Origin of the sequence: Rhodoferax ferrireducens (assembly GCF_003347515.1) — a bacterium.
In the GTDB taxonomy this organism is placed as follows: Bacteria; Pseudomonadota; Gammaproteobacteria; order Burkholderiales; family Burkholderiaceae_C; genus Rhodoferax.
The window spans coordinates 450,388-507,163 of sequence record NZ_QEII01000324.1 but is presented as its reverse complement, the minus strand read 5'-3'; the positions used below and the strand labels follow the sequence as shown (position 1 = coordinate 507,163).

At 60.2% G+C, this 56,776-nt stretch carries 53 protein-coding genes and 1 tRNA gene (2 of these 54 running past the window's edge); 19 read left to right on the top strand and 35 right to left on the bottom strand.

Annotated features, from left to right (window positions below; all coding sequences use genetic code 11):
• The 6 genes from C5P05_RS32955 to C5P05_RS32930 form a co-directional block, all read left to right on the top strand.
• A protein-coding gene (locus C5P05_RS32955) for an FtsX-like permease family protein (protein WP_114974070.1) crosses the window boundary here: on the top strand, positions 1-1,443 show its 3' portion. Its footprint begins 1,116 nt before the window's first position; the window shows 1,443 of its 2,559 coding nt (coding positions 1,117-2,559); its start codon lies off the left edge, out of view; the stop codon is at positions 1,441-1,443.
• A gap of 97 nt (positions 1,444-1,540) precedes the next feature.
• Positions 1,541-2,308 (top strand): ABC transporter substrate-binding protein, encoded by a 768-nt coding sequence (locus C5P05_RS32950; protein ID WP_114974069.1) that lies wholly within the window; start codon positions 1,541-1,543, stop codon positions 2,306-2,308.
• A 78-nt stretch (positions 2,309-2,386) separates the two neighbouring features.
• Positions 2,387-3,073, top strand: a complete 687-nt coding sequence (locus C5P05_RS32945) for an ABC transporter permease (RefSeq protein WP_114974068.1) — start codon at positions 2,387-2,389, stop codon at positions 3,071-3,073.
• The gene (locus C5P05_RS32940; RefSeq protein WP_114974067.1) at positions 3,074-3,787 is read left to right on the top strand and encodes an ABC transporter permease; all 714 of its coding nucleotides are present in this window, start codon (positions 3,074-3,076) and stop codon (positions 3,785-3,787) included.
• 5 nt (positions 3,788-3,792) lie between these two features.
• Positions 3,793-4,923 carry a succinylglutamate desuccinylase/aspartoacylase family protein gene (locus tag C5P05_RS32935; RefSeq protein WP_114974066.1) on the top strand — a complete coding sequence of 377 codons (1,131 nt, stop codon included), beginning with the start codon at positions 3,793-3,795 and terminating at the stop codon, positions 4,921-4,923.
• A 29-nt stretch (positions 4,924-4,952) separates the two neighbouring features.
• Positions 4,953-5,729, top strand: a complete 777-nt coding sequence (locus tag C5P05_RS32930; protein ID WP_114974065.1) for an ABC transporter ATP-binding protein — start codon at positions 4,953-4,955, stop codon at positions 5,727-5,729.
• Between the two features lie 32 nt (positions 5,730-5,761).
• On the opposite strand, the gene C5P05_RS32925 is transcribed toward C5P05_RS32930, so the two are convergent.
• Positions 5,762-6,661 (bottom strand): LysR family transcriptional regulator, encoded by a 900-nt coding sequence (locus C5P05_RS32925; protein ID WP_114974064.1) that lies wholly within the window; start codon positions 6,659-6,661, stop codon positions 5,762-5,764.
• A 108-nt stretch (positions 6,662-6,769) separates the two neighbouring features.
• Between C5P05_RS32925 and C5P05_RS32920 the strand changes: the two genes are divergently transcribed.
• Complete coding sequence (locus C5P05_RS32920; protein ID WP_232834754.1) at positions 6,770-7,579, top strand: dioxygenase; 810 nt, start codon at positions 6,770-6,772, stop codon at positions 7,577-7,579.
• Positions 7,580-7,592: 13 nt separating this feature from the next.
• Entirely contained in the window at positions 7,593-8,738 is a 1,146-nt protein-coding gene (locus C5P05_RS35160) for an alpha/beta hydrolase-fold protein (protein WP_114974062.1), read from the top strand.
• A 16-nt stretch (positions 8,739-8,754) separates the two neighbouring features.
• On the opposite strand, the gene C5P05_RS32910 is transcribed toward C5P05_RS35160, so the two are convergent.
• Positions 8,755-10,347 carry a methyl-accepting chemotaxis protein gene (locus C5P05_RS32910; protein ID WP_114974061.1) on the bottom strand — a complete coding sequence of 531 codons (1,593 nt, stop codon included), beginning with the start codon at positions 10,345-10,347 and terminating at the stop codon, positions 8,755-8,757.
• A gap of 142 nt (positions 10,348-10,489) precedes the next feature.
• On the opposite strand from C5P05_RS32910, the gene C5P05_RS32905 reads away from it, so the two are divergent.
• Both C5P05_RS32905 and C5P05_RS32900 read left to right on the top strand, forming a co-directional pair.
• On the top strand, positions 10,490-11,551 hold the full coding sequence (locus C5P05_RS32905; RefSeq protein ID WP_114974060.1) for a PLP-dependent cysteine synthase family protein: 1,062 nt from the start codon (positions 10,490-10,492) through the stop codon (positions 11,549-11,551).
• A 7-nt stretch (positions 11,552-11,558) separates the two neighbouring features.
• Positions 11,559-12,689 (top strand): lipocalin-like domain-containing protein, encoded by a 1,131-nt coding sequence (locus C5P05_RS32900; RefSeq protein ID WP_114974059.1) that lies wholly within the window; start codon positions 11,559-11,561, stop codon positions 12,687-12,689.
• Between the two features lie 298 nt (positions 12,690-12,987).
• Here C5P05_RS32900 and C5P05_RS32890 read toward each other — a convergent pair whose 3' ends face one another.
• From C5P05_RS32890 to C5P05_RS32855, 7 genes are all read right to left on the bottom strand, one after another.
• Positions 12,988-13,449, bottom strand: coding sequence for a hypothetical protein (locus tag C5P05_RS32890; RefSeq protein WP_157979504.1), 462 nt, complete (start codon positions 13,447-13,449; stop codon positions 12,988-12,990).
• A 60-nt stretch (positions 13,450-13,509) separates the two neighbouring features.
• Entirely contained in the window at positions 13,510-13,716 is a 207-nt protein-coding gene (locus tag C5P05_RS32885) for a hypothetical protein (protein ID WP_114974057.1), read from the bottom strand.
• 326 nt (positions 13,717-14,042) lie between these two features.
• Entirely contained in the window at positions 14,043-14,876 is an 834-nt protein-coding gene (locus C5P05_RS32880; RefSeq protein WP_232834753.1) for a DUF72 domain-containing protein, read from the bottom strand.
• Positions 14,877-15,285: 409 nt separating this feature from the next.
• Entirely contained in the window at positions 15,286-16,896 is a 1,611-nt protein-coding gene (locus C5P05_RS32870) for a DHA2 family efflux MFS transporter permease subunit (protein WP_114974054.1), read from the bottom strand.
• A gap of 10 nt (positions 16,897-16,906) precedes the next feature.
• A complete protein-coding gene (locus C5P05_RS32865; protein WP_114974053.1) occupies positions 16,907-18,190 on the bottom strand; it encodes an HlyD family efflux transporter periplasmic adaptor subunit in 1,284 nt (427 codons plus the stop codon).
• A gap of 30 nt (positions 18,191-18,220) precedes the next feature.
• A complete protein-coding gene (locus C5P05_RS32860; RefSeq protein WP_114974052.1) occupies positions 18,221-19,681 on the bottom strand; it encodes an efflux transporter outer membrane subunit in 1,461 nt (486 codons plus the stop codon).
• Positions 19,671-20,234, bottom strand: coding sequence for a MarR family winged helix-turn-helix transcriptional regulator (locus C5P05_RS32855; RefSeq protein ID WP_114974051.1), 564 nt, complete (start codon positions 20,232-20,234; stop codon positions 19,671-19,673). Before C5P05_RS32855 ends, C5P05_RS32860 begins: the two co-directional genes overlap by 11 nt.
• Positions 20,235-20,326: 92 nt before the next feature.
• Here C5P05_RS32855 and C5P05_RS32850 point away from each other — a divergent pair, with 92 nt between their 5' ends.
• On the top strand, positions 20,327-22,102 hold the full coding sequence (locus C5P05_RS32850) for an ABC transporter transmembrane domain-containing protein (RefSeq protein ID WP_114974210.1): 1,776 nt from the start codon (positions 20,327-20,329) through the stop codon (positions 22,100-22,102).
• A 69-nt stretch (positions 22,103-22,171) separates the two neighbouring features.
• On the opposite strand, the gene C5P05_RS32845 is transcribed toward C5P05_RS32850, so the two are convergent.
• From C5P05_RS32845 to C5P05_RS32730, 24 genes are all read right to left on the bottom strand, one after another.
• Positions 22,172-22,621 (bottom strand): DUF1178 family protein, encoded by a 450-nt coding sequence (locus C5P05_RS32845; RefSeq protein ID WP_114974050.1) that lies wholly within the window; start codon positions 22,619-22,621, stop codon positions 22,172-22,174.
• Positions 22,622-22,628: 7 nt separating this feature from the next.
• Entirely contained in the window at positions 22,629-23,234 is a 606-nt protein-coding gene (locus C5P05_RS32840) for an NUDIX domain-containing protein (RefSeq protein WP_114974049.1), read from the bottom strand.
• A gap of 66 nt (positions 23,235-23,300) precedes the next feature.
• Positions 23,301-24,788, bottom strand: coding sequence for an NADH-quinone oxidoreductase subunit NuoN (gene nuoN / locus C5P05_RS32835; protein WP_114974048.1), 1,488 nt, complete (start codon positions 24,786-24,788; stop codon positions 23,301-23,303).
• Between the two features lie 38 nt (positions 24,789-24,826).
• On the bottom strand, positions 24,827-26,302 hold the full coding sequence (locus C5P05_RS32830) for an NADH-quinone oxidoreductase subunit M (RefSeq protein WP_114974047.1): 1,476 nt from the start codon (positions 26,300-26,302) through the stop codon (positions 24,827-24,829).
• 13 nt (positions 26,303-26,315) lie between these two features.
• On the bottom strand, positions 26,316-28,349 hold the full coding sequence (gene nuoL, locus C5P05_RS32825; RefSeq protein WP_114974046.1) for an NADH-quinone oxidoreductase subunit L: 2,034 nt from the start codon (positions 28,347-28,349) through the stop codon (positions 26,316-26,318).
• Between the two features lie 4 nt (positions 28,350-28,353).
• Positions 28,354-28,662: an NADH-quinone oxidoreductase subunit NuoK gene (nuoK, locus tag C5P05_RS32820; RefSeq protein ID WP_114974045.1), complete on the bottom strand. Its 309-nt coding sequence runs from the start codon at positions 28,660-28,662 to the stop codon at positions 28,354-28,356.
• On the bottom strand, positions 28,659-29,318 hold the full coding sequence (locus tag C5P05_RS32815) for an NADH-quinone oxidoreductase subunit J (RefSeq protein ID WP_114974044.1): 660 nt from the start codon (positions 29,316-29,318) through the stop codon (positions 28,659-28,661). Before C5P05_RS32815 ends, nuoK begins: the two co-directional genes overlap by 4 nt.
• 27 nt (positions 29,319-29,345) lie before the next feature.
• Positions 29,346-29,867: an NADH-quinone oxidoreductase subunit NuoI gene (gene nuoI, locus C5P05_RS32810; protein WP_114974209.1), complete on the bottom strand. Its 522-nt coding sequence runs from the start codon at positions 29,865-29,867 to the stop codon at positions 29,346-29,348.
• A 12-nt stretch (positions 29,868-29,879) separates the two neighbouring features.
• On the bottom strand, positions 29,880-30,962 hold the full coding sequence (gene nuoH, locus C5P05_RS32805) for an NADH-quinone oxidoreductase subunit NuoH (RefSeq protein WP_114974043.1): 1,083 nt from the start codon (positions 30,960-30,962) through the stop codon (positions 29,880-29,882).
• Positions 30,959-33,094 carry an NADH-quinone oxidoreductase subunit NuoG gene (gene nuoG, locus C5P05_RS32800; protein ID WP_114974042.1) on the bottom strand — a complete coding sequence of 712 codons (2,136 nt, stop codon included), beginning with the start codon at positions 33,092-33,094 and terminating at the stop codon, positions 30,959-30,961. Before nuoG ends, nuoH begins: the two co-directional genes overlap by 4 nt.
• A gap of 12 nt (positions 33,095-33,106) precedes the next feature.
• A complete protein-coding gene (nuoF, locus tag C5P05_RS32795; RefSeq protein WP_420130795.1) occupies positions 33,107-34,459 on the bottom strand; it encodes an NADH-quinone oxidoreductase subunit NuoF in 1,353 nt (450 codons plus the stop codon).
• Complete coding sequence (gene nuoE, locus C5P05_RS32790) at positions 34,456-34,971, bottom strand: NADH-quinone oxidoreductase subunit NuoE (protein ID WP_198674935.1); 516 nt, start codon at positions 34,969-34,971, stop codon at positions 34,456-34,458. Before nuoE ends, nuoF begins: the two co-directional genes overlap by 4 nt.
• A complete protein-coding gene (locus C5P05_RS32785; RefSeq protein ID WP_114974040.1) occupies positions 34,968-36,221 on the bottom strand; it encodes an NADH-quinone oxidoreductase subunit D in 1,254 nt (417 codons plus the stop codon). The genes nuoE and C5P05_RS32785 overlap by 4 nt, the downstream gene beginning before the upstream one ends.
• 12 nt (positions 36,222-36,233) lie before the next feature.
• Positions 36,234-36,842: an NADH-quinone oxidoreductase subunit C gene (locus tag C5P05_RS32780; RefSeq protein WP_114974039.1), complete on the bottom strand. Its 609-nt coding sequence runs from the start codon at positions 36,840-36,842 to the stop codon at positions 36,234-36,236.
• Positions 36,843-36,852: 10 nt separating this feature from the next.
• Positions 36,853-37,332 (bottom strand): NuoB/complex I 20 kDa subunit family protein, encoded by a 480-nt coding sequence (locus C5P05_RS32775; RefSeq protein ID WP_114974038.1) that lies wholly within the window; start codon positions 37,330-37,332, stop codon positions 36,853-36,855.
• 3 nt (positions 37,333-37,335) lie between these two features.
• Entirely contained in the window at positions 37,336-37,695 is a 360-nt protein-coding gene (locus C5P05_RS32770) for an NADH-quinone oxidoreductase subunit A (RefSeq protein ID WP_114974037.1), read from the bottom strand.
• Positions 37,696-37,754: 59 nt separating this feature from the next.
• Positions 37,755-37,839: transfer RNA gene (locus C5P05_RS32765), tRNA-Leu, on the bottom strand.
• Between the two features lie 117 nt (positions 37,840-37,956).
• Complete coding sequence (gene secG, locus C5P05_RS32760) at positions 37,957-38,310, bottom strand: preprotein translocase subunit SecG (protein WP_114974036.1); 354 nt, start codon at positions 38,308-38,310, stop codon at positions 37,957-37,959.
• A gap of 38 nt (positions 38,311-38,348) precedes the next feature.
• Positions 38,349-39,092, bottom strand: coding sequence for a triose-phosphate isomerase (gene tpiA, locus C5P05_RS32755; protein ID WP_114974035.1), 744 nt, complete (start codon positions 39,090-39,092; stop codon positions 38,349-38,351).
• On the bottom strand, positions 39,089-40,084 hold the full coding sequence (locus C5P05_RS32750) for an NAD(P)H-quinone oxidoreductase (RefSeq protein ID WP_114974034.1): 996 nt from the start codon (positions 40,082-40,084) through the stop codon (positions 39,089-39,091). The genes tpiA and C5P05_RS32750 overlap by 4 nt, the downstream gene beginning before the upstream one ends.
• Before the next feature lie 76 nt (positions 40,085-40,160).
• Positions 40,161-42,284 carry a polyribonucleotide nucleotidyltransferase gene (pnp, locus tag C5P05_RS32745; RefSeq protein ID WP_114974033.1) on the bottom strand — a complete coding sequence of 708 codons (2,124 nt, stop codon included), beginning with the start codon at positions 42,282-42,284 and terminating at the stop codon, positions 40,161-40,163.
• A 201-nt stretch (positions 42,285-42,485) separates the two neighbouring features.
• Positions 42,486-42,752 carry a 30S ribosomal protein S15 gene (rpsO, locus tag C5P05_RS32740; protein WP_114974032.1) on the bottom strand — a complete coding sequence of 89 codons (267 nt, stop codon included), beginning with the start codon at positions 42,750-42,752 and terminating at the stop codon, positions 42,486-42,488.
• Positions 42,753-42,907: 155 nt separating this feature from the next.
• Positions 42,908-44,071 (bottom strand): pyridoxal phosphate-dependent aminotransferase, encoded by a 1,164-nt coding sequence (locus C5P05_RS32735; protein WP_114974031.1) that lies wholly within the window; start codon positions 44,069-44,071, stop codon positions 42,908-42,910.
• 24 nt (positions 44,072-44,095) lie between these two features.
• Complete coding sequence (locus C5P05_RS32730; protein ID WP_114974030.1) at positions 44,096-45,400, bottom strand: branched-chain amino acid ABC transporter substrate-binding protein; 1,305 nt, start codon at positions 45,398-45,400, stop codon at positions 44,096-44,098.
• Positions 45,401-45,497: 97 nt separating this feature from the next.
• On the opposite strand from C5P05_RS32730, the gene C5P05_RS32725 reads away from it, so the two are divergent.
• The gene (locus C5P05_RS32725) at positions 45,498-45,878 is read left to right on the top strand and encodes an Hsp20/alpha crystallin family protein (RefSeq protein ID WP_114974029.1); all 381 of its coding nucleotides are present in this window, start codon (positions 45,498-45,500) and stop codon (positions 45,876-45,878) included.
• A 66-nt stretch (positions 45,879-45,944) separates the two neighbouring features.
• On the opposite strand, the gene tsaD is transcribed toward C5P05_RS32725, so the two are convergent.
• Positions 45,945-46,997, bottom strand: coding sequence for a tRNA (adenosine(37)-N6)-threonylcarbamoyltransferase complex transferase subunit TsaD (gene tsaD, locus C5P05_RS32720; RefSeq protein WP_198674934.1), 1,053 nt, complete (start codon positions 46,995-46,997; stop codon positions 45,945-45,947).
• Between the two features lie 93 nt (positions 46,998-47,090).
• Here tsaD and C5P05_RS32715 point away from each other — a divergent pair, with 93 nt between their 5' ends.
• Positions 47,091-47,717, top strand: coding sequence for an ANTAR domain-containing response regulator (locus C5P05_RS32715; RefSeq protein ID WP_114974027.1), 627 nt, complete (start codon positions 47,091-47,093; stop codon positions 47,715-47,717).
• Here C5P05_RS32715 and C5P05_RS32710 read toward each other — a convergent pair.
• The gene (locus tag C5P05_RS32710) at positions 47,706-48,362 is read right to left on the bottom strand and encodes a TetR family transcriptional regulator (RefSeq protein ID WP_114974026.1); all 657 of its coding nucleotides are present in this window, start codon (positions 48,360-48,362) and stop codon (positions 47,706-47,708) included. The two genes, C5P05_RS32715 and C5P05_RS32710, sit on opposite strands and share 12 nt — an antisense overlap.
• Positions 48,363-48,522: 160 nt before the next feature.
• Here C5P05_RS32710 and C5P05_RS32705 point away from each other — a divergent pair, with 160 nt between their 5' ends.
• From C5P05_RS32705 to ntrB, 6 genes are all read left to right on the top strand, one after another.
• The gene (locus C5P05_RS32705; RefSeq protein WP_114974025.1) at positions 48,523-49,821 is read left to right on the top strand and encodes an efflux RND transporter periplasmic adaptor subunit; all 1,299 of its coding nucleotides are present in this window, start codon (positions 48,523-48,525) and stop codon (positions 49,819-49,821) included.
• Positions 49,822-49,833: 12 nt separating this feature from the next.
• Positions 49,834-52,989, top strand: a complete 3,156-nt coding sequence (locus C5P05_RS32700; protein WP_114974024.1) for an efflux RND transporter permease subunit — start codon at positions 49,834-49,836, stop codon at positions 52,987-52,989.
• Positions 52,982-54,457, top strand: coding sequence for an efflux transporter outer membrane subunit (locus C5P05_RS32695; RefSeq protein ID WP_269813977.1), 1,476 nt, complete (start codon positions 52,982-52,984; stop codon positions 54,455-54,457). The genes C5P05_RS32700 and C5P05_RS32695 overlap by 8 nt, the downstream gene beginning before the upstream one ends.
• Positions 54,454-55,092, top strand: coding sequence for an MlaC/ttg2D family ABC transporter substrate-binding protein (locus C5P05_RS32690; protein WP_114974022.1), 639 nt, complete (start codon positions 54,454-54,456; stop codon positions 55,090-55,092). The genes C5P05_RS32695 and C5P05_RS32690 overlap by 4 nt, the downstream gene beginning before the upstream one ends.
• A gap of 358 nt (positions 55,093-55,450) precedes the next feature.
• On the top strand, positions 55,451-56,695 hold the full coding sequence (locus C5P05_RS32685) for a CmpA/NrtA family ABC transporter substrate-binding protein (protein ID WP_114974021.1): 1,245 nt from the start codon (positions 55,451-55,453) through the stop codon (positions 56,693-56,695).
• Positions 56,696-56,705: 10 nt separating this feature from the next.
• Positions 56,706-56,776, top strand: partial view of a nitrate ABC transporter permease gene (ntrB, locus tag C5P05_RS32680; protein WP_114974020.1) — the beginning only. Its footprint extends 874 nt past the window's final position; only the first 71 of its 945 coding nucleotides appear in the window; it begins with the start codon at positions 56,706-56,708; its stop codon lies off the right edge, out of view.

Below are 56,776 nucleotides of genomic sequence, written 5' to 3'. Positions count from 1 at the left end.
CGCCAAGCCCAGCGTCTGCCACCCGCGCAGACGCTCAAAGGCCTGGGCGGTGCTTTGGTGGCGGGTCGCAGCCACTGGATAGGTATCATTTTGATAGCTGCTGGCATCCTGCTGGCGATGGCTCCGGCCATATTTGACATACCGCTGGCGGCCTACGCCTCGGTTGCGCTGCTGCTGGTGGGCGGCATCACGGCGCTGCCCTGGCTGGTGGCGCTGCTGCTGGACCGGATCAGCCCCCTGGTGGCGCGCCACACCCTGCCGCTGCTGGCGGTAGAGCGTGCCCGCCGGGTGCGCGAGAGCGCGGCGGTGGCGGTCAGCGGCGTGGTGGCGTCGCTCAGCCTGGCGGTGGCGCTGACCGTGATGGTGGCGAGTTTTCGCGACTCGGTGACGCAGTGGCTGGACCGCGTGCTGCCGGCCGATCTGTATGTACGAAGTGCCAGCCATCTCGGGGCCAGCGACACGGTGTACTTCAGCCCTGAGTTTGTGCAGGCTGCCGCCACGGTCGCGGGCGTGCAGCGGGTGCAGGCGCAACGCCAGATGACGCTGCTACTGGACCCGGCCCGCCCGGCGGTGGCGCTGATTGCCCGCGAACTCGATGACCCGGCGCGCAGCCTGCCGCTGGTTGACGAGCCGCTGCCCGTGCCCCCGGGACAGATCGGCATCTATGTGAGCGAGGCCATGGTCGACCTGCATGGCGCCCGGTTGGGCGCGGCGTTTATCCCACTTTCAGTATCATTCAGGCCTCTAGCCCTCGTGGAACAAGCGCAACCAGCTATATTTTTTGTAGCAGGCGTGTGGCGCGACTACATCCGCCAGTCCGGCGCCATTGCGCTGGACAAGCGCGTGTTCGAGCGGCTCACCGGCGACCGGCGCGCCAATGACCTGGCGCTGTGGCTCCAGGACGCCGCCGAGCCGGAGCGGGTGCAGCAAGCGCTGCGCAAGCTGGCCGATCAGCATGGCCTGGGCGCTGGCCAGCTGCTTGACTTCGGCACGGCCAGCCAGATTCGCGCCACCTCGCTGCGCATCTTCGACCGCAGTTTTGCCGTCACCTACTGGCTGCAGGGAGTGGCGATTGGCATTGGCCTGTTTGGCGTGGCGGCGAGTTTCAGCGCCCAGGTGCTGTCCCGGCGCAAGGAGTTTGGCCTGTTGGCCCACCTCGGCTTGACGCGCCGGCAGATTCTGGCCGTGGTGGCGTATGAGGGCGCCGCCTGGACCACGCTGGGCGCCATTGCCGGTCTGGGACTGGGCCTGGCGGTGGCGGTGGTGCTGGTGCATGTGGTGAACCCGCAAAGTTTTCACTGGACCATGGAGCTGAGTCTGCCCTGGCTGCGCTTGGTCATCGTGTGCTTGGCCGTGGTGGCGGCAGGCACGATTACTGCTTGGCTTGCTGGGCGGGCGGCGGCGGGCCGGGAGTCGGTACTGGCGGTGAAGGAGGACTGGTAGAAACCAGACCCCGGCGCCTAAGTCGCAGCCCGTAGAATGATTTTGCTTGCTTTTTCAACTTGCCGAGGCAGTGCCTCGGTACTCAAAGGATCTATTCATGAAAAAACTCCTGCTGGCCATCGCCCTGGGATCGTTGTGTGTCGCATCATTTGCACAAGGCAAAGACCTCAAGGTCGCCATCGATCCGACCTACGAGCCCTTCACTTTCAAGACCGGTGACGGCAAGCCCACCGGGTTTGACGTGGACATTGCCAGTGCCCTGTGCGAGCAGATCAAGCGCAAGTGCGTGTTCGTCGAGCAGGTGTGGGACAGCATGATTCCAGGCCTGCAGGCCAAGAAATACGACGTCATCATCAGCTCGATGTCGATCACGGAAGACCGCCTGAAGGTCGTTGATTTCACTGACAAGTACTACAACACGCCGAGCCGCGTGGTGGTGAAGAAGGACGTGAAATTCACCGATCCGGCATCGCTCAAGGGCAAGAAAATCGGCGTGCTCAAAGGCAGCACGCAGGAGAAATACGCCATGGGCGAGCTCAAGACGGCGGGCGTGGAAGTGATCCCCTACGAAGCCCAGGACCAGGTCTATCTGGACATCAAGTCCGGCCGACTCGACGGCACCGTGGCCGACTTCGTGGAAGTCACCGGCGGTTTCCTGAGCAAGCCTGAAGGCAAGGACTACACCCTGGTCGGTCCGGAGCTGTACACGCCGAAATATTTCGGCAGCGGTGTGGGCATTGCCTTGCGCAAGGGTCAAACCGCGCTCAAGAACGAATTGAATACAGCCATCAAGACCATCCGTGGCAACGGCGCTTACAAGAAGATCAACGACAAGTACTTCAAGTTCGACGTCTACGGAAAATAACCACCGCCCAGGCCAACGCGTCGGCGCACGGAAACTCTGTGCGCCGACGTTTTTCCATCTCGTTGTAGCCCACTGCCCATGAATGCTTATTACGTTGCCATCCTGCAAGGCTCCGCGTTGACCGTGGGCGTTTCGCTCTCTGCCCTGCTGGTGTCCATCGTGTTGGGTCTGGCGGGCGCCGCGGCCAAGCTCTCGGGCCGGCCCGTGCTCGTGGCGCTTGCCACCGTCTACACCACCCTCATTCGGGGTGTGCCCGAACTGGTCTTGATGCTGCTGATTTTTTACGGTGGCACCATCGGCCTGAACAACCTGCTGGAGTGGATGGGCAGCGAGGCCACGGTGGACATCAACCCGTTTTTCGCCGGCGTGCTGACCATCGGCTTTATCTACGGCGCCTTCATGACCGAAACCTTTCGCGGCGCGATTCTCGCTATCCCCAAGGGTCAAGTGGAAGCCGCGTGGGCCTTTGGCATGGGCCGCACGCAGGCTTTTCTGCGCATTACCGCACCGCAAATGGTGCGCTACGCCCTGCCCGGCTTTACCAACAACTGGCTGGTGCTGATCAAGGCCACGGCCCTGGTCAGCCTGATCGGCCTGCAGGAAATGACCTACCTGGCCAAGCAGGCCAGCGCGGCCACGCGATCGCCTTTCGCCTTCTTTTTGTTCACTGCCGCGCTGTTCCTGATCTACACCACGGTGTCGCTTTATGCGCTGCGCCGCCTCAATGCCCGCTTCAGCCTGGGCACCAAACGGATACAAGTCTGAATGGGCTGGGCTGTCATCTTTGAACCCCAGAACCTGGCCCTGTACGGCACAGGCATCCTGACGACGCTGGGTCTGCTTTTTTCCTCGCTGGCGGTCGGCGGCGTGCTGGCCCTGATTTTTGCCCTGCTGTTGACCGGCCCGATTGCCTTCCTGCGCTGGATCGTGGGCGCTTATACCTTCGTCATTCGCGGCACGCCGCTGCTGATCCAGGTCTATATGATTTATTACGGCCTGGGCCAGCTGGAATGGATACAGGCACGCTGGGACACCGTCTGGCCGTGGACGCATTTCAAGGAACCGTTCTTCTGTGCGCTGCTGGCCTTCAGCCTGAACACGGCCGCCTACACCGCCGAGATGCTGGCCGGCGCCATCCGCGAGACCAGCGCCGGTGAAATCGAGGCCGCCCAGGCCTATGGCATGAGCCGCTTCAAGCTGATGCTGCACATCGTGCTGCCCAGCGCCATGCGGCGCACCTTGCCGGCCTACAGCAATGAGGTGGTGATGATGCTGCACGCCACCAGCCTGGCCAGCGCCGTGCCCAGCATGCTGGATGTGACCGCCGCCGCCAGCCGGATTTACTCGGACTATTACCTGCCGTTTGAGGCCTACCTGGCCGCCGCTTCGATTTACCTGGTGGCCTCGTTCTGCCTGATCGGTTTCTTCAAATTCAGCGAGGGGCGCCTGCTGGCTTATCTGGCGCCGCGCAAACATTGACGTTCATGCAAACCATCCACCATCCCCTGCTGTCCGCCAGCCTGGGCAGCCAAAAAACACTGACCAGCTTTCACTTTGGCACGCCCGGCCACTCGCCCAAGGTCTACATCCAGGCCAGTCTGCATGCCGACGAACTGCCGGGCATGCTCGTCGCCCACCACTTGCGTGCGCTGCTGGCGGTGGCCGACGCGGCCGGGCAGCTACGGGGCGAAGTCGTCCTGGTGCCGGTCGCCAACCCGCTGGGGCTGGCCCAGCGCCTGGACCACAAACCGATGGGCCGGTTTGATCTGGGCACGTCCGAGAACTTCAACCGCCACTACCCCGATCTGGCCAAGGCCATCCTGCCGGCGGTGCGAAACGTGTTGGGCAAGGACCCGCAGGCGAACGTGAACGCCGTGCGTCATGCCGTGGGCGAGCATCTGCGCAACTGGGTGCCGACCACCGAGCTGGAAAGTCTGCGTCGCACATTGCTCAGTCTGGCCTTTGACGCCGATTTTGTGCTGGACCTGCATTGCGACGCTGAAGCCGTGATGCATTTTTATACGGAAGAGAGTTGCTGGCCGCAACTGGCGCCGCTGGCCCGATTCCTGGGGTGCGAAGCCATTTTGCTGGCCAAGAATTCAGGCGGCGGCCCGTTCGACGAATGCCTGTCCGGCGTCTGGTGGCAACTCGCCGATGCCCTGGCCGCCGTCGGCCTGGCCGTGCCGTTGCCGCAAGGCTGTTGCACCACCACCATCGAGTTGCGCGGCGAAGCCGATGTGAGCCATGCCTGGGCGCAAGCCGATGCACAGGCCATTTACGCCTGGTTGCAGCACACGCAGGTCATCTCTTGCCCCCAACCGCCCGACGTGCCTGCGTTCAAATGCCAACCGACGCCGCTGGCCGGCTCGGAAACCGTGACGGCCCCGGCCCCGGGCGTCGTGGTTTTTGCCGCCACGGCGGGCGACATGCTGCGCAAAGGAGACCTGGTGGCCGAAGTCATTGATCCCATTGCCGATCGGACCCACCGCGTGCTGGCCGGCGTCGACGGCGTCTTGTTTGCCCGCATCCGCGACCGTTACATCACGGCCGGGGGCGAACTGGCGAAGATTGCCGGCGCCATACCTTTTCGCACCGGCGCGCTGTTGGGCGCCTGACATTCTTTTCATACCCTGCACACCAGCCCATGACCACCCAGCCTCTCATTCTCCAGGTCGAAAACATCCACAAGCGCTTTGGCGCCAACGAGGTGCTCAAGGGCGTGTCGCTGACGGCGCATGCGGGTGACGTCATCAGCATCATTGGCAGCTCGGGCTCCGGCAAGAGCACTTTCTTGCGTTGCATCAACCTGCTGGAGAAGCCGCACCAGGGCCGCATTCTGGTCGCCGGTGAAGAATTGAAACTGGCGTCCGCCCCCAATGGCGAACTGGCTGCCGTGGACCCCAGGCAACTGCAGCGCATGCGCACCAAGCTGGCGATGGTGTTTCAGCACTTCAACCTGTGGGCGCACATGACGGTGTTGCAAAACATCATCGAAGCGCCGGTCCATGTGATGGGCATCCCTCGCGACGAGGCGATCCAGACTGCGCGCAAATACTTGGCGCGGGTGGACCTGGCGGGCATGGAAGACCGCTACCCGGCCCACATGAGCGGCGGCCAGCAGCAGCGCGTGGCGATTGCCCGGGCGCTGGCCATGGAGCCCGAGGTCATGCTGTTCGACGAACCCACCAGTGCGCTCGACCCGGAGCTGGTGTCGGAAGTGCTCAAGGTCATGAAAAACCTCGCCATTGAAGGCCGCACCATGGTGGTGGTCACGCACGAAATGGGCTTTGCCCGCGAGGTGTCTAACCATCTGATCTTTTTGCACAAGGGACTGATCGAAGAAGAAGGCATCCCCGCCGAGGTGCTCGCCAACCCCAAGAGCGTGCGGCTGGCGCAGTTTCTCTCGGGCAGTCTCAAATAAGCCGACGGCGGGGCCCGCGACTCGCCCGGCCTTCACCAGGCATCGCGTGTTTGGGCAAAGTGCCCGGCGAGAAATTCGACCAGGGCACGTACCTTCGGCGAGACATGCTTGCGGGTCGGATAGACGGCATAGATCCCCATCTCCAGCGAGTGAAACTCGGGCATCAGTTCGACCAGGGTGCCAACCGCGAGGTCCTCCCCTACCAGAAAGGTCGGCTGCAAAATCACGCCCTGATGCGCCAAAGCGGCGGCCCGGCAGGTGTCACCGTTGTTGGTGTGCAGGCAGGGATGGGTCTTGACGCTGACGGGACCTTGCGGTCCGTCGAAATGCCACTCGTCTTTGGTAGACCAATAGCTGTAGGAAATCACGGCGTGGGTGGCCAAGTCGGCCGGCTGGCGGGGAACGCCGTGTAATTCAAGGTACTGCGGCGAAGCACACAGCACCATGCGCGTGCTCGCCAGACGCTTGCTGATCAGCGTGGAGCTCGGCAGCGTGGCGATGCGGATGGCGACGTCGTAGCCCTCTTCAACCAGATCAACCACGCGGTCCGCCAGCGTCACATCAAGCGTGACATTCGGATAACGGCTGCGAAACACGCCCCACAGCGGCGCCAGATGCCGGATACCGAAGGTCAGCGGTGCGTTCACCCGCAGCAGACCGCTGGCGGCAGCGCTGCGCGAGCTGACTTCAATCTCGGCCTCTTCGACCCCTGCCAGCAACTCCTTGCTGCGTGCATAGAACACTTGGCCTTCCTCGGTCAGGGACAGGCGCCGCGTCGTGCGCTGCAACAACCGCACCCCCAGGCGCGCCTCCAGATCGGCGACATAACGCGATACCGCCGCCTTCGACACGTCCAATGCATCGGCCGCCTTGACAAAACTGCCGGCGTCAACGACCGCATTAAAGGTCTGCATTTCCAGGAATCGATCCATTGTGCTTATTTTTGAAACAATTAATCTAATTCTAGGATGTTTATCTCAATGAAGAATACTTTTAAAGTTCGAGCACTGCCTTATAAATCTGCCCCACAAGGACACCTCGTGAACAAAGCCCCTGTCTTCTTCATCTCCCACGGTTCGCCGACCTTTGCCCTCGAACCCGGCGTGCTCGGTCCCCATCTGCACGCCCTGGGCCAGCAACTGTCGGGGATCACAGCCGTGCTGGTGGTATCGCCACACTGGCAGACACGCGATGTTCAGGTCATGACGACACCGGCACCGGAGACGGTGCACGACTTTGGCGGCTTCGCATCAGCGCTCTACGAGCTGCACTACCCGGCCGCCGGCCATCCGGAATTGGCGACGCAAACGGCTCAGCTGCTGGCCAATGCCGGCTATGCGGTCAGTGTTGACGCGCGGCGTGGTCTGGACCACGGTGCCTGGGTGCCGCTGCGCCACCTGTTGCCCGACGCAAACCTGCCTGTGTTTCAGGTGTCAATGCCGTACGCGTTGAACACGGCCACGGCCTTCAAGCTCGGTCAGGCGCTGGCACCGTTGCGTGAGCGCGGCGTGCTGATCCTGGCCTCGGGCAGCATGACGCACAACCTGCACGAGTTTCGCCAGTCAAGCACCGTCGAGGCGCCCTATGTCCGCGAGTTCGCGCAATGGATACGTCAGGCTGTCCTGCGCCATGATGTTGAGCAACTCGTGGCCTACCGCCGACTCGCGCCACAAGCCGAGCGGGCCCATCCCACCGAGGAACACTTCCTGCCCTTGCTGGTCGCCCTGGGCGCCCGTGGCGATGCGGAAGCCGCGCAGGTCATCGAGGGCGGCATCACCAACGGCATGCTGTCGATGGAGTCCTATGGCTGGGGCATAACGAGCAAGTCCATCGACAGCATCTCCCATTGACCAGCAAATCATCATGAACAATCTGCAACCCACGATCAGCCCGCTACAACGGGACCCGGCTTTTGACCTGTTATTTCGCCTGCGCCAACCTGTACCGGCCCGGCCGAAGGCCTGCGTGCTGCTGTTGCACGGTGTCGGCGGCAGCGAGATGAATCTTGCGGAGCTGGCTGGCGCAATTGATCCCGACACGCTGGTCGTGCTGCCGCGTGGCCCGCTTGAATTTGCACCGGGCCAGTTCGGCTGGTTTCGCGTCGCCTTCACAGCCAGCGGGCCCAGCATCGTGGCCGCCGAAGCCGAACAAAGCCGCCAGGCCGTGATCCGCTTCATCGGGCAGTTGCAGGCGGCTTATGGCATTGACCCGAAAAAAACAGTCGTTGCCGGCTTCAGCCAGGGCGGCATTGTCAGCGCCAGTGTGGCCCTGAGCGCGCCCGAGCAGGTCGGCGGCTTTGCCGTGCTGTCGGGTCGTATCCTGCCCGAGCTCGAACCGCACATCGCAAGCCGGGAGCGTCTCTCGACCCTGCGCGGTTTCATTGCGCATGGCGAGTTCGACAACAAGCTGCCAATGACGTGGGCGCAGCGCGCGGACAGCTGGCTGACCGAATTGGGCATTGCCCACGAGACACGCTTGTATCCGATGGGCCATGAGATCAGCGCGGCGGTGGCATCCGACTTTCTTCACTGGCTCGGAGAACAGACCCCGATCACGCGGCTTCATATCGGCACGGATCAAACCACGGTGGCCACCGCAAACGGCACTCAAGGGGGAGCGCCGCTAACCCTGGCTCTCGGTGCGCAGAAAACGGCTGCTGATTTTTTCAAACACGCGCCGCCAACGCCGCTTGAGATGGAAGACGCCATCATGGCAGTCGAAGATGAAGTGAGCCGCGCGCGAACCTGGATCGCACAGGGGTCCGTGCTTTACACCACCGACCCGGTTGTACGCGAGATCGCGCTGATGGCCGGTGTGACTGAGCAGCCGGAGTTGACGCTTTCGGTCGAGGCCGTAGAGGAAACCTTCCAGCGGCTTGCGGCGGTCACGCTCGGACGGCCGGCGTCAAGCGAGGCCATGCCCACCGACGCCGCATTCGCCGCCACGTTGTTGATCCTGCGCGAGTTCATGCACCACCTGCAGTTTGCCTCCATCACCGTGAAAACTTGAACCGGCGTCAGTCCCACTACCGCAGGGCGAGTAGCGCCAGGCCCGGCAGCCTGAAGCGCCCGGCCACATCGCGCAAATCGCCGGCCTGATTCTGCAGGCTCTGCGCGGCGGCGGCCGACTCTTCGACCACCGCTGCGTTTTGCTGCGTCATCTGGTCCAGGCGGTTCACGGCAGCGTTGATGCTGGACATGCTGCTGCTCTGGCCGCGCGTGTGGACGGTGATTTCAGCAATGGCGTGCGCCACGCGCTCCACGGAGTCATTGATGGTGCTCATGGTGTCGCGCGCCTGGCTGACCTTGGCCATGCCCAGCTTCACCGTGTCCACGGAGGCACCAATCAGCGCCTTGATCTGCCGCGCCGCTTGCGCCGAGCGATTCGCCAGGGTGCGTACCTCTGCCGCCACCACGGCGAAACCACGACCTTGATCACCCGCGCGGGCGGCCTCGACGGCGGCGTTGAGCGCCAGGATATTGGTTTGGAAAGCGATGCTGTCGATGACCGCCGTGATGTCAACAATCTCGCGCGACGAGGCGCTAATGTCGTTCATCGTCTGCATGACGCCGGAGATAGCTGCGTTGCCACCGGCTGCCGCCGTGGCGGCCGATATGGCCAAGGCCTCCCCCCGGGTTGCAGCCTCCATCGAGTGGTGCATGGTCGTGGTGATCTCCTCAACCGCGGCGGCTGTCTGCTGCAGAAAGGAGGCAGCCAGCTCGGTCCGGCTGGAGAAGTCGAGGTTGCCCGCTGCGATCTGGGTGGCCCCTTCGGCCACGGTATGGCTGGCACCCTGCACTTCGGACACCAGGGTGTGCAGCGACACCTGCATCCGGCCCAATGCGGCCAGCAGCCGTCCGCCCTCGTCGCGGTCGTGACCCTCAATGCGCTCGCTCAGGTCCAGCGCCGCGACCCGGTTGGCCGTGTCTACCGCCTGCTGAATCGGCCGGGTTACGCCGCGCACCAGCCAGATCGACAGAAAACTCCCCAGCAGCAGCGCACACGCGCCAAACAGAATGAGGCCCCATTGCGCCGAGCGGCTCAAAACGCCGATCTCCAGCACGGACACATCAATCCGGGCGCGCTGGGCGTCCCCCAGCCGGGTCACGGCCGCCATCAAGGCCTGCGCCGCCGGGGTGAAGCGGCTGGCATACACCTGTTCGATGTTGGCCGTCAGGCCGCCGTCGCGGGCCACGGTCAGGTCCTGGCGGGCTTTCAGGAATTCGTTGTTGGCCTGCGTCATGGCACGAAAGACCGTCTGGTCTTCAGGCGTCACCAGCATCGTGCCCAGTTTTTGCAGCAGTTCCGCCACCACCGCCGAGGTCTGGTCGATCTCGGGGCTCAGCACGTCGCCGACCTGCGGCTCGGAGCTCAAGGCGAAGGCCTTGGAGCGCGCCACGTTGACCGAGAGGTTGCGGTGCAAATCCTCCGCCAGGCTTTCCGTGGCCATGGCTTCGTTGACCATGCGTCCGGTGTCCTGCGACACCCGGTACAAGGACCAGACCCCCAGCCCCGAGCCCACGAGTGCAACGGCCAGAACCAGCGCGAGGACACCCAGAATGCGCTGCGAAAAAGAACCCGCCACCTTGAACCCGCTCCATGAGCCTGTATGCGACATTGACAACTACTCCTTCCAGAAAACTGGCCCCAGCGGGCCTGATGCGATTAAAACCAAGGGAAAACCCGCCCCATCATGTGCGGGCTGTGTGACCGTGGCGTGACACGTCCGTGTCCATCGGATCGCAGCGACAATCGCTTGCATGACACACGTACCCACCCATTCCTGGCTGCACGGCGCCGTGGCGCGCATCGAGGCCGACTTCCAGCGCAGCGCGGACACGCACCTCATTCCCCTGCCCCTGCCGACTTTTGCCCGGCACGGCATTGACCTGTATCTGAAGGACGAGTCCACCCACCCCACGGGCAGCCTCAAGCACCGGCTGGCGCGCTCGCTTTTTCTGTATGCGCTGTGCAATGGCTGGCTGCACGAGGGTTCCACCGTGGTGGAGTCGTCCAGCGGCTCCACGGCGGTGAGCGAGGCCTACTTTGCACGGCTGCTGGGTTTGCCTTTTATCGCCGTGATGCCACGCAGCACCTCGGCCGAGAAGATCGCGCAGATCACGTTCTACGGCGGGCGCTGCCACCTGGTGGACAGTGCGGCGGCGGTGTACGACGAGGCCCGCTCGCTCGCCACGCAAACCGGTGGCCACTACATGGACCAGTTCACCTTTGCCGAACGCGCCACCGACTGGCGCGGCAACAACAACATCGCACAGAGCATGTTCGCCCAGATGTCCCATGAACGCCACCCCATTCCGCGCTGGATCGTGGTCGGCGCCGGCACCGGCGGCACCAGTGCCACCATCGGCCGCTATGTGCGTTACCAGCGCCACGCCAGCCAGGTGTGTGTACCGGATCCGCAAGGCTCGGTGTTTGGGGAGTACCACCGCACCGGGGACGCCACTTTGAGCGGGCCGGGTTCGCGCATCGAAGGCATTGGCCGGCCGCGGGTGGAGGCCAGCTTCATCCGCACGCTGGTGGACCGCATGCTGGAAGTCAGCGACCTGGATTCCGTGGCCGCCATGCGCGTGCTGTCCGAGCGGCTGGGCCGCAAGGTGGGGCCGTCCACCGGCACCAACTTCATTGGCATGCTGACCCTGGCCACCGAGATGCGGGCGCGGGGCGAACAAGGCTCCATCCTCTCGCTCTTGTGCGATGCGGGTGAGCGTTACCTGCCCACCTACCATGATGCCGGCTGGGTGCTGCAGCAATTGGGTGACTGCACGGCGGCTATGGCACGCATCAACACGCATCTGGCCTGAACCCTTTATGTCGCCCGGCCTGCCCCGCCTATCACGCCGCCACCTGCTGGCGGCGGGTCTGGCGGCACCGCTGTGGCCCTTGCCGGCAAAGGCCATCACGCCAGCCAAAACACAGGCTCTGCCTCGTCAGGCACTGCAGTTCCCGCGCGACCTGGGCAGCCACCCAGACTTCGCCATCGAGTGGTGGTACATCACCGGGCACTTGCGCTCGGGTTCAGGTTCAGGTTCGGCAGATTCGGGCGAGCGCGAGTTCGGCTTTCAATTGACGTTTTTTCGCTCGCGTGTGGCGGCCACGCAGGGCATGAGCTCGGCGTTTGCCGCCAAGCAGCTGATCTTTGCGCACGCCGCCGTGACCGATGTGGCGGGAAAAAAGCTGTGGCACGACCAACGTATTGCGCGGGAAGGTTTTGGCCTGGCGCAAGCCAGTGCGCGGGACAGCGCCGTCACTTTGCGCGACTGGTCGCTGGTGCATGACAACCAGCAGTACCGGGCCGTGGCGGCGGGCAGCGGATTTCAATTTGCGTTGGTCTTGACGGAAACCCAGCCGCTGCTGCTGCAAGGAGATCGGGGTCTGTCACGCAAGGGGCCTGACGTAAAACAGGCGAGTTATTACTACAGCCTGCCGCAGCTTCATGTCACTGGCACGCTGGCTTTGGAGGGGCGGCCGGTGCCGGTGCAGGGCACGGCCTGGCTCGACCACGAATGGAGTCAGGCGCTCATGCCCCCGCAGGCGGTCGGTTGGGACTGGATCGGCATGAACCTGCTGGACGGCAGCGCCCTCACCGCCTTTCGCTTGCGCGACAAGGCGGGCAACGCCCTATGGGATGGCGGCTCGTTTCGCCACCTCAGCATGGGAGCCGTGCCGCATGTATTCAGCCGCGGCGAGGTTCTGTTCAAGCCGGTCCGCAGCTGGACCAGTCCGTTGACGCGGGCCAGCTATCCGGTGGAATGGCTGGTGCGAACACCCGCCGATTTCTACACCGTCAAAGCCGTCATCGACAACCAGGAACTCGACAGCCGCACTTCAACGGGTGCCATCTACTGGGAAGGCCTGAGCGAGCTGTTTGACAGCAGCGGCAAGCTGGTCGGGCGCGGCTACCTGGAGATGACCGGCTACGCCAGCCCGCTACGGCTGTAGGTTACGCCCATCGATTAATGCGCTTCGGCCGCTGCATCGGCATTGCCGGCACCGCCTGTACTGCTGGCAAGGACTGTTGCAAAAACCAATCCGCTCCACCGCAGCAAACTGGCGCACAAGGAGAAATATCGCGATGTCAGTGGCACAGGCTGAATTTCCACCAAGATAGGGGTTGCGCTGCAGTCGGCTTTCAAAGCTATCGAATGTCATTCCCGACACCAGCAGGGCGATTTGGGCCCGCACGGCATACCGGCAGTGGCGGTATGCAAACAGCAAAGGCACCGTCATACGGCGAAAATCAAATAACGTTCATTCGATTTTGCAAGAGTTCATTTTCTTGCTTGAGTTGCTCAATAAGTTGCTGCGCCTCGTTAAGGCGCTCCCGCGCATCCTGGTTTGCCAAAGTCAATCGCTCAACTTCAAAAGCAAGGTTGTCAGCAACTGCGGTCACGCGCTCTCGAGTGCTCTCACGGCTCTGTGTCAGTCTTGAATTGAGCCCATCAAGCCAGCTCATGATTTCAACCCGGGTTGTGTCTTTGTGCACAGCGTTTTGAAGTGTCGCCTTTTTCACATCCGCTCTGCGACACAGCTCAGACTGCGTAACGCGTCCGTAGTTGAACGGATAAATACCGTTGTTTTCAACCACTTCAGCTTCGATGTCGCGCATGCCTTTGCGTAATCTTGTCTGTGCGGCCTCGGTTCGAGGGTGCATTTTTTCTGAAACAGTTGCTGGCGTCGTCAGCGTGGTCGTGTTGGTCATGATGAAAGTTTAAGCTGCGGACTAACCAGCCGATCAAAACTTCGGCTCACTTAAAACGCCCTACTTTTCAGACGATTTCATGGACGGCGGTTTGCCACCGGCCCCCGGCACCATTCGTTCCCGAAGGTCGGCATTCTGGCCCGCTGTAGCCCTCATGTCAGTATCAACCAAGCCCGCGTCGATATCGCGCTTGGCCTGTTCCATCACAGGATCGGGCGCCTCGGCAACGTTGCGGTTGGCTTCATCGCGTTCATGGGGGAGTGCCAATTCTTCGTCTTCGGATGAGGGTATTGAGCCTGGTGCGACCGGCGCTTTGCTCACTCTTGTCCCCTTGAGGGGCGGCTCAGCTATTGGCTTGCGTGATTGAGGGTTCAATGGTTTTTTTGACATTTCAAATCCTTGTGAGTTCACCTTTAGTCTGCCTTTTTTTGCAACTAAATTTTTGACAACCCAGAAATCCTTAAAAAATATGAGGGCGTGATGCCTTGGTCAAGAGATCACTTTTTCGTAGGGGTTTCAATTTGAGTTTGATGTCCTTCAGGGTCAGTCCGATGAAAGCGGGGTAGCGGCTTTTTCTCCAACTTCTCGGAGGATTACGGGGGTGGCGCCGCAAAGCCAAACCGCTGCAGGAGACCCATGGCTGCCGCGGGCGCCCGCTCTTTGGCGCCGTTGATGAAAAACAGGAAGACGTCGCGGCTCGTCGCGCTGCCTTTGCCCGGCAGCGCCACGCGTGGCAGGTCTTGTGGCTCGCTGCCTTCGGCCCAGGAGCGGGCGATCTCGGCCCAGCGGTCCAGCGCCTTCGGAGCGTAGCCGCTTGTGAGCTTGGCGTCGCTGCGCATCAGCCGCGCATACACAAAATCTGCCGTCAAATCGGCAAAGCTCGGGTAGTCAATCGAGTCGCAAAACACGGTGCCGCAACGGTACTTGCGCGCCAGCTTCAGATAGGCCTCGGACATGAAGCTGGGATGGCGCACGTCCAGAACGTGGCGCAACTTGCGCCCATCCACGTCCCTGGGTAGCAGCGCCAGGAAGGCTTCGAAGTCTTGGGCGTCAAATACCTTGGTGGGCATGAACTGCCAGACGATGGGCCCGAGTTTGTCGCCCAACTCGCTGATGCCGCTGTCCACAAAACGCGTAATCGATTCACCCGCGCCGGCGAGCTCGCGGCGGTTGGTGGCGAAGCGGTTGGCCTTGAGCGAGAACACAAAATCGTCGGGCGTCTCCATGCGCCATTTGGCGAAGGTCGGTGGCTTGAAGGTGCCGTAGTAAGTGCCGTTGACCTCGATGGCACTTAGCTGCCGGCTGGCGTAGCCGAGCTCCTTGCTGTGCGGCAGGCCCGCAGGATAAAAATTGCCGCGCCAAGGCACGTAGGTCCAGCCGCCAATGCCGACGCGGATACCTGTACGAGTTACTCCACTAGGTTTCAAGACGGAACCCCTTCGATGGTGTCGCCAGCCGTCATCGTGACAGAAAATGCTCCACCATGCCGCCTGCCTTCCCTCCCGGAGCTCTTTCATGAACGCCCCCTTGCACCGGGAAATTCCTGCCGGCGTCCCCAACGCTGACCAAGGCTTGTCACAAATGAATGCACAGTGGGACGCGGACATCGTCAAACAAATCACCGACGGCATCGCCATTCCCTGCAAAGGCGGGCGCCAACGGCTAGGAAATTCAGCCAGCTGGAAGTGCACATCAGTTTGCCCGGGGTGGCGGGGGTTGTAGAGCTTTAGTCATCCAGTATTACTATGATTTGACTGGCGCTTGCGGTGCACCATCACTCCTGAATTGATAGCCTCTTGCGCAATGTCTGCGAGGGCTGGAGGCCAATTTTGCTCGTTAATGAGCCCCGGCCGCAGCATCGGCACTGCCAGCACCGCCCATTTTGGGCCTGGAGAGCCAGACCACCGGAATGAGCAGCAAAAAAATCCCGGCTGAAGCGTAGAACACATCGTTGGCACCCAGCATATAGGCCTGCTGGTCCACCAACCGATTGACCTGCGCCAGCGCCTGCTCCGCCGTCAGACCGGCACTGCCCAAACCCGACAGCACCTGGGTCGCCGCAAAATTGCCTTGGTTCACGGACTCGACCAGCTGCGCGTGGTGCATGGCGGCGCGGTCCTGCCACACCGTGGTGGCAATCGAGGTGCCAAACGAGCCCGCCACAATGCGCACAAAACTGGACAGGCCCGAGGCCGCCGGGATCTTGTCCGGCGAGATGCCCGAGAGCACGATGACGGACAAAGGGATGAAGAAAAACGCCATCGCCACGCCCTGTACCAAGGTCGGCAGCATGATGGTGCCGAAGTCGGCCTGGGTGCTGAAATGGGAACGCATCAGCAGCACCAGGGCAAACACCACAAAAGCAAAGCTGGCCAATAAACGCGGGTCCACCTTGCTGACGTTTTTGCCCACCAGCGGCGACAGGATGATGGCGAACAAGCCGACCGGCGCCAGCAACATGCCGGCGTCAATCGAGGGGTAACCCATGTACTGTTGCAGCCACAGCGGGAGCAAAACCACGTTGCCGAAAAACAGGCCGTAACCCACCGAGATGGCCACGGTACCGGCCCAGAAGTTGCGCCGCTTGAACAGGCGCAGATCCACCACCGGATGTTCTTCGGTCAGCTCCCACGCGAGAAAGAAGGCAAAGCCGACCAGCGCCACCACGCCCAGGCCCACCACCTCGGGCGAGTGAAACCAGTCCAGCTCCTTGCCCTTGTCCAGCATGATTTGCAGCGCCCCCACCCACAGCACCAGCAGGCCCAAACCGACACCATCGATCGGCAATTTGTGGATCACGCTTTCGCGCTTGTGGTAAATGGTCCAGACCATGAAGGCAGACAGCAGGCCAATCGGAATGTTGATGTAGAAGATCCAGGACCAGTAGATGTTGTCGGTGATCCAGCCGCCCAGGAGCGGCCCCAGCACCGGCGCCACCAGCGTGGTCATGGCCCACAAGGCCATGGCCAGACCGGCCAGGGCTGGCGGGTAACTCGACAGCAGCAAGCCCTGCGACAGCGGAATCATGGGTCCGGCGACAAAGCCCTGCAGGGCGCGAAACGCAATCAGCGAGGTCATGTTGGGCGCCAGACCGCACAGCCAGGAGGCCAGCACAAACAGCAGGACGCTGGTGACGAACAGGCGCACCTGCCCGAAACGCTGCGACAGCCAGCCCGTGAGCGGCAAGGCGATGGCGTTGGCGACGCCAAAGCTGGTGATCACCCAGGTGCCCTGGTTGGCGCTGACGCCCAGGTCACCGGCAATCGCCGGCAGCGACACGTTGGCGATCGAGGAATCGAGCACATTCATGAAGGTGGCCAGGGACAGGGCAATCGTGCCCCACAGCCGGGCCGAACCTTGCAACGGCGGCAACTGCCCCGCTGGCACAGGGGCTGGAGCGGGCGTCGCGGACGTCAGTGAAGGCGCTTGCGCGCTGGCAGTGGACATGGCAGTCGCCTCAGTGCGCGGCGATGGCGGCAAGGGCCGGGGTCGCGACCGGCGCCGTGACCACGGCCTTGGCCAGCGCCTTGTGCCCGAGGTTGGCCGCAATCACCCGGCGCACTTCTGCATCGGCGCCGCCCTCCAGCGCGCCATACACCCCGGTCTGCGTGATGGAGGCGGCACGCGGCGCATTGGCCAGCGTGCTGCCATTTTTGTTGCTGACATCGACCGTGACCTCCATGGACAAGCCCACGCGCAAGGGATTTTGCGCAATCTGGCCGGCGTCCAGCGCCACCCGCACCGGCACGCGCTGCACCACCTTGATCCAGTTGCCGGTGGCGTTTTGCGCCGGCAACAAGGCAAAAGCAGCCCCCGTGCCCATGCCCAGACCGGTGACCGTGCCTTTGTATTCGACCTTTTTGCCGTACAGATCCGCGGTCAAGGTGGCGGGTTGGCCGAGGCGGATATTGCGCAATTGCACTTCCTTGAAATTCGCATCCACCCACACCTGGTTGAGCGGAATGATGGACATCAGGGGCGTGCCGGCTGCCACGCGCTGGCCGAGCTGCACGCTACGCCTGGCGACAAAACCGTCCACCGGCGCGGGCAAGGCGGCGCGCTGGGTGGCCAGCCAGGCCTCGCGCACCTTGGCCGCCGCCACCAGCACGCTGGGGTGCTGCTCGACACTGGTGCCGTCGGTCATGGCCTGGTTGCTGAGCAGCTGTTCTTTGGCCGCGAGCACGCCCGCCTGGGCCGACGCCAGCGCGCTCTTGCCGTTGGCCAATTGGGTTTGCGCGTGGTTGAGTTCTTCCCTGGAGACGGCACCATTGCCGACCAGGGACTGACGGCGATTCAAGTCGTCGGTGGCGCGGGCAATGTCGGTTTGGGCTTTGGCCACGTCCGACTCGCGCAAGGTGATTTGCGCCCCCAGGCTGCCGTTGTTGGCATACAGCGTGCGCACCTGCCGCACGGCTTGGGCCAGATTGGCTTCGGCCTGGTCCAGCGCCACGCGGGCGTCGGCCGGGTCGAGCTTGACCAGGGGCTGGCCGGCTTTGACGAAATCGGTGTCGTCGGCCAGGATGGCCATCACGGTGCCACCAATCTGCGGCGTGATCTGGATCACATTGCCCTGCACATAGGCGTTGTCGGTGGACTCGTAGTGGCTGGCCACCAGCCACTCATAGGCGGTCCAGCCGAGGCCGGCGACGACGACGATGCTGGCCAAGGTGATCAGGGCTTTCTTGCGGGTCGGGTTGCTGGCAGCGGGCGACGCTGAAGCGGGTGTTTGAGGTGCGGTCATGGTCTGGGGACTCAAAAAATGGGAGGTTATTTATTTTTGGGCGGTGTTTGAAGGCAGGTCGGCGCGGTAACCACCCCCCAGGGCGCGCATCAGCGCCACCTGGGTATCGAGGGCGCGGGCGGCCAGGTCCACGCCCTGGCGGCGCTGGTTGAGCACCGTGGTTTCAGCCGTGAGGACCTGGAGGTAGTTGCCCAGTCCGGCCTCATAACGCTGCACGGCAATCTCATAGGCGTTTTCGGCAAAGGACTGCGCGGCCTGCTGCTCGACTTGCTGGCGGTTGATGGCCTGCCTTGAGGCGAGCTGGTCGGCCACCTCGCGCACGGCGTCGATCACGGCCGCGTTGTAGCTCTCGATGGCGATGTCCATATCCACCGTCTTGCCACGTAAATTGGCGCGCAGCCGACCCCCGTCGAAAAGCGGCAGGCGCAGCGCCGGGCCCACGCCCCACTGCTCACTGCCGGCGCCCAGCAGGCGGTCCAGGCCGATGCTGGAGAAGCCGGCAAACGCAACCAGATTGACGTTGGGGTAAAACTGGCTGCGCGCGCTGCTGACGTCCTGGGTGGCCGCCTCCACGCGCCAGCGTGCGGCCGCGATATCGGCCCGGCGCCCCAGCAGGTCGGACGGCAGTGTCGTCGCATTAGCTATATTTTTAATAGCCGACAGCGCAGGTAAATCGAGGGCTAGAGGTCTATTTGGCTGTCCAAGCAAGGCATTGAGGGCATTGCGGGCCAGGGTCAGCTGTTCTTGCAGGGTTTCGATCTGCAGCCGGGCATCGGGCAAGGTGCCTTCGCTTTGGCGCAGTTCCAGACGCGTGTCCAGCCCGGCATTCACCCGGTCCTGCACCAGACGCAAGGCCTGCGTGCGCTGCGCCAGAAGACGGTGCGCCACGCCCAGTTGCTCGTTCAGGCGCAGCAGCTGGAAGTAGCTGCGTGCCACGTTGCTGGCCAGCAGCATGCGGGCGGCCTCGGCATCGGCCTGCGCGGCGCGGGCGCTGCCCAGAGCGGCCTCCAGTGCCGCGCGGTTTTTGCCAAAAAAATCCAGCTCCCAGTTGCCGCTGAGCTGGGCCGTGCCGCTTTCGCGCACCGTGCCGGCCAGGGGCGGTGGAACGGCGCCGTTGGCCGTGTATTGTTGGCGCGTGGCGTCGAGTGTGGCGTTCAGTTGCGGGCCGGTGGCGGCCTGCGTCAGCTCCGCACCGGCCTGGGCGCGCGCCAATCTGGCCTGCACTATTTTGAGCGAGGGGTTGCTGACCAGCGCCTCATCCACCAGGCGGTTGAGTTGCAGGTCACCAAACTCACGCCACCATTGGGCGTCCACCGTCAAGGGGGGACTGGCTTCAGCGGGCAGTCCTAGCGAGGCGGCGTCACGCAAGGCCGCGTGCGGCTGGATGCCGGACATGTCGGCACAGGCCGACAGGCCGAGGACCGCCAGGAGTAGCAGTGCGGAGGGAATCAAGCGGGGGCGCGCAGCCCGGCTCGGGGAATCAAGCCTCATGGGGGCCTCCTGGAATCGCTTGTGATGGCGTTGGGGATTGAGCCTGGACCTGGGCGTTGTCCAGAATGCGATGCAGGAAGCCCTTCAACGTCTCAAATTCCGCCACCGAAAAACCGGTGAGGTGCGCGTTTTGTACGCGGCTGAGGATGGCCGGAATGCCCGCAGCCGCTTCGCGCCCAGCATCGCTTAACTCGATGTTGACGACCCGCCGGTCCGCCACGGAACGTACCCGGCGACACAAGCCCTTGGCTTCCAGCCGGTCCAGCATTCGGGTCATGGCGCCGGCATCCAGATGGCATTCACGGGCCAGTTCGGCCACCGTGGAGGCCTTGCCCAAAAACAGCTTGAACAGCGGCACCCATTGGGCATTGGTCAGGTCACAAGGCCCGAGCTGGCGCTCGACTTCCTGCGCCACAGCCAACATCACGCGCCGCATCAGGTAGCCGACGCTGGCCTCTGGAAGGTAGCCCTCGGCACAGTAAAACTCGTGCGCCACACACGTTGTAGCCAGGCACGGCGGACTCGAATTGGCGGATTTGGTCGAAGAGGTCATATGGACAAGAATATTATTTGCTTAGGCAATTAATGTCAAGGCTTTGTTTGGCTCGGCAATTGTTTCCGGCATTTTTGGCTACACTCAAGGCCATGCCTACCCCTGCCCCCCTCAAAGCCTCGCCGCGTTCCCTGTCCGGTCTGACGCCTTTTCTCATGCCTTACCGCGGCCGCATTGCGCTGGCGCTCATGTTTCTGGTGATGGCGGCGGTGGCCACCCTGGCTTTTCCAGTGGCCCTGCGTTACCTGATCGACGGCGGACTGGTGCAAACCGACAAGGGCGCGCAGGTGATGGCGCTGCGCGAACACTTTGTCGCCCTGTTTGCCGTGGCAGTGGCGCTCGGTCTGTTTTCGGCCGGCCGCTTTTACATGGTGAGCTGGCTGGGTGAGCGGGTGACCGCCGATTTGCGCAACGCGGTCTACGGCCATGTGCTGCAGCAAAGTCCCGAGTTTTTCGAAACCACGCAAACCGGCGAAGTGCTGTCGCGCCTCTCCGCCGACACCACGCTGGTGCAGACCGTGGTGGGCTCCTCGCTCTCCATGGGCTTGCGCAACACGGTGATGGGCATCGGTGCCTTGGGCATGCTGATCTGGACCAACCCCTATGTGATGGTTCAGGTGCTGGGGATACTGGTGCTGATCGTGGCACCCAGTCTGTGGTTTGGCCGGCGCGTGCGCAAGCTCTCGCGTGCCAGCCAGGACCGGGTAGCGGATTCGAGCGCGATCGCGGCCGAGGTGCTGAACGCCATTCCGGTGGTGCAAAGTTACACGGCGGAAGGGCGCGAAGCGGCCCGCTTCAATGCCTCGACCGACAGCGCTTTCCAGACGGCGGTGCGGCGCACCCGCGCCCGCTCGGTGCTGGTGGCCTTCATCATCATCGCCACCTCGGCCGCCCTGCTCTGGGGTTTGTACCAGGGCACGCAGGCCGTGATGGCCGGACGCATCAGTGCCGGTGATCTGGGCCAGACGGTGATGTACGTCATTATTTTGGCGAGCGCGTTCGCGATTTTGGGCGAGGTCTATGGCGACCTGCTGCGCGCCGCCGGCGCGACCGAACGCCTGATGGAGTTGCTGGGCAGCCGCTCACCTATCGCTTCACCCTTAAATCCGGCTCTAGCCCCCGTGTTGCTTGCGGGTAGCGCTATTAAATTCGATGCAATCACGTTTCACTATCCGTCCCGCCCCAACCAGGCGGCACTGAGTGATTTTTCGCTGGCCGTCCAACCCGGGCAGACTGTCGCCATCGTGGGCCCCAGCGGCGCTGGCAAGAGTACGGTGTTCCAGTTGCTGCTGCGTTTTTACGATCCGACCTCGGGCCGGATCGTGCTCGACGGCGTGGCCACGCGCGACATGGCTTTGCATGATTTGCGCCAGCGCATCGGCATCGTGCCGCAGGACGCGGTCATCTTCTCCAACAGCGCGCTGGAGAACATTCGCTACGGCAAACCCGGCGCCAGCGACGATGAGGTGAAGGCCGCCGCCCAAGCGGCGTTTGCCGACGAATTCATCAAGGAACTGCCGCAAGGCTATGACACCTTCCTGGGCGAACGCGGCGTGCGCCTGAGCGGCGGCCAACGCCAGCGCATCGCGATTGCCCGCGCCATGCTGAAGAATCCACCGCTGCTGCTGCTGGACGAGGCTACCAGTGCACTGGATGCCGAGAGCGAACGCATGGTGCAGGCGGCGCTGGAGTCCGCCATGCGCGACCGCACGACGCTGGTGATTGCACACCGCCTGGCCACGGTGCAGAAGGCCGACCTGATTGTGGTACTGGATCACGGCCAGTTGGTGGAGCAAGGCACGCACGCCGAACTGGTGGCGCGTGGCGGTGTTTACGCGGGGCTGGCGGCGCTGCAATTCAACGCCTGAAGCGGAAGCTGCGGGCCTCTGGGAAGAGGCACAATGCCTGCCTCCACGGCTTGCCGCGGACGAGGGGGCTTACTGCAACTGGCCCTTGAGGGCCTCTGGCAAGGGAAAGGGCATGACGGCGATGCCCTCGTCGATGAGGGACTCGGTTTCTTCGCGCGAGGCTTTGCCGCGAATACCGCGCTCCTTGACCTCACCATAATGGATCTTGCGGGCCTCTTCGGCAAACCGGGTGCCGACGTCGTCGGTTTTTGCCAGGATGCGACGGGCGACAGCCATCCACGCGGTTTGCAGGGCTTGCTCCGGCTCGGCCGTCTCAACTACGTCCTGCGGAACAGACGCCTCGGCCCGGGCACTGCTCAGGTTGAGGCGGGGCGCGCTCATCATCTTGGTGATGGATGCGTCGCCGCACATCGGGCATGTCACCAGTCCACGTTCGCATTGCCCGAGAAAGTCCGCTTCCGACGCGAACCACCCCTCAAACACATGCTGATGAGCACACTGAAGATCCAGAACTTTCATTCGGCCATTATCCAGTGATGTCGGAGGTGACCGTTTTTTGCCAATTCAAATCCCACGCGCCGGACAAGACGTTCTGTAGCCATAGCGCAGCAGTCAGGGTTTTACCGTCGGTCACCTGACCATCACGGCACCATTGCAACAATTCTGCCGGGGTGGCCGTGAATACATCCAGAAACTCGCCCTGGTCAAGATGGCGCTGACCCGGGGACAAACCACGCGCAAACCAGATGTCGATGAATTCAGTGGAGTAAGAAATGACCGGGTGCAACACCCCTGCGCGCGCCCACTCTGTGGCGGTATAGCCGGTTTCTTCCTGCAATTCACGCTGTGCGCAAGCCTGTGTATCTTCGCCAGAATCGAGCTTGCCGGCGGGAAACTCAATCATCACCTGTCCAACGGGATAGCGAAACTGCCGCTCCAAGACAATGCGAACCTCACCGGACGCGTCTTCTATCAGCGGAACAATCATGACGGCCCCGGAATGCAGAACGTATTCGCGGCTTGCGCTTGTGCCGTCCGGAAGACTTACGGTATCGCGAAAGGCATGCAGAAACTTCCCCCGCAGCAACTCTTCGCTGGCGAGTTTTTCTTCGATCAAGTGGCGATCATTCATCACAGCGGCAAAAACCTGGTCGCGGCAGTTGACGCGGTAGCGATAGAAAAAACCAGGTTAACCCGGTCAGTTCCCTAGCATCTGCACGATCGCATTGGCGCACAAAGCCATCAGGCCTCCTGGCACCAGGCCCAATATCAGTACCAGCGCCCCGTTGACCGATAGCACGGCCCGAACATCGAGTGGCGCTGACACGGTGCTGGCCGTAATGGGTTGATCAAAGTACATGACTTTGACGACGCGCAGGTAATAGAAGGCACCAATCAAGGACATCATCACGGCAAACACGGCCAAACCGATATGCATCGGCTGACCCGACGCGATCAACGCCTGCAAAACCGAAAGCTTGGCATAAAAGCCCACCATCGGTGGAATGCCGGCCAAAGAGAAAAGACAGATGGCCATCACGCCAGCGTACAAGGGGCTGCGCTCGTTCAGACCGGCGAAATCAGAAATTTCTTCACTCTCAAAGCCATCGCGGGCGAGCAAGAGGATGACCCCGAAACTTGCCAACGTCGTCAAGACATAAGTGATGACGTAGAACATGGACGAGCTGTAGGCATTGGCGGCGGAATGGATGTTGCCATTGATCACGCCCGACATCAGCCCCAGCAGGACAAAACCCATCTGCGAAATGGTCGAGTACGCGAGCATGCGCTTGAGATTGGTCTGCGCAATGGCCGCCAAATTACCAATGAGCAGCGAACCGATCGACAACACCATCAACATTTGTTGCCAGTCAATGGCCAGCGGTAACATGCCCTCCACCAACAAGCGAATGAAGATGGCGAAGGCGGCCAGCTTGGGCGCGCCGCCGATGAGCAAGGTCACGGCAGTCGGAGCGCCCTGGTACACATCGGGGATCCACATGTGAAACGGCACCACACCCAGCTTGAAAGCGAGGCCGGCTACAACAAACACCAAACCGAACACGAGGACCTGATGCTTGATCTGTCCCGAATTAATGGCTTTGAACACCGCATTCACATCCAGCGAACCGGTGGCACCGTACATCATCGACATGCCATACAGCAGGAAACCCGAGGCCAATGCGCCCAGCACGAAGTACTTCATCGCCGCTTCGGTCGCCGTGGCATTGTCCCGCCGCAAAGCCACCAGCGCGTAACTGGAGAGTGTGAGCAACTCCAGCCCCATGTAAATAACGAGGAAGTTATTGCCGGAGATCATGACGAACATGCCCAGCAAGGCAAACATACTCAGCGAGAACATCTCACCACCGCGCAGCATGTCACGGTCGCCCGCGTAAGGACGGCCGTACACCAGGGTCACCATCACAGCCACAGTGGCAAAACATTTGAGCCAATTGCCCATCTGGTCACTGACGACCATATTGCCGAAGCCGTAGAGTGTGGCGCCACCACTGGCATAAAGTGCCTGCAAGGTTGCCACAACAGCCAGGGTGAATAGCGTCAGCACATAAGTCATTGTGCGGCGCGGACTCTTCACCCCGAGATCGACCAGCGCAATCACGCAGGCCATGGCAAGCAGGATGATTTCGGGGTAAACCGAGATCCAACTGAGTTTATCGATCATGTTCCATCTCTTAGTTCAATTTGGTCAATTCAGACTGATCAATTCAGTTTGGACAAAGCAACATGCTTGAGCAGTTCCGTTACCGACGTGTCCATCACGTCCGTAAACGGCTTCGGATATATACCCATGTACAGGACCGCGATGGCCAACAGGGCCAGCATCAAAAACTCACGGCTATTGATATCGGTCAGTGCCTTGACGTGGTGGTTGGCCACTGGACCCAGGTAGACGCGCTTGAACATCCACAAGGTGTAGGCCGCGCCGAATATCAACGCACTGGCTGCACCAAATCCAAGCCAGAAATTAGCTTTGACAGCACCGAGAATTACCATCCATTCACCGACGAAGCCTGCGGTACCCGGCAGACCGCAATTGGCCATCGCAAACAGCAGGGCAAACGCCGTGAACTTGGGCATGGTATTGACGACGCCACCGTAGCTGGCGATCTCGCGGGAGTGAACCCGGTCATACAACACGCCAATAGACAGGAACATGGCGGCCGACACAAAGCCGTGCGCGATCATCTGCACAATCCCCCCCGACACGCCCAAGTCACTGAAGATGAAGAAACCAAGGGTCACAAAACCCATGTGCGCGACGGAAGAATAAGCGACCAGCTTTTTCATGTCCTTCTGCACCATGGCCACCAACCCCACATAAATGACGGCAATCAGGGACAAAGCAATCATCAGCCACGCCCACTCCCGAGTGGCATCCGGCGCAATCGGCATGGAGAAACGAAGAAAACCATAGGCGCCGAGCTTGAGCATGATGGCAGCCAGCACAGCAGAGCCACCGGTGGGGGCTTCAACGTGCACATCAGGCAACCAAGTGTGTACCGGCCACATAGGCACCTTCACGGAGAACGCGGCCAGGAACGCAAAGAACAGCAATGTCTGGGTTGTGCTGCCCAGTGGCAGCGAGTGCCACAGGGCGAGGTCAAAACTGCCACCCGACTTGATATACAGAAAGATCAGTGCAATCAGCATCAAAAGTGAGCCGAGCAGCGTGTACAAGAAAAACTTGAACGCGGCGTAAATCTTGTTTGGTCCGCCCCAGATACCGATGATCAGGTACATCGGGATCAAGGTGGCTTCAAAAAACACGTAGAACAGCATGCCATCCAGCGCGCAAAAAACGCCGATCATCAAGCCACTCAGGATCAAGAACGCACCCATGTACTGATTGACCCGGCGAGTGATGGACTCCCAACTGGCGATCACGACCACCACATTGATGAACGCCGTTAGCAACACAAACCAGAGCGAAATGCCATCCACTCCGAGGTGATAGTTGACATTAAAGCGCTCGATCCATGGCGCCTTTTCGACAAACTGCATGGCCGCCGTGCCAAGTTTGAAACTGGCATACAAGGGCAAGGTCACAAGAAAGCTGGCAACGGCACCGATCAGTGCGACCCAGCGCACAGTACGCGCCTGATCATCACGACCGAGTGCCAGCAGCACGACACCAAAAATGATTGGCGTCCAAATCGCCAGGCTCAACAAACCCATTTTTTTTATTCTCCTACTTGAGCCAGACGAAATACGTCATCAGCACAAAAACACCCATGATCATGGCGAACGCATAGTGGTACAGGTACCCCGATTGCACTCGACGAGCCGCGCCGGACACCCATGCCACCACTTTCCACGAACCATTGACAACCGTGCCATCAATCAGGAACTCATCCCCCCCCTTCCACAATCCGGTCCCTAGAGCCCTGGCACCACGGGCCAGGACGTGTTCATTGAACCAGTCCATGTAGTACTTGTTCTCAAGCAAGGTGTAGATCGGTTGGACGCGGGCTTTGATGGCTGCAGGCAGGGCGGGATTGACCATGTACATGTAGTACGACGTTGCCACACCGGCCAGTGCAAGCCAGAACGGCAGCGTTGTCAAGGCGTGCCAAGCCATTTGCGCGGGGCCATGGAAAGCCTTGGCCAGTTCTTCCATCGCGGCGTGTTTTTCCCCATTGATGAAGATCGCATCCTTGAAAAACTCGCCAAACAGCATCGGCTGAATGGTCATGAAACCGATCACGACGGAAGGAATCGCCAGCAGGATCAAAGGTACGGTGACCACCCAGGGCGACTCATGCGGCGCACTATGTTCTTCATGGTGGTGATGCGGATCGGGCTCTTCGCTCGCGTCGTGGTGGTGCCGATCCGGATTTTGGTCAAAACGCTCCTTGCCATGAAACACCAGGAAATACAGACGGAATGAGTAAAACGCCGTGACAAAAACACCGGCCAATACCGCAAACGAGGCGAAACCAGCGCCGGGCAGGTGGCTTTCGTGAACCGCTTCAATAATGCTGTCCTTGGAATAGAAACCTGCGAACAGCGGCGTTCCAATGAGAGCCAGGGAACCCAGCAGGGAGGTGATCCAGGTGATGGGCATGTACTTGCGAAGACCCCCCATCCAGCGGATGTCCTGATTGTGATGCACGCCCATGATGACCGAACCAGCCGCAAGAAACAGCAGTGCCTTGAAAAACGCATGCGTCATCAAATGGAAGACCGCCACCGAATAGGCCGATGCACCGAGTGCGACCGTCATGTACCCCAGTTGGGACAACGTGGAGTACGCCACCACGCGCTTGATGTCGTTCTGGATGATGCCCAAGAAGCCCATGAACAAAGCCGTGATGGCACCGATCACCAATACAAAGTTAAGCGCCGTCTCACTGAGTTCAAACAGAGGCGACATACGCGCCACCATGAAAATGCCGGCAGTCACCATGGTCGCCGCATGAATCAATGCGGAAATAGGCGTGGGGCCTTCCATGGAATCCGGCAACCAGACGTGCAGGGGAAACTGGGCCGATTTCCCCATCGCGCCAATGAACAGACAGATGCAGATGACCGTGATGAGCATCCAGTCAGTGCCCGGGAAACTCAGCTTGGCGAGATCCGCCGCTTTGGCAAAGGCTTCGGTGTAATTGAGCGTGCCCGTGAAAGCAACGATCAATCCGATGCCAAGAATGAAGCCAAAGTCTCCCACGCGGTTGACTAAAAAGGCTTTCATGTTGGCGAAAATCGCCGTGGGTTTGTTGAACCAGAAGCCAATCAGCAAATACGAGACCAGCCCAACCGCCTCCCAACCAAAGAACAACTGCAGCATGTTGTTGCTCATCACCAGCATCAGCATGGAGAAGGTGAAGAGCGAAATGTAGGAAAAGAAGCGGTTATAGCCCTCGTCTTCTTCCATGTAGCCAATGGTATAGATATGCACCATCAAGGATACAAAAGTCACCACGCACATCATCATCGCCGTGAGGCCATCGACGAGAAACCCAATTTCCATCTTGAGCCCACCCACCACCATCCATGTGTAGAGGGTTTCATTGAAACGGGCACCATCCAGTACCACGCTCTTGAGCGTCATAGCGGATAAGACGAATGACAGCAGCACGCCCAGAATGGTGATTGAGTGCGACATGCGACGGCCAATCCAGTTGCCACCAAATTTGGTGCCAAGAATACCGGCCAGCACAGCCCCGACCAGCGGAGCCATCGGGACTGCGAGAAGTGTTGAAGAGACTAGGGTTTGACTCATCTTATTAACCCTTGAGCGTATTGAGTTCGTCCACATTGATGCTGGACTTGTTGCGAAACAGCAGCACCAAAATGGCCAGTCCAATCGCCGATTCTGCGGCAGCGACGGTCAGAATAAAGAACACGAAAATCTGTCCGTGCATGTCGCCAAGGTAGTAGGAGAAGGCTACAAAATTCGTATTGACGGCCAGCAGCATGAGCTCGATGGCCATCAGCAGAACAATCAGATTTTTTCGATTAAGAAATATGCCGACCACTGACAGCGCAAACAGCATCGCGCCGAGTGAAAGAAAATGTCCAAGTGTCACCGTCATACTTTTTTCTCTGCAGTCATTGTGGTCGCGGCATCGTCAGCAGCCGCGGCTTGAGTAGCCGGCATTTTGAGCACAGTCATCCGGTCTTTTGCCTTCACCCGTACCTGGTCGGACGGGCTAACGTACTTGCTATCCTTGCGTTGGCGAAGCGTCAGTGCGATGGCCGCAATCATGGCGACCAGCAGAATCGCCGCGGCAATTTCAAGTGGATAGAGGTACTGGGTATACAAGAGTTTGCCGAGCTCGCGGCTATTGGATATCTCTGCAGTTGCCTGCCCTACGACTGCAATCGCGTGAGGCTCGTCGGCATCCCGAAATCCCCCCATCATCACAGCCGCCATTTCCAGGGCTATCAGCACGCCCACCACGGCCGCCAGCGGGAAATGCTTCCAAAAGCCCTGGCGAGCGCTGTCGACGTTGACATCCAACATCATCACGACAAACAGGAATAACACCATCACCGCCCCCACATACACCAGTACCAGTATGATGGAGAGAAACTCAGCCTTGAGCAGCATCCAGACCATGGCGGCCTGGAAGAATGCAAGCACGAGGAATAAAACGGCGTGAACGGGATTGCGGGCCGTAATCACCCTGAATGCGGCGAACAACAGCACCGCCGAGAATACATAAAACAAACCGGTCTTGACATCCATGGGGTGTAATTTCTTTCTTGCAGCTGATCAGCGGTACTTGGCATCCGCTGCCTTATTGGCGGCAATTTCGTTCTCAAAACGATCGCCAACAGCCAGCAACATCTCTTTGGTGAAGTACAAATCACCGCGTTTTTCACCGTGATACTCAAGAATATGGGTTTCAACAATCGAATCGACCGGACAACTTTCTTCACAGAAGCCGCAAAAAATGCACTTGGTCAGGTCAATGTCATAACGGCTGGTGCGACGCGAACCATCGTCCCGCACTTCGGATTCAATCGTGATCGCCAAGGCGGGGCACACAGCCTCGCACAGCTTGCAGGCAATACAACGTTCTTCCCCGTTTTCGTACCGGCGCAAAGCGTGCAGTCCCCGAAATCTGGGTGACAGAGGTGTCTTCTCTTCCGGAAACTGTATCGTCACTTTGCGACGGAAAGCGTAGCGCCCGGTCAACGCAAGACCCTTGAGCAATTCCAGCAACAGGAAACTGGCGAAAAAGTCCTTGAGGGAGAACGTGGATGGGGCAGGATTGGGTGTAATTGTGGACATCATCAACTCCTGTTAATTCCAGATATTGAAGGAGGTCTGCATCCAGGCGCCAATGACAATCAGCCAGACCAGTGTCACCGGTATGAAAATCTTCCAGCCCAAACGCATGATTTGGTCATAACGAAACCGCGGAAAGGTCGCACGTACCCAAATAAACAGACTGACCACCGCGCAGGTCTTCAATCCCAACCAGATCCAGCCCGGAATCCAGTTGAACAGTACGCTGTCAAACGGCGACAACCATCCGCCCAAAAACATGATGGCCGCGAGAATGGAAATCAGCCACATGTTGGCGTATTCGGCAAGGTAGAACATGGCATAGGACATGCCCGAATACTCAACCATGTGCCCGGCCACAATTTCAGCCTCACCTTCCACCACGTCAAAAGGATGACGATTGGTTTCAGCCAGACCCGAGATGATATAAACCACAAAAATTGGCAGGAGCGGCAACCAGTTCCAGGAGAGGAAGTTGAGCCCCATATGCGCGAAATAGCCCTTACCCTGCCCCGTGACAATGTCAGTCATATTCATGCTGGCCGACACCATGAGGACAACCACCAGACAAAAGCCCATGGCGATTTCATAGCTCACCATCTGCGCCGATGCACGCATGGCCCCCAAAAAGGAGTACTTGGAGTTGGAAGCCCAGCCCGAAATCACCACGCCATAGACTTCCATTGAGGTGATGGCCATCACGAATAACAGACCGGCATTTATATTGGCCAAAGCAATATCGGGTCCAAACGGAATGACGGCCCACGCGGCCATAGCCGGCATGATGGTCAGAATGGGACCGATGAAGAACAGGCCCTTGCTGGCAGCCGTAGGCAACAAGATTTCTTTACCCAGCAGCTTCAAGGCATCCGCGATCGGTTGCAGCAAGCCCAAAGGACCGACCCGGTTGGGGCCCACACGAACCTGCATCCAACCCAAAAACTTTCGTTCCCACAACGTGAGATAGGCGACCGCGCCCATCAGAGGCAGAACCACCACGACGATCTTGATCAGGGTCCAGATCACCGGCCAGACCACGCCCGGCCACCAAGCCGCGTCCAGCAGGCCTTGTCCAAAATTGAAAATGGCATCAATCATGCTGCGGCCTCCTGCACCACGTCAATACGTTTGGCGTCCGCCGTAAGCTGCAGGCTCGCTGCACGACGCACCGTACCATCCAGTGCATAGATCCTCGCCACCACCGGTGCGACGGTCGCAGGTGTCAGATCCACGGCAGCTTGCGTCATGTTGCCCAGCAACTCTGCTGACACATTCGCCTCGGTCGCTGACGGCATGCCAGACACTTGTTTGAGTACTTCGTCGGAAGAGTCAAAGTCAAAACCCGGTACATCCAACAAATTGGCCAATACGCGAAGAACCTTCCAGGCCGGACGAGTTTCACCCAATGGTTTGACCACGGCATGGAAACTTTGCGCGCGTCCCTCCGCATTGACAAAAGTACCCGAGGTTTCAGTGAAAGGAGCAATTGGCAGCAGCACATCGCTGAATGCCATATTCGACTTGAACGGACTGAGCGTCACAACCATCTGGGCTTGCGAAAGGCTGCTCATGGCAGATACACCCAATGCCGAGTCAAACTCAGGTTCATTGTTCAATAGCAGGACCGCTTTGAGCCCGCCGCCGAGCATTTGCCCCGCATTCAGGCCACCTGGCCCAGGGACTGCATTCGCGAGTTGTGCCCCCACGGTGTTGGCGGCTTCAGTGAGATAACCCACCGTTGCACCGGTTTGTTCACCAATCCAGTTTGCGAGCGCCAACAGGCTTGAGGCCTTGGCATGATGCGCCGCCGCATTGCCCAACAAAATAGCTTTGCGCTCGCCAGCCAGCAAAGACTTTGCAATGGCGCAAGCGGACTCACTGGCATGACCCGCGGCCGGTGACGAAACACCCTTGTCGGCGGCCACTGCTGCTGCGACATCTGCCAGCGCCTGCACCCAGATACTGGCATCACACAGCAGGGAGTTAGCAACGGGCATGGCCCAGTCCTCTGCCACGGATTGAATAGCATTCACTGCGCATCCCTTGCGGGCTGCCTGTCGAATTCTCTGGGCAAACAGGGGATGATCCTTGCGCAGGCTGGAGCCAACCACCAGCACACGCTGGAGCTCGGACAAGGACGCAATGGAGGTCCCCAGATAGCGCACACCTTCACTTGCAGTGAACTCGGCGTTGCGCAGGCGGTAATCAACGTTTTGACTGCCCAGACCACGCATCAATGCGCTGGCGAGCGACAACTCCTCAAGCGTACTGTGTGGGCTGACCAACGCACCAATGCTGGCGGCACCGTGCTCAGACTTGATTTGCTTCAGACCATTGGCAACATATTCAAGAGCAGTCTGCCAATCCACAGACGCCCACGCCCCGCCCTGCTTGAGCATGGGGCTCGTCAGACGTTGGTCACTGTTCAAAGCCTCGTAGGAAAAACGATCGCGGTCGGCAATCCAACATTCATTGACGCTCTCGTTTTCGAATGGAACGACACGCATCACCTTGTTGTTCTTGACCTGCACGATCAAATTGGCACCGGTCGAATCGTGCGGACTGACTGACTTGCGCCGCGACAACTCCCACGTCCGGGCACTGTAACGAAATGGCTTGCTCGTCAAGGCGCCAACCGGGCAGATGTCAATCATGTTGCCCGACAGTTCCGAGTCAACCGAGTGGCCGACAAAGGTTTCGATCTCGGCGTGTTCACCACGATGCGACATGCCCAACTCCATCACGCCGGCCACTTCCTGGCCAAACCGAACGCAACGGGTACAGTGAATGCAACGGGTCATTTCCTGCATCGAGATCAGGGGACCGACATCCTTGACGGCCACAACCCGTTTTTCTTCCTCGTAACGCGAAGAAGACGCGCCATACCCAACAGCGAGATCCTGCAGTTGGCACTCACCCCCCTGATCACAAATGGGGCAGTCCAACGGATGATTGATCAGCAGGAACTCCATAACAGATTTCTGTGCCTTGATCGCCTTGTCACTCTTGGTGCGGACAATCATGCCCTGCGTCACCGGGGTGGCACAGGCCGGCATTGGTTTCGGCATTTTTTCCACGTCCACCAGGCACATGCGGCAATTCGCTGCAATGCTGAGCTTCTTGTGATAGCAAAAATGCGGGATATAGGTGCCAGCCTTGTCTGCGGCGTGCATGATCATGCTGCCTTCAACAATGTCGACCTTCTTGCCGTCGAGTTCAATTTCAATCATCGTAAGACTCGCTCAGACGTAGGCGGGGACCATGCAGGTCTTGTGCGCTACGTGATATTCAAATTCATGACCGAAATGCTTGATCATGGCGCGAACGGGCATGGCCGCCGCATCGCCCAAGGCACAAATGGTTCGTCCCTGAATATCTTCAGCGACCGAATTCAGCAACTCCATGTCAGCAGGACGACCCTGCCCATTTTCAATGCGATTCACCACCCGCCACAACCAACCGGTCCCTTCGCGGCACGGCGTGCACTGACCACACGACTCATGCATATAAAAGTAGCTCAGGCGCTGCAGACTTTTGACCATGCAACGACTGTCATCCATGACAATCACCGCACCCGACCCCAGCATCGAACCCGCTTTGGCGATGGAGTCATAGTCCATCGTGCAGTCCATCATGATGCTGGCCGGCAAAACAGGCGACGAGGAGCCACCAGGAATCACGGCTTTAAGCTGGCGGCCACTGCGCACGCCACCCGCGAGTTCGAGCAACTGGGAGAACGGCGTGCCCATCGGGATTTCATAATTCCCCGGCAACTCCACATCACCGCTGATCGAATAAATCTTGGTGCCACCGTTATTGGGCTTGCCGCAGGCAAGATAGGCCGCCCCCCCATTTCGGATGATCCACGGCACGGCAGCAAAGGTTTCCGTATTGTTGATGGTTGTCGGTTTTCCGTACAGACCAAAACTTGCCGGAAACGGCGGTTTGAACCGGGGTTGGCCCTTCTTGCCTTCCAGAGATTCCAGCAGCGCAGTTTCTTCACCGCAGATGTAGGCACCGAACCCGTGTGCGGCATGCAACTGAAAAGTGAAATTACTCCCCAGAATGTTATTGCCTAACAGACCCGCGGCACGCGCCTCTTCCAGTGCTTCTTCGAAGCGGTCATAGCTGGCAAAGATTTCACCATGGATGTAGTTGTAGCCGACCGTGATGCCCATGGCATACGCGGCAATGATCATGCCCTCAATGACAATGTGCGGATTGAATTGCAGAATGTCGCGGTCTTTGCAGGTGCCGGGTTCTCCCTCGTCGGAGTTGCACACTAGGTATTTTTGCCCCGGGAACTGGCGTGGCATGAAGCTCCATTTGAGACCCGTAGGGAAACCGGCCCCACCACGACCCCGCAATGAAGATTCCTTGACGACAGCGATAACCTGGTCTTGCGTCAAACCCTCGCCACCATCTTTTCCAAGAATCTTGCGTAGCGCTTGGTACCCACCACGCGCCTCATAGTCCTTCAAACGCCAATTGCGACCATTCAAGTCAGTAAGGATTTGAGGATTGATGTGCCGATCATGAAAGCAGGTCTGGACACCCGTCGCCTGAAATTGGGCGAGAATTTTGTCGGCCATCATGATTTATCCCCGCAGGTGCGCAGACCGTCAACCAGCTGGTCCAATTTATCATTGCTCATGAAGCTACACATTGTGCGATCGTTCACCAGCAGCACAGGGGAATCTGCACAGGCACCAAGACATTCACATTGCTGCAAAGTGAAAAGACCATCGGGTGTCGTGTCCCCCATGCCGATACCCAGCTTCTGCTCCAGATGTTTGAGAGCCCGTCCACCATCACGCAACTGGCATGGCAAATTGGTACACACATTGAGCTTGTACTTGCCAACAGGCTGTTGGTTGTACATGTTGTAGAAGGTGGTGACTTCGTGCACCGCAATGGGCGCCATGCCAAGATAGTTGGCCACAACCTTTTCGCTTTCAATGCTCACGTAACCGATTTCTTGCTGAACAATAGCCAAGCACGCCATGACCGCGGACTGCTTTTGATCAGCAGGGTATTTCGCGACTTCCCTGGCAAAGCGCGCCATGGCAACATCTGAAATTGCTTGAGGAACAGCTTCTGTGATCATCGATCAATCTCTCCAAACACAATATCCATGGTTCCGATCACGGCCACGACGTCGGCGATCATGTGCCCGCTTGACATCTCATTCAGGCCGGCCAAATGCACGAAACCTGGCGGACGAATCTTCAATCGGTAGGGCTTGTTAGCACCATCGCTCACGATGTAAATGCCAAATTCACCCTTGGGGTGCTCCACAGCTGCATAGGCCTCCCCTTCGGGCACGTGGAAGCCTTCCGTGAACAACTTGAAATGATGAATCAACTCTTCCATGTTGGACTTCATGGATTCGCGATCCGGCGCGGCAACTTTGTGGTTGTCCGTGATCACCGGGCCGGGGTTGACACGCAACCAGTCCACACATTGCTTGATGATGCGATTCGACTGCTTCATCTCTTCCATGCGAACCAGATAGCGATCGTAGCAATCGCCGGTCTTGCCGACGGGAATATCAAAATCCATACGATCGTAAACATCGTAAGGCTGCTTCTTGCGCAAATCCCACGCCACACCTGATCCGCGCAGCATGGCACCGGTAAAGCCCATGTTCAGGGCTCGTTCAGCCGTTACCACGCCAATATTCACTGTGCGCTGTTTCCAGATGCGATTTTCCGTGAGCAGTGTGTGGTATTCCCCCAGATACGTCGGGAAACGCTGGGTGAAATCATCAATAAAGTCCAGCAAGGACCCCTGGCGGTTGCTGTTGAGCTCTGCAATACCCTTGGCGTTGCGAACCTTGTTCGCCTTGTACTGAGGCATGGTATCGGGCAGATCCCGGTATACACCGCCCGGACGAAAGTACGCCGCGTGCATGCGGGCACCACTGACAGCCTCGTACATATCAAACAAATCTTCGCGCTCGCGAAACGTGTAGATCAGAATCGTCGAACTACCACAATCATTCCCATGCGAACCGAGCCACATCAGGTGATTGAGCAAACGTGTAATTTCGGCAAACATCACGCGGATGTACTGGGCACGCACAGGTACTTCGAGGCCCAGCAACTTCTCGATCGCCAAGCAGTAAGCGTGCTCATTGCACATCATCGACACATAGTCGAGGCGGTCCATGTAGGGCAGCGACTGAATGTACGTCTTGCTTTCGGCCAGCTTTTCCGTGGCCCGATGCAGCAGACCGATATGCGGGTCGGCGCGCTGAACCACCTCACCGTCGAGCTCGAGCACCAAACGGAGAACGCCGTGTGCGGCCGGGTGCTGTGGTCCGAAGTTAAGGGTATAGTTTTTTATTTCAGCCATGACACAAACCGCCTAGTGCAGGCCTCCATAGTTGTCTTCGCGGATGATGCGCGGTGTGATTTCGCGTGGCTCAATCGTGACAGGCTGATACACAACGCGCCTGCTTTCTGCGTCGTAGCGCATTTCAACATGCCCACTCAAAGGAAAATCTTTACGGAACGGGTGACCAATGAAACCGTAATCCGTCAGAATGCGACGCAAATCGTTGTGTCCTTCAAAAACGATGCCAAACAGGTCAAATGCTTCGCGCTCGAACCAGTTAGCTGAATTCCAGATTTGAGTCACCGAGGCAAGCACCGGAAAATCGTCGTCCGGCGCAAACACTTTCAGGCGGAGTCGCTGATTCAGGCTAACGGACAGCAAGTGCAGCACGACGCAATAGCGCGAACCCTCACGGCCAATGCCTTTGTAGTCGGAGTAATCCAGTCCACACAAATCAACCATTTGCTCAAAGCAGAGGTCCGGTGCATCGCGCAAGATTTTGGCGACGTCCAGATAGTCGGCAGCACCCACCACCACCGTCACCTCACCCAATGCAACGCCGATGTGCTTGATCTTGTCACCCAGCGCCGCAGCGATAGTATTTTTTAGAGTTTCAGGATTTACAGCAAAAACAGTCATCCGAAGTCCTTCAGGCACGCGCAATGGTCTGCGTGCGGCGAATTTTTTGCTGCAACTGCATGATGCCGTAGATCAAGGCTTCAGCGGTCGGCGGGCAACCAGGCACATAGACATCAACCGGCACAATCCGGTCGCAACCACGCACCACCGAATAACTGTAGTGGTAATAGCCACCGCCGTTGGCGCATGACCCCATGCTGATCACCCAGCGCGGCTCCGACATTTGGTCATAAACCTTGCGCAACGCAGGAGCCATCTTGTTGCACAGCGTGCCGGCCACGATCATCAAATCGGACTGACGCGGGCTCGCGCGAAACACTTCCGCCCCAAAACGACTGATGTCGTAGCGGGCTGCGGCAGCATGCATCATCTCCACCGCACAGCAAGCCAGACCAAAAGTCATGGGCCACACCGAACCGGTCTTGGCCCAGTTCATCACCGAGTCATAACTGGTGGTGACAAAACCTTCTTTTAATACGCCTTCAATCATCTGCTACTCCCAGTCCAGGGCGCCCTTTTGCCACATGTAAACAAAACCAATGGCAAGAACACCAACGAACTCTGCACCAATTAAAAAACCAAGAGTCCCCGTGTCTTTAAGGGACACCGCCCAGGGAAACAAAAAGGCAGTTTCCAAATCAAACAAAATGAATAAAATTGCGACGAGGTAGTAGCGGACATCGAATTTCATCCGCGCATCTTCAAATGCCTCGAAGCCGCACTCGTAAGGGGAATTTTTTGCTGGATCAGGCCGATTGGGACCCAGAATATAACCAAGCACCTGAGGAACAATGCCTACAGCAATGCCAACCAGGATGAACATAAGAACGGGCAGGTACTGATCAAGGTTCATCTGGGGATTCTGATCAAAGTCTTTACTTGCTGCATTAATCTACAACAAGCATATTTGTTTGGTGCCGTCGGCGAGACTCGAACTCGCACAGCTTTCGCCACTACCCCCTCAAGATAGCGTGTCTACCAATTTCACCACGACGGCGGCTTTCAGATGTCTAAGTTGCGTGAGGAACCTTGCGGCTTTTGCTTCCTAAACAGAACTAGAGTTTACCCTGAAATAGCCCTATTTCCTGACGGAAACAGGCAATTTCAGCAGCAATTATTTGGAAGGAATTTGTGCTGCACCGGATGCTGGCGTTACAGGCACGACAGCGGCCGGGGCGGGTGCTGTGACGGCTGCTCCTTCAAGCACACTGCCTGAAGGAGCCGCTGGTCGGGCCGCGCCAAAATAAGCAAGCAACAGGGTGCAAACAAAGAACACAGTGGCCAGCACGGCCGTCGTCCGCGACAGAAAATTTGCACTGCCACTGGCGCCAAACAAACTGCCCGAACCGCCGCTGCCAAAAGCAGCGCCCATATCAGCGCCCTTCCCGTGTTGCACCAGAATCAGGCCGACCATAGCCACTGCGGAAATCATCTGAACAGCCAGAAGGATGGTTAGAAAAACGCTCATTGAATACTCCTAAATATGTAGCAACCAAAACCCAATAATTAAAGGGCAGAGGCAATAATCGATAAAAAGTCTGGAACCTTGAGCGACGCGCCGCCCACCAGGCCGCCATCGATGTCAGGCTGCGCGAGCAATTGCGCTGCGTTGGCCGCATTCATGCTGCCACCATAAAGAATGTGAATTCGGTCTGCCTGAGGTGAGGCGGCTTTCAACTGTGCCCGCAACACGGCATGCACCTGCTGCGCCTGTTCGACACTGGCCGTCTTGCCCGTGCCAATAGCCCAAACAGGCTCATACGCCACCACGATCTCACTGATGCAATGACCATTGGTATGAATCACGGCGGCGAGTTGTCGCTTGACCACCTCTTCGGTCTTGCCAGCTTCACGTTCAGCCAGGGTCTCGCCCACGCACACGATGGGCGTGATGCCGCCCGCCAGCGCACGTTGAGCCTTGGCCGCGACAACGGCATCGGTCTCGAAGTGGTATTGACGCCGCTCGGAGTGGCCGACCAATGCATAGCGCACGCCAAATTCCTTGAGCATGGCGCCAGAAATTTCACCCGTAAAGGCGCCGATTTCATGCTCGGAAACGTCTTGCGCGCCGAGATCAATGGCGCTATCGGCCAACAGTGCATGCACCTGGGCCAAATAGACAGCGGGCACACACAGCGCCACCTGGCAGCCCGGGGTTCCCAGACCGGTCAGAAGACCTTTGATCAAGGCCTCATTGGCAACCAGACTGCCATTCATCTTCCAGTTGCCTGCGATCAGTTTCTTTTTCATGCCTCATCCCAAGTCAAAACAATTTTTCCCACGTGCTGGTTCGATTCCATCAGTTCGTGTGCCTTGGCCGCATCTTGCGCCGCAAACGTACTGTGAATCACCGGCTTGATACGCCCACTCTCGATGAGTGGCCAAACATTTTTCAGACACGCTTGCGCAATTGCTTCCTTGAAGGCAATCGGCCGTGCCCGCAATGTTGAGCCCGTCACTGTGAGGCGCCGACGCAGAACCAGGCCGGCGTTGATTTCACTCTTGACGCCGCCCTGCACAGCAATGATGACCAAGCGGCCATCTTCACTCAAGCACTGAATTTCTTTGGCGACATAGCTGCCAGCAACCATGTCCAGAATCACATTCACGCCTTGCCCGCCGGTCAAACGCTTGACCTCGTCCTGAAAATCGTGCGTCTTGTAGTTGATCGCATGATCGGCACCCAAGGCCAGGCACGCCGCGCATTTTTCATCACTGCCTGCCGTCACGATGACCTGCGCGCCCATGGCTTTGGCCAGCTGGATGGCGGTCACGCCAATACCGCTGGAGCCCCCCTGGATTAACAGCGTTTCGCCTGCTTGCAGACGAGCCCGGTCAAAGACATTGCTCCAGACCGTGAAGAACGTCTCGGGCAAGGAGGCGGCCTCGACATCGCTCAGGCCTTTGGGCACCGGAAGGCATTGCCCTATGGGTGCCACGCAAAATTCAGCGTAACCACCACCAGCGACCAAGGCACAAACACGATCGCCCAGCTTGAAACCTACGCGCGCCATTTCCTGCGCATCGCCCTGCTCGATCACACCGGCCACTTCCAGCCCCGGAATATCCGATGCGCCCGGCGGCACCGGGTAGTTGCCCGTGCGTTGCAGGACATCCGGCCGGTTCACACCGCTGGCCGACACGCGAATGAGCAGCTCATCCACGCCCGGCACAGGCATTGGCCGCTCACCCAGACGTAAAACGTCGGGTGGGCCAAAAGAGCTGATTTCGATAGCTTTCATGGTCATTTCAGGCGATAGCGCTCATGCTATATGCGTAAGGCGCTATCAATTTCATAACAAACAAAAACAATCAAGTTCAAGCGTGGTGATCAGAACCCGTCTGGGCCGGACGGTCCAGCAGAGCCTTCATGGACAACTTGATACGGCCTTTTTCGTCGGTCTCCATGACCTTCACGCGGACGATCTGGCCTTCGGTCAGGTAGTCAGAGACTTTTTCGACACGCTCATGGGCGATCTGGCTGATGTGCAACAGCCCATCTTTGCCAGGCAGCAAGTTGATCAAAGCGCCGAAGTCCAGAATCTTGGTGATCGGGCCTTCGTAGATCTTGCCGATTTCGACTTCTGCGGTGATCTGCTGAATACGGCGTTTAGCTTCTTCGGCCTTGGCGGGATCAGCCGACGCGATGGTGATGGTGCCATCTTCATCTATGTTGATCTGGGTGCCGGTTTCTTCGGTCAGCGCACGGATCACCGAGCCGCCCTTGCCGATCACGTCACGGATCTTCTCGGGGTTGATCTTCATGGTGAACAGGCGTGGTGCGAAGGTGGACACTTCGGTCTTGGCTTCGGCCATGGCTTCCTGCATCTTTCCCAGGATGTGCATGCGCGCTTCCTTGGCCTGCGCCAATGCGACTTGCATGATTTCCTTGGTGATGCCCTGGATTTTGATGTCCATCTGCAGCGCGGTGATGCCGTTGGTGGTACCGGCGACCTTGAAGTCCATGTCGCCCAGATGATCTTCGTCACCCAGAATGTCGGTCAGCACGGCGAAGCGGCCTTCGTCCTTGATCAGACCCATGGCGATACCGGCCACGTGGGCTTTCATGGGCACGCCGGCGTCCATCAGGGACAGGCAACCGCCGCAGACCGAAGCCATCGACGAGGAGCCATTGGACTCGGTGATTTCCGATACGACACGCATGGTGTACGGAAACTCTTCTTTGCTCGGCAAGACAGCCATCAGGGCACGTTTGGCCAGACGACCGTGACCGATTTCACGACGCTTGGGCGTACCGACACGACCCGTTTCGCCGGTGGCGAACGGAGGCATGTTGTAGTGCAGCATAAAGCGGTCTTCGTACTCGCCAGCCAGGGCATCAATACGCTGCGCATCGCGCTCGGTGCCCAGGGTGGTGACCACCAAAGCCTGGGTTTCGCCACGCGTGAACAAGGCAGAACCGTGAGTGCGGGGCAGCACGCTGTTGCGGATTTCAATGGCGCGCACAGTGCGCGTGTCGCGGCCGTCGATACGTGGCTCGCCGGCCAGAATCTGGCTGCGCACAATCTTGGCTTCGATATCGAACAACATGCCTTCAACGGCGACGCTGTCAAACGGAACGCCATCCAATTTCAGGTCAGCCATCACGACGGCGTACGCTTCACGGCAAGCGCGGGTACGGGCTTGTTTGTTGCGAATTTGGTAAGCAGCGGCGAGTTTTTCGCTGGCCAGCGCGCCGACCTTGGCGATCAGTGGCTCGTCCTTGGCGGGGGCTTTCCAGTCCCACACCGGCTTGCCGGCATCGCGCACCAGCTCATGGATCGCATTGATGGCGATGTTGCCTTGCTCGTGGCCAAACACCACGGCGCCGAGCATGATTTCTTCGCTCAGTTGCTGGGCTTCCGACTCCACCATCAACACGGCGGCTTCGGTACCGGCGACGACCAGATCCATGACGGAATCCTTGCGAGCAGTCTGACCGGGGTTGAGCACGTATTCGCCATTGACGTAGCCCACACGGGCAGCGCCGATGGGGCCGCTGAAGGGAATGCCGCTGACGGACAAGGCGGCGCTCACCGCGATCAGGGCGGCAATGTCTGCGTCAACTTCAGGGTTCAAGGACAGCGTGTGAACGACCACATGCACTTCATTGAAAAAACCTTCCGGGAACAGCGGGCGGATCGGACGGTCGATCAGGCGGCTGGTCAGCGTTTCAAACTCGCTGGGACGGCCTTCGCGCTTGAAGAAGCTGCCGGGGATCTTGCCAGCGGCATAGGTTTTTTCCAGGTAGTCGACGGTCAGGGGGAAGAAATCCTGGCCGGCCTTGCCTTCGGTCTTGGCGACAACGGTGGCCAGCACCACGGTGCCATCCATGTCCAGCAGCACGGCGCCAGTGGATTGACGGGCGATTTCGCCGGTTTCCATGGTGACGGTGTTTTGACCCCATTGGAAGGTCTTGGTGACTTTGTTGAATATGCTCATTTTTATCTCCTGGTCAATATGGGAAGTGCAGGCCACTTCGCCCGAGCCCGGATGCAGCGTCACAGAACACGATGCCATTCCAGGGAAATTCGACTCAAATTTCTCTGGAATGACACAGCTTCGCTCCGTTATTGCCTTCTCCGAAGTAAAAAACGCCTGAGCTAGCAACCTAACTCAGGCGTTCATCATTCGATGGATCGATTACTTACGCAGACCCAACTTGGCGATCAGCGCGGTGTAACGGTCAGCGTCTTTGGACTTCAGGTAGTCCAGCAGCTTGCGGCGGCGGCTCACCATGCGCAACAGGCCACGGCGACCATGGTGGTCTTTGGCGTGGGTCTTGAAGTGGGGGGTGAGTTCGTTGATACGGGCGGTCAACAGCGCAACTTGCACTTCAGGACTGCCTGTGTCACCGGCTTGGCGTGCGTTGTCTTTGACGACAGCGGCTTTGATACTGGATGCGATCATTTTGTTTTCCTGTTTGATGTGGACTTGCGTCAGGCGCTGGAACTGCCCCTGACGTGTGCTTGTGCAAAGTGCAAAGCCATTCAATTATAGCCAATCCTGCTGTTGCGGACTTCTGGCCCCCTCCACGGCGGCCGGATCGGGTCCGGCATGGCCCTCTACCGGGGCTGGGACGACAGCCATTTGTTCAGCCGGGCCACACCCTCCACCAGCCGCTGTGGATCTTTTGATGCAAAGCACCAGCGCAGCCAGCCCTGCGCCTCGGGCGCAAAGGCATCACCCGGCGCCAGGCCCAAGCCGGCCTCTACCACCAGCCGTTTGGCCGTGGCGAGGGAGTCGCCAAAACCGTCCAGTTTGAAAAAGGCATACATACCGCCGCGTGCCGGCGCCACCTGAATGCCGGGAATCGCCTGCAACAGGGGAATCAGCGTGTCACGGCAGGTTTTCAGATGCGCCACCACTTGGGGCGTCACCTCGTCCGTGCGCTGCAGGGCCACCACACCGGCCCGCTGTGTAAACACACTGGCGCACGAGGTGTTGAACTCAATCAGCTTGCCCATGTGCTGCGTCATGGCTGGCGGCATCACCAGCCAGCCCAGCCGCCAGCCGGTCATGAGAAAACTCTTGGAAAAGCTGTGCACCACGACCAGGCGGTCATCGGGTGTGGCGACATCCAGAAAACTCGGCGCGCAGCCGCTGGGCGTGGCCTCGTAGTAGAGCCGCTCGTACACCTCGTCGGCCAGGATCCAGGTGCCGGTGCTGCGGCAATGATCGAGGATACGCTGCTGTTCCTCGCGCGTGAGGGTCCAGCCGGTTGGGTTATTCGGGGCGTTGATGATCAACACCTTGGTGGCGCTCGTGACGGCCGCCAGCAGCGCGTCCATGTCCAGCGTCCACACACCATCGACCGGGCTCAGCGCCACACACTTGACGCGGGCGCCCAGGATGGCAGGTTGCGCCGTCAGGTTGGGCCACACCGGCGTCACGGCCACGACCTCGTCCCCCGCATCGATCAGTTGCTGTATGGCCAGCATCAGCGCGTTGACGCCACCGCTGGTGACGGCCACCCGGTCCACGCCAATCGGACCGTGGCGTGCACTCATGTAGGTCGAAATTGCCTCGCGCAACTCGGGCAGGCCCAGGTTGTGCGAATAAAAAGTCTCGCCGCGCTGCAGCGACTCGATGGCCGCCTGACGGATGAAATCAGGCGTGACTTCGTCGCTCTCGCCAAACCAGAAGGCCAGCACATCGCTGCGCCCCATGCCCGCATTGGCGACTTCGCGGATACGGGACTCTTCAAGGTTCAGGATGACTTGGCGCATGGCGGGCTCAGGTTAAGAAATGGATTACTGCACGGGTCGTTGCATCTTGCAGGTGGTGGGCAGCTCGGCACTGGCTGCGGCGATGGTCTTGATGACCCGAAAGCCATAGCCCGAGCCCTCCACATCAAACTTGACGCCAGGCGCGCCTTGCCGGTCCATCACGCCCACCACGAGCGGCTGCTGGAACTGGTGGTCGGACGCCCGCATCACCCCGTTTTGCGAAGCAAAAGTGACATTCGCTTTTTCCAGCTGTGTCGCGACAGCTAACGAATCCGTAGTCCCTGCCTTTTCAATCGCCTGCGCCAGCGACTCCACCATCAGTTGCATGCGCATGTGCACATAGTCGTCGGCCGGCTTAGGGAAACGCTGGCGAAAAGACTGGTAGAAGGCGTCGCTGGACGCAGTTTGCACATTCGGCAACCAGTCGGCCACGGCCACCACTTTGCCGATGCCGGCATCGCCGATCGCCGCCGGCGCGCCCAGCGCATTGCCGTAGAAGGTGTAGAACTTGCCTTCAAAGCCGACCTCTTTGGCGGCCTTGACCAGCAAGGTCAGGTCGTTGCCGAAGTTGCCGGTGATGACCGCTTGTGCGCCACTGGCCTTGATCTTGGTGGCATAGGGCAAAAAATCCTTGACGCGACCCATGGGGTGCAGCTCTTCTCCCACCAGTTGGATGTCCGGGCGCAGCAGGCCGAGTTGGCGTTTGGCTTCGCGCGCCACGGCGTGACCAAAGCTGTAGTCCTGGCCCAGGATGTACACGCTCTTGAGCGACTTGTCTTCTTTCAGAACGGTCATCAAGGCGGTCATGCGCATATCGGCGTGCGCATCGAAACGGAAGTGCCAGAAGCTGCATTTTTCGTTGGTCAAAATGGGATCGACCGCCGCGTAGTTCAGGAACACCACGCGCTTGGCCGGTTCGCGTTCGTTGTGCTTGTTGATGGCATCAATCAAGGCCGCCGCCGTGGCCGACGAATTGCCCTGCATGATGAAGCGCGCACCATCGTCGATGGCCGATTTGAGCGCCGACAGCGCCTCCTCGGTTTGGCCCTTGCTGTCGTAACGCTCCAGCGCCAGCGGATGATTGCCGGCGGGCACCGTTGCCGTTGCGGCCAACTTCACCCCGCCGCGCGCATTGACGCGCTCCATCGCCCAGTACAGGTTGCGAAACACCGCTTCGCCGGTATTGCCAAACGGTCCGCTCAGACCTTCGATCATGGCGACCTTGATCGGTGCAGACGCGGACACAGGCGCCGGCTGCGCCATTCCCAAGGCCGGCGCACATAGCGCCACTGCCAGCAATTTCAAGGCTTTGCGGGGAAGAATAAACATATGGGGATCTCTCTTGAATACGGCCGCTTCATTCGCAGATTCGATGCATGCGGAGGTTCATGTTGAACGCCGCGCAGTGTACACAAGGAGTTAAACCATGTTTTTTGCCACCACCGCCCCCGCCAATCTTCGCCGCCAGGCCTATTCGCCTGCGGGCCGTTCGCTGGAGCGTTTCCTGACCGAGACGCAACTGTCCAGCCGTCAGAAATCATGCACCGTGGCGCAGGATGACACGTCTTACACGCTGACATTTGACGTGCCCGGCATTGCCAAGGACCAGTTGAACATCGGTATTGAAGGCAGCATCGTGCGGATTGAAACCAAAGAAGGCGCGACCCGCCAATACAAGCAGGCCTACGAATTGCCGCAAGACATCGATGCGACCAGCAGCGAAGCCAAACTGGAGAACGGTGTGCTGACCCTCAAGCTCGGCAAGCAAGTGCCCGTGAGCCGCGTGACGCAGTTGACCATCAACTGATTTACTATCAATTATGTAGCTATTTGTGCAGATACTACAAGGGCTAGAGGCCTATTTGATATAAATTCAAAGCGTATCCAGCGGCCAGCGCGGTTTGACGTCAAAAGCGTAGACCTCGCTGGCTTTTTGTTGGCCGGACTGCAGACGCATGGCCGCCGCCATGGCGATCATGGCGCCGTTGTCGGTACACAAATGCAGCTCGGGGTAATGCACCCGCACCCGGCGTTTGGCGCACTCGGCGTTGAGTTGCTCGCGCAACATCCGGTTGGCACCCACGCCGCCGGCCACGACCAGCCGCTTCAGGCCCGTTTGAGTCAAGGCGATCAGCGACTTCTTCACCAGCACTTCCACAATCGCCGCTTGCGTCGAGGCGGCCAGATCGGTCAATACTTGGACGGGTAAGGCCTCCACGGCGCTATCCTGCGCGGCGGCCAGCTTCTTGGCCTGCACCATCACCGCCGTTTTCAAACCCGCAAACGAAAAATCAAGATTATTGCTTTTCAGCAAGGGGCGCGGCAGCTTGAACGCTGCCGGGTCACCCTGCTCCGCCAATTTGGAGAGCGCCGGGCCGCCCGGGTAACCCAGGCCCATCAGCTTGGCCGACTTGTCGAAGGCCTCGCCGGCCGCGTCATCTATCGTCTCGCCCAATATCTGATAGCGCCCTACCCCGTCCACCCGCATCAGTTGCGTGTGGCCGCCCGATACCAGCAGGGCCACAAACGGAAACTCAGGCGGGTCGGCACTCAGGAACGGCGACAGCAAATGGCCTTCAAGATGGTGCACGCCCAGCACCGGCTTGCCCAAAGCGGCGCCCAACGCGCACGCCACGCCGGCCCCCACCAGCAAGGCGCCGGCCAGACCCGGGCCGCGGGTGAAAGCCACCACGTCAATATCAGCCAGGTTTTTTCCGGCGGCCGCCAATACCTGCTCGGTTAGCGGCAACACGCGGCGAATATGGTCACGGCTGGCCAGCTCGGGCACCACGCCGCCATAGGCCTGATGCATCTCGATCTGGCTGTACAGGGCATCGGCCAGCAAGACCGGCAATGCCTCGCCCCGCACCTCGACCAGGGCCACGCCCGTTTCGTCACACGAGGACTCAATCCCCAATACTGTCAAGTTTTTCGCCATAAGGACAGAGTTTAGAGGATGGCCCTTCCCAGCCAGGTCAGCACAGCAAATAATGGCTCGATTCTTGCATGGACTTGGAGCATGAATGAAGCCCTGCGAATTGTCGTCGTTGCCCCGGATCTGGCCATAGAGGACCAGAATGATGACTACGCCATCAACCAAGCCGAGCGCTCGCGCAGCCTGCGCATTGGCTTGCTGGAAAACGGCTTCAATTTGGTGGCGGTGCTGCCGGCCGACGTCTTTTTGCACGAGCGCCTGAACCAGCTGCAGCCCGACATGATCATCGTGGATGCGGAAAGCGAGGCGCGTGACGCGCTGGAGCACGTGGTGATGGCGACGCGGGATGCCCGCCGCCCCATCGTCATGTTCACCAATGACAGCGACACCAGCCACGTGAAAGACGCGGTGGCTGCCGGTGTCTCGGCCTACATCGTGGCCGGTCTGTCGGCGGAGCGCATTCGCCCCATTCTGGACGTGGCCATGGCCCGTTTCCAGCATGAACAGGCGCTGCGGCAGGAGCTCGCCGCCACCAAAAGCGAGTTGCAAGACCGCAAAGTCATTGACCGCGCCAAGGGAATGCTGATGCAGCGTCAGGGCCTGAGCGAGCAGGCCGCCTTTGAAAAGATGCGCAAAACCGCCATGGACAAGGGGCTGAAGCTGGGCGACGTCGCGCAGCGCATGCTCGATGTGATGGATTTACTGGGCTGACGTCGCCTGCCCCTCACGCTCCGGCTCAGGCGCCAGCCCCAAGCCGGCCAGATACGCGCCTACGGCCATTTCAGCAACCGGCACCAGCTCAAAGGATTCCGGCGCCAGCAACCAGGTATGGATAAGCCCCACCACCAGCGCGTGCAAACCCTGCGCCGCCATCGAAGGCGACACCCGCAAGGGCTCCGCACGACGCAAAGCCGCCTCTCGCAGGCTGCGCTCCATCTGACCTACGCCTTCAACATAGCATTGGAGGTGGCGCGCCTTGACGGCCAGCAACTCTTCCACGTATTCCACCTTAAGTGTGGCCACCTCAAAAACCCGGCGGGTGCGTTCATCCGTGGCAATTTTTCGCATGGCATCCAGGATGGCGCGTTGCAACTCGTGCAACGGGTCGAACTCGGAATCGTGCCCAATTTGGTGCAGGGAATCCTCCAGCGGCAAAGTGGTGCGTTCCATCATGGCGTTGAACAGATCCGCCTTGTTCTTGAAATGCCAGTAAATCGCGCCCCGGCTCACGCCCGCGGCTTGTGCAATGTCATTCAAGGAGGTACGGGAAACGCCTTTTTCGGCAAACACAAGCTCCGCCGCATCGAGCAGGCGATGACGGGTGACGAGGGCTTCTTCCTTGGTACAGCGAGCCATGACGAACGTCTTTCAGAAAAATGATAGGACTTGAAAGTATTATTATACATTCGTGAATGTATGTATACTGAGGTAAGCCCTCAACCTGTTTAAAGCCTTCCTCTTTATTTAATACCCTGCGGCAGAGACCTGATCTCGGCCCTCTACCCGGAAGTACACCATGTCTCTACCGCATACCCGGCTTGCCATTGCCCCCCCCATCCCCCACCGGTCAGCCTTGCGCGGCCGCCTGGCCCTGACCTCGTTGACTATTGCGGCCCTGCTGGCGGGCTGCGGCCCAAGCAATACCGCACCTGCGGGTCCCGCAGGCGGTATGCCGCCGGCTGAGGTGGGCGTGGTCACTGTCGCCCCCGGCGATATAGGCCTGACCACCGAATTGCCTGGCCGGCTGGAGGCCTCGCGCGTGGCTCAGGTCCGGGCACGGGCCGCCGGCATTCTGCAACAGCGGCTGTTTGTTGAGGGCCGTGACGTGAAAGCCGGTCAGGCTTTGTTTGCAATTGACGCCGGCCCCTACCAGGCTGCTTTTGCCAGCGCCCAGGGCAGCCTGGCCAAAGCCGAGGCCAATCTGATGCAGGCCAGCGCGCAAGTCGAGCGCTACAAACCCCTGGCCGAGGCCAAAGCCATCAGCCAGCAAGAGTACGTGAATGCGCAGGCGGCAGGCAAACAGGCCGAGGCCGATGTCGCCATGGGCAAAGCTGCGGTCCAGACCGCCCGTATCAACCTGAACTACGCCGCCGTCACCGCCCCGATCGCGGGTCGCATCGGCCGTGCCCTGGTGACCGAAGGCGCGCTGGTGGGCCAGGGCGAAGCCACGCCCCTGGCGGTGATCCAGCAGATTGACCCGATGTATGTGAACTTCACCCAATCGGCCGCCGAAGTGATGAAGCTGCGCCGGGCCATGGAAAACGGCCAGCTCAAACGCGCAGGTGGCAGCAACGCAGCCAGCGTGCGCCTGCTGCTGGAAGACGGCAGCGAATACGCGCGCCCCGGCAAACTCCTGTTCTCGGACCTGACGGTGGACGCCACCACCGGCCAGATTACCCTGCGGGCCGAAGTGCCCAACCCCGGCGGCGCCCTGCTGCCCGGCTTGTATGTGCGCGTACGGCTGGAGCAGGCCCAGGCCACCAACGCCATCACCCTCCCGCAGCAGGCGGTGACGCGCTCGCCGCAGGGCGACTCGGTCATGGTGGTCGGGCCCGACGGCAAAGTCGCCCCGCGCCCGGTGAAGGTGGGTGGCCAGCAAGGCAGTCAGTGGGTGATCCTGGACGGCTTAAAGAGTGGCGAGCAGGTGATGGTGGACGGCTTCCAGAAACTGCGCGGCGACGCACCGGTCAAGGGCGTGCCCTGGCAGGCGCCGGGCAGCAAACCTGCCGCCAAGGCCTCCGCCCCTACCGCCGCAGCGCCCATAGCGTCTGCCGCGTCGGCCCCGGCCAGCGCCGCCTCCGGCGCCAGCCGCTAAGGAGCCCACGTCATGGCGAAATTCTTCATTGAGCGGCCCATCTTTGCCTGGGTGATTGCCCTGTTCATCATTGTGATGGGCGCGGTGTCCATCACCCAGCTGCCGATTTCACAATACCCCCCCGTGGCGCCCCCGGCCATCGTGGTGGCAGCAGCCTACCCCGGCGCCTCCGCCAAGACGCTGGAAGACAGCGTGTTGTCTGTGATCGAGCGCGAGATGAACGGCGCCCCCGGCCTCATCTATATGGAGTCGGTGGCACAAGCCGACGGCTCCGGCAACATCACGCTGAGCTTCGAGCCCGGCACCAATCCCGATCTGGCCCAGGTGGACGTGCAAAACCGCCTGGCGCGCGCGACACCGCGCCTGCCATCGGCGGTAACGCAACAGGGCGTGCGCGTCGACAAGTCGCGCGCCAATTTCCTGCTGTTCGCCATCCTGACCTCGGACGATCCGGCGCTGGACCCGATCGGGCTGGGCGACTATGCCGCGCGCAGCGTCATCCCTGAGCTGCAACGCCTGCCCGGCGTCGGGCAGGCCCAGCTGTTTGGCACCGAGCGGGCCATGCGCATCTGGATCGACCCAGCCAAATTGCTGGGTCTCAACCTGTCGGCGGCGGATGTCAGCGCTGCCATCCGCGCGCAAAACGCCCAGGTCTCGGCCGGCGAAATCGGCAGCCTGCCCAACGTGGCCGGCCAGGGCATTGCCGCCACCGTGGTGGTCAACGGCCAGCTCTCCAGCGTCGAGGAATTCGGCAAAGTCGTGTTGCGCGCCAACGCCGACGGCTCCACCGTGCGGCTGAAGGACGTGGCACGCATTGAGCTGGGGGCGCAGGCTTACGCTACCTCGGCCCGCCTGAACGGCAAGCCCTCGACCGGCATTGGCGTCCAGCTGGCGCCCAGCGGCAACGCGCTGGCCACGGCCAAGGCAGTGCGCGCCAAGATGCAGCAGTTGGAACCCTTCTTTCCCAAAGGCATGAGCTGGACGATTCCCTACGACAGCTCGCGTTTTGTGGACATCTCCATCCGGCAAGTGGCGGAGACCCTGGTCGAGGCCGTGGTGCTGGTGTTCCTGGTGATGTTCCTGTTCCTGCAGAACTGGCGCTACACCATCATCCCCACCATCGTCGTGCCGGTGGCGCTGCTGGGCACTTTTGCCACATTGCTGGCGATGGGCTTTTCGATCAATGTGCTGACCATGTTCGGCATGGTGCTGGTGATCGGCATCGTGGTGGACGATGCCATTGTGGTGGTGGAAAACGTCGAACGCATCATGAGCGAGGAAGGCCTGTCGCCGCTGGAAGCGACCCGCAAGGCCATGGGCCAGATCTCGGGCGCCATCATTGGCGTGACCGTGGTGTTGATCTCGGTGTTCGTGCCGCTGGCCTTCTTCAGCGGCTCGGTCGGCAATATTTATCGCCAGTTTTCAGCCGTGATGGGCGTGTCGATCGCGTTCTCGGCGTTTCTCGCGCTGTCACTCACGCCGGCCTTGTGCGCCACGCTGCTCAAGCCGGTGGAAGCTGGTCACCATCACGCCAAGACCGGCTTCTTCGGCTGGTTCAACCGGGGCTTCACGCGCACCGCCAAAGGTTACGAGCGCGGCGTGGCCCGCATGTTGCCGCGCGCCGCCCGCTACCTGCTGATCTACCTGGCCATCATCGCCGCTGTGGCCGTGGTTTACATGCGTCTGCCCACCTCCTTCCTGCCCAACGAAGACCAGGGCACGATGCTGGTGAACGTGCAGCTGCCGCCGGGTGCCACGCAGGAGCGCACGCGCGCCGTGATGGAGCAGGTGGAAGGCTTCATGCTCAAGCAGCCCGAGGTGCAAAGCATCGTCGGCGTGCTGGGCTTCAGCTTCTCCGGCCAGGGCCAGAACGCGGCGCTGGCGTTCGTCACGCTCAAGGACTGGTCGCTGCGCCATGCCGCCGGCAGTTCGGCGCAGGACGTGGCCGGGCGTGCCTTCGGTGCTTTGAGCGGCATACGCGATGCGTTCGTCTTCCCCTTGAGCCCGCCGCCGATTCCTGAACTGGGCGCCTCGTCCGGCTTCAGCTTTCGCCTGCAGGACCGTGCCGGTCTGGGCCGCGAGGCACTGCTGGGCGCGCGCAACCAGTTGCTGGGCATGGCGGGCAAGAGCAAGGTCATCACCCAGGTGCGCCCCGACGGCCTGGAAGACGCGCCGCAATTGCAGCTCGACATCGACCGCGACAAGGCCAGTGCGCTGGGCGTGGGCTATGACGCAATCAACAGCGTGCTGTCCACCGCCTTGGGCTCCAGTTATGTGAACGACTTCCCGAACGCCGGGCGCCTGCAGCGCGTGGTGGTGCAGGCCGATGCGCCGGCGCGCATGCAGCCGGACGACCTGCTCAAGCTCAACGTGCTCAACAGCAAGGCCCAGGCGGTGCCGCTGTCCGCCTTTGCCAGCACGCGCTGGATCAATGGCCCGATGCAGACCGTGCGCTACAACGGCTACCCGTCGATGCGCATCAGCGGCAGCGCCGCACCCGGCTTCAGCACCGGTGCCGCCATGGCCGAGATGGAAAGTCTGGCGGCGCAACTGCCGCAGGGCATGGGCTTTGAGTGGACCGGCCAGTCGCGCGAGGAAAAACTCGCCGGTTCACAGGCCATGATTCTGTATGGCTTCGCCATCCTGTCGGTGTTCCTGTGCCTGGCCGCGCTGTATGAGAGCTGGACCATTCCGCTGTCTGTGGTGCTGGTGGTGCCGCTCGGCGTGCTGGGTGTGTTGCTGGCCACGCTGTTTCGCGGCTACTCGAACGACGTGTATTTTCAGGTCGGCCTGATCACCATCATCGGCCTGTCGGCGAAGAACGCGATTCTGATCATCGAATTCGCCAAGGACCTGCAGGCGCAGGGCAAGAGCGTGATCGAGTCGGCGCTGGCGGCGGCCCATCTGCGCTTTCGCCCCATCGTCATGACCTCGCTGGCCTTCACGCTGGGCGTGCTGCCGCTGGCCATTTCCAGCGGTGCCGGTTCGGCCAGCCAGCGCGCCATCGGCACGGGCGTGATCGGCGGCATCCTGACCGGCACGGCGCTGGCGGTGCTGTTCGTGCCCATCTTCTTTGTGGTGGTGCGCAGCCTCTTCAAAGGCAGTGCCAGACAAAAACAATTTGATGCTTCACACAGCCATCAGACAGGAGTGATTCCCCATGACTAAGACCCTACTTTTTTGGCGTACCCAAATGCCTTTCTCGCGCACATGGCCGGCCCTGGCCACCGCCGCCCTGCTGGCCGGCTGCTCGATGATTCCGACCTACGAGCGCCCGGCCGCGCCGGTGGCCGCGCAGTGGCCCGAGGCCATGAGCACGACGTCCGCCCAGGCCGGCACGCCCGCGGCCGAGCTGGCCTGGCAGGACTTCATCGGCGACGCCTCGCTGCGTGAGCTGATCCGCCTGGCGCTGGCGAACAACCGCGACCTGCGCGAGGCGGTACTCAATATCGAGCAAGTGCGCGCGGCCTACCAGATACGCCGCGCCGACCAGTTCCCGACGCTGAACCTGGCCGCCAGCGGCAACCGCCAGCCCAGTAGCGATGGCAACGGCGGCATCTCCAGTACATACACTGCCGGCCTGGCGATGGCCGCGTGGGAGATCGACTTTTTTGGCCGCGTCGCCAGCCTGAAGGAATCGGCCCTGGCGCAGTACCTGGCGTCTGAGGAAGCGCGCAAGGCGACGCAGACCAGCCTGATCGCCGCCGTGGCCAACACCTGGTTGAGCCTGCAGACCAATGACGAATTGCTGGCCCTGACGCAGCGCACGCTGGCCACGCGCGACGATTCGCTGCGCCTGACCAAGCTGCGCCTGGACAACGGCGCGGCCTCGGTGCTGGACTTCCGCCAGGCCGAATCGCTGACGGCGCAAGCGCGCGCCACCCTGGCGCAGCAGCGACGCCTGCGCGCGCTGGACGTGAACGCGCTCACCCTGCTGGTCGGACAGACGCTGCCGGACGCCCTGATCGCCACCACGGCCGGCGCCGCGGCGCCGGCATTCAGTGATGTACCGGCCGGCCTGCCGTCCGACCTGCTCACGCGCCGCCCGGACATTCGCCGGGCCGAACAGCAACTGATCGCGGCCAATGCCAGCATCGGGGCGGCGCGTGCGGCCTTCTTTCCGCGCATCTCGCTGACCGCCAGCGCCGGCACCGCCAGCGGCGAGCTCTCCGGCTTGTTCAAGAGCGGCTCCTGGGGTTGGACGCTAGCGCCGCAGGCGCTGCTGCCGATCTTTGACGCCGGGCGCAACCAGGCCAACCTGAACTCCAGCAACGTCGGCCGCGACATCGCCGTGGCGCAGTACGAAAAAGCCATCCAGACCGCCTTCCGCGAAGTGGCCGACGCCTTGGCCGGGCGCGCCACGCTGGATGAGCAGGTGCAGGCCCAACAAGTGCAGCTTGAGGCCGAGGCCGACCGTTTCCGCCTCGCCGACCTGCGCTACCGCAACGGCGTTGCCAGCTACCTGGAACTGCTGGACGCGCAGCGCTCGCTGTTTAGCGTGCAGCAGGCCGTGGCGCAAACCCGGCTGTCGTATTTGCAGAACCAGGTCACCTTGTACAAGGCACTGGGGGGCGGTGCCATCGTGGACGATGCGTCTGAAAAATCATCAGTTCAAAAGAAAGAAGTCAAATCATGAATCGTCGTATTTTTAGTCACCTGTTCAGCATGCTTGTCTTGAGCGCATCGAGTCTGTTGGCGCTGCCGGCGAGCGCGGCGGATGAACCTGCGGACGCCTTGATCAAGCGCCTGTTCACCGAGGTGCTGGACAACATCAAGGCCGACAAAGCCATCCAGGGCGGGGACGCATCCCGCATCACGGCACTGGTGGATGCCAAGATCATGCCCAACGTCAACTTCCAGCGCATGACGGCCTCCGCCGTGGGCCCCGCCTGGCGGCAGGCAAGCCCTGAGCAGCAAAAGCGTTTGCAGGAGGAGTTCAAGATCTTGCTGGTGCGCACCTACGCTGGTGCCTTGACCCAGGTCAGCGATCAGACCATTGACGTCAAGCCCTTGCGGGCGGCGCCGGAAGACAAAGAGGCCGTGGTTCGCACCGAGGTCAAAGGCCGGGGCGACCCGGTTCAGCTGGACTACCGGATGGAAAAAACATCCGGCGAAGGGACTGGCTGGAAAATCTACAACCTCAACGTCATGGGTGTGTGGCTGGTGGAAACCTATCGCAGCCAGTTTGCGCAGGAAATCAATAGCAAAGGCATTGACGGCCTGATTGCCAGCCTGGCCACCCGCAACAAGGCCAACGCCAGGAAATCATGAACCAGGCCTCGCGCACCGACACGGCATGCGCCAACTCGGTCCGGGGTTAACCTGAATTGGTGCGTCGCACAACAACAGTGCGCTCGCACCTTACTTGGTATCAAATTGGCCGCCAGCCCTCGTGCAATAAGCGCAGAAAGCTATCATTTTTATAAAATTTTCGCTTTAAAAAAGCTGGCACAGTCATTGCATAGATAACTCCGAGACCCGCAAGGGTTATGCGAAGGTTCTGGTCCAACGGCGGGCTGGGAACTTCGTTACAGGACAAAGGCGTCCCCACAAGCAGGCAGCGGCAAACCCGTCGCGCACCGGCTTCGTGAGGACGCCTTTTTTTGTTTCTTTTTTTAGGAGTTGTGCCATGACCGATCTTCTTAAATCCAGCCTCAGCCGCCGCGCTGTGTTGCAAACTGCCGCTGTCGGCGCCGTTGGCATCAGCCCGGCCCTGCGTTCCGTCGTCTACGCCGCAGGCTCCGACGCGCCAGAAAAAACCGAAGTCAAAATCGGCTTCATCCCGCTGACCGATTGCGCCAGCGTGGTGATGGCCTCGGTGCTGGGCATCGACAAAAAGTACGGCGTCAAGATCATCCCCACCAAGGAAGCCAGCTGGGCCGGCGTGCGCGATAAGCTGGTCACGGGTGAACTCGACTTTGCCCATGTGCTGTACGGCCTGATCTACGGTGTGCACCTCGGCGTGGGCGGCGCCAAGAAAGACATGGCCGTGCTGATGAACCTCAACCACAATGGCCAGGCCATCACCCTGTCCAAGAAGCTGGCCGACAAGGGCGCGGTGGATGGCGCCGGTCTGGCCAAGCTGATGGCGGCAGAGAAGCGTGAATACACTTTTGCCCAGACTTTCCCCACCGGCACGCACGCCATGTGGCTGTACTACTGGATGGCGGCCAACGGCATCGACCCGATGAAGGACGCCAAGGTCATCACCGTGCCGCCGCCCCAAATGGTGGCCAATATGCGCGTCGGCAACATGGACGGCTTTTGCGTGGGTGAGCCTTGGGGCCACCGCGCCATCATCGACGGCATCGGCGTCACCGCCACCACCACGCAGGACATCTGGAAAGACCATCCCGAAAAGGTGCTGGGCACCACCGGCGAGTTCGTCAAGAAATACCCCAACACGGCCCGCGCCGTGACCGCTGCCATCCTGGAAGCCGGTAAGTGGATTGATGCCGGCCTGCAAAACAAAAACAAGATGGCCGAAACCATCGCCGAGAAGTCTTATGTGAACACCAGCGTGGACGCGATCAACCAGCGCATTCTGGGCCGCTACCAAAACGGCATGGGCAAGACCTGGGACGATCCCAACTACATGAAATTTTTCAACGATGGCGCGGTGAACTTCCCGTATCTGTCCGATGGCATGTGGTTCCTGACGCAGCACAAGCGCTGGGGCTTGCTGAAAGAGCATCCCGATTACCTGGCCGTGGCCAAACAGATCAACCAGATCGACATCTACAAGCAGGCGGCCACCGCCAGCAAGACGCCGGTGCCCAAAGACGTGATGCGCAGCTCCAAACTGGTGGACGGCGTCGTGTGGGACGGCAAAGACCCGAAGAAGTACGCAGACGGTTTCAAGATCAAAGCCTAAGGAGCACACCATGGTTAGCGCAGTTTTTCACTCTCCCCTTGAATCACGGGTGGCGCCGGCTGCGCCAGCCGTTGAAAATAC

What these genes read in the sequence shown, in the direction of transcription:
- C5P05_RS32945 (WP_114974068.1), top strand. Translation starts at nt 2,387, where the DNA reads ATGAATGCTTATTACGTTGCCATCCTGCAAGGCTCCGCGTTGACCGTG.
- C5P05_RS32715 (WP_114974027.1), top strand. Translation starts at nt 47,091, where the DNA reads ATGAATGAAGCCCTGCGAATTGTCGTCGTTGCCCCGGATCTGGCCATA.
- C5P05_RS32770 (WP_114974037.1), bottom strand. Translation starts at nt 37,695, where the DNA reads ATGAACCTTGATCAGTACCTGCCCGTTCTTATGTTCATCCTGGTTGGC.
- rpsO (WP_114974032.1), bottom strand. Translation starts at nt 42,752, where the DNA reads ATGATCGCATCCAGTATCAAAGCCGCTGTCGTCAAAGACAACGCACGC.
- C5P05_RS32930 (WP_114974065.1), top strand. Translation starts at nt 4,953, where the DNA reads ATGACCACCCAGCCTCTCATTCTCCAGGTCGAAAACATCCACAAGCGC.
- C5P05_RS32725 (WP_114974029.1), top strand. Translation starts at nt 45,498, where the DNA reads ATGTTTTTTGCCACCACCGCCCCCGCCAATCTTCGCCGCCAGGCCTAT.
- C5P05_RS32845 (WP_114974050.1), bottom strand. Translation starts at nt 22,621, where the DNA reads ATGAAAGTTCTGGATCTTCAGTGTGCTCATCAGCATGTGTTTGAGGGG.
- C5P05_RS32905 (WP_114974060.1), top strand. Translation starts at nt 10,490, where the DNA reads ATGACACACGTACCCACCCATTCCTGGCTGCACGGCGCCGTGGCGCGC.
- nuoI (WP_114974209.1), bottom strand. Translation starts at nt 29,867, where the DNA reads ATGTCCACAATTACACCCAATCCTGCCCCATCCACGTTCTCCCTCAAG.
- nuoH (WP_114974043.1), bottom strand. Translation starts at nt 30,962, where the DNA reads ATGATTGATGCCATTTTCAATTTTGGACAAGGCCTGCTGGACGCGGCT.
- nuoF (WP_420130795.1), bottom strand. Translation starts at nt 34,459, where the DNA reads ATGATGGCCGACAAAATTCTCGCCCAATTTCAGGCGACGGGTGTCCAG.
- C5P05_RS32855 (WP_114974051.1), bottom strand. Translation starts at nt 20,234, where the DNA reads ATGACCTCTTCGACCAAATCCGCCAATTCGAGTCCGCCGTGCCTGGCT.
- C5P05_RS32925 (WP_114974064.1), bottom strand. Translation starts at nt 6,661, where the DNA reads ATGGATCGATTCCTGGAAATGCAGACCTTTAATGCGGTCGTTGACGCC.
- C5P05_RS32785 (WP_114974040.1), bottom strand. Translation starts at nt 36,221, where the DNA reads ATGGCTGAAATAAAAAACTATACCCTTAACTTCGGACCACAGCACCCG.
- C5P05_RS35160 (WP_114974062.1), top strand. Translation starts at nt 7,593, where the DNA reads ATGAACAATCTGCAACCCACGATCAGCCCGCTACAACGGGACCCGGCT.
- C5P05_RS32890 (WP_157979504.1), bottom strand. Translation starts at nt 13,449, where the DNA reads ATGACCAACACGACCACGCTGACGACGCCAGCAACTGTTTCAGAAAAA.
- C5P05_RS32900 (WP_114974059.1), top strand. Translation starts at nt 11,559, where the DNA reads ATGTCGCCCGGCCTGCCCCGCCTATCACGCCGCCACCTGCTGGCGGCG.
- tpiA (WP_114974035.1), bottom strand. Translation starts at nt 39,092, where the DNA reads ATGAAAAAGAAACTGATCGCAGGCAACTGGAAGATGAATGGCAGTCTG.
- C5P05_RS32910 (WP_114974061.1), bottom strand. Translation starts at nt 10,347, where the DNA reads ATGTCGCATACAGGCTCATGGAGCGGGTTCAAGGTGGCGGGTTCTTTT.
- C5P05_RS32735 (WP_114974031.1), bottom strand. Translation starts at nt 44,071, where the DNA reads ATGCGCCAAGTCATCCTGAACCTTGAAGAGTCCCGTATCCGCGAAGTC.
- C5P05_RS32950 (WP_114974069.1), top strand. Translation starts at nt 1,541, where the DNA reads ATGAAAAAACTCCTGCTGGCCATCGCCCTGGGATCGTTGTGTGTCGCA.
- C5P05_RS32865 (WP_114974053.1), bottom strand. Translation starts at nt 18,190, where the DNA reads ATGACCGCACCTCAAACACCCGCTTCAGCGTCGCCCGCTGCCAGCAAC.
- pnp (WP_114974033.1), bottom strand. Translation starts at nt 42,284, where the DNA reads ATGAGCATATTCAACAAAGTCACCAAGACCTTCCAATGGGGTCAAAAC.
- C5P05_RS32780 (WP_114974039.1), bottom strand. Translation starts at nt 36,842, where the DNA reads ATGACTGTTTTTGCTGTAAATCCTGAAACTCTAAAAAATACTATCGCT.
- C5P05_RS32730 (WP_114974030.1), bottom strand. Translation starts at nt 45,400, where the DNA reads ATGTTTATTCTTCCCCGCAAAGCCTTGAAATTGCTGGCAGTGGCGCTA.
- C5P05_RS32685 (WP_114974021.1), top strand. Translation starts at nt 55,451, where the DNA reads ATGACCGATCTTCTTAAATCCAGCCTCAGCCGCCGCGCTGTGTTGCAA.
- C5P05_RS32775 (WP_114974038.1), bottom strand. Translation starts at nt 37,332, where the DNA reads ATGATTGAAGGCGTATTAAAAGAAGGTTTTGTCACCACCAGTTATGAC.
- C5P05_RS32695 (WP_269813977.1), top strand. Translation starts at nt 52,982, where the DNA reads ATGACTAAGACCCTACTTTTTTGGCGTACCCAAATGCCTTTCTCGCGC.
- C5P05_RS32705 (WP_114974025.1), top strand. Translation starts at nt 48,523, where the DNA reads ATGTCTCTACCGCATACCCGGCTTGCCATTGCCCCCCCCATCCCCCAC.
- nuoL (WP_114974046.1), bottom strand. Translation starts at nt 28,349, where the DNA reads ATGAGTCAAACCCTAGTCTCTTCAACACTTCTCGCAGTCCCGATGGCT.
- C5P05_RS32850 (WP_114974210.1), top strand. Translation starts at nt 20,327, where the DNA reads ATGCCTACCCCTGCCCCCCTCAAAGCCTCGCCGCGTTCCCTGTCCGGT.
- C5P05_RS32750 (WP_114974034.1), bottom strand. Translation starts at nt 40,084, where the DNA reads ATGAAAGCTATCGAAATCAGCTCTTTTGGCCCACCCGACGTTTTACGT.
- nuoN (WP_114974048.1), bottom strand. Translation starts at nt 24,788, where the DNA reads ATGATCGATAAACTCAGTTGGATCTCGGTTTACCCCGAAATCATCCTG.
- nuoG (WP_114974042.1), bottom strand. Translation starts at nt 33,094, where the DNA reads ATGATTGAAATTGAACTCGACGGCAAGAAGGTCGACATTGTTGAAGGC.
- C5P05_RS32815 (WP_114974044.1), bottom strand. Translation starts at nt 29,318, where the DNA reads ATGGATGTCAAGACCGGTTTGTTTTATGTATTCTCGGCGGTGCTGTTG.
- nuoE (WP_198674935.1), bottom strand. Translation starts at nt 34,971, where the DNA reads ATGATCACAGAAGCTGTTCCTCAAGCAATTTCAGATGTTGCCATGGCG.
- C5P05_RS32840 (WP_114974049.1), bottom strand. Translation starts at nt 23,234, where the DNA reads ATGAATGATCGCCACTTGATCGAAGAAAAACTCGCCAGCGAAGAGTTG.
- C5P05_RS32830 (WP_114974047.1), bottom strand. Translation starts at nt 26,302, where the DNA reads ATGGGTTTGTTGAGCCTGGCGATTTGGACGCCAATCATTTTTGGTGTC.
- C5P05_RS32700 (WP_114974024.1), top strand. Translation starts at nt 49,834, where the DNA reads ATGGCGAAATTCTTCATTGAGCGGCCCATCTTTGCCTGGGTGATTGCC.
- C5P05_RS32710 (WP_114974026.1), bottom strand. Translation starts at nt 48,362, where the DNA reads ATGGCTCGCTGTACCAAGGAAGAAGCCCTCGTCACCCGTCATCGCCTG.
- C5P05_RS32935 (WP_114974066.1), top strand. Translation starts at nt 3,793, where the DNA reads ATGCAAACCATCCACCATCCCCTGCTGTCCGCCAGCCTGGGCAGCCAA.
- C5P05_RS32870 (WP_114974054.1), bottom strand. Translation starts at nt 16,896, where the DNA reads ATGTCCACTGCCAGCGCGCAAGCGCCTTCACTGACGTCCGCGACGCCC.
- secG (WP_114974036.1), bottom strand. Translation starts at nt 38,310, where the DNA reads ATGAGCGTTTTTCTAACCATCCTTCTGGCTGTTCAGATGATTTCCGCA.
- C5P05_RS32860 (WP_114974052.1), bottom strand. Translation starts at nt 19,681, where the DNA reads ATGAGGCTTGATTCCCCGAGCCGGGCTGCGCGCCCCCGCTTGATTCCC.
- C5P05_RS32690 (WP_114974022.1), top strand. Translation starts at nt 54,454, where the DNA reads ATGAATCGTCGTATTTTTAGTCACCTGTTCAGCATGCTTGTCTTGAGC.
- nuoK (WP_114974045.1), bottom strand. Translation starts at nt 28,662, where the DNA reads ATGACGGTGACACTTGGACATTTTCTTTCACTCGGCGCGATGCTGTTT.
- C5P05_RS32940 (WP_114974067.1), top strand. Translation starts at nt 3,074, where the DNA reads ATGGGCTGGGCTGTCATCTTTGAACCCCAGAACCTGGCCCTGTACGGC.